60 protein-coding genes (1 of these 60 cut by a window edge) are annotated in these 55317 nt (G+C 73.5%); 20 read left to right on the top strand and 40 right to left on the bottom strand.

Features of this window, described 5'->3' with window-relative positions; all coding sequences use genetic code 11:
* Both H9657_RS11065 and H9657_RS11060 read right to left on the bottom strand, forming a co-directional pair.
* On the bottom strand, positions 1-647 hold the 5' portion of the coding sequence (locus H9657_RS11065; protein ID WP_191783327.1) for a glycoside hydrolase family 3 N-terminal domain-containing protein. The gene continues 643 nt to the left of window position 1, outside the view; 647 of the gene's 1290 nt are visible here — the first part of the coding sequence; it begins with the start codon at positions 645-647; the stop codon falls past the left edge of the window.
* A 55-nt stretch (positions 648-702) separates the two neighbouring features.
* Positions 703-1176, bottom strand: a complete 474-nt coding sequence (locus H9657_RS11060; protein WP_191783325.1) for a MarR family winged helix-turn-helix transcriptional regulator — start codon at positions 1174-1176, stop codon at positions 703-705.
* An 86-nt stretch (positions 1177-1262) separates the two neighbouring features.
* Between H9657_RS11060 and H9657_RS11055 the strand changes: the two genes are divergently transcribed.
* The gene (locus H9657_RS11055; protein ID WP_191783323.1) at positions 1263-2156 is read left to right on the top strand and encodes an alpha/beta fold hydrolase; all 894 of its coding nucleotides are present in this window, start codon (positions 1263-1265) and stop codon (positions 2154-2156) included.
* Positions 2157-2191: 35 nt separating this feature from the next.
* Here the strand turns inward: H9657_RS11055 and H9657_RS11050 are convergent, their stop codons facing one another.
* The 4 genes from H9657_RS11050 to H9657_RS11035 all read right to left on the bottom strand — a co-directional run bounded on the left by H9657_RS11050 (position 2192) and on the right by H9657_RS11035 (position 8496).
* Positions 2192-3820: an MFS transporter gene (locus tag H9657_RS11050; protein WP_191783321.1), complete on the bottom strand. Its 1629-nt coding sequence runs from the start codon at positions 3818-3820 to the stop codon at positions 2192-2194.
* A gap of 43 nt (positions 3821-3863) precedes the next feature.
* Positions 3864-5156, bottom strand: a complete 1293-nt coding sequence (locus tag H9657_RS11045; RefSeq protein WP_191783319.1) for an MFS transporter — start codon at positions 5154-5156, stop codon at positions 3864-3866.
* Positions 5157-5330: 174 nt separating this feature from the next.
* Positions 5331-7628 carry an endo-1,4-beta-xylanase gene (locus tag H9657_RS11040; RefSeq protein ID WP_191783317.1) on the bottom strand — a complete coding sequence of 766 codons (2298 nt, stop codon included), beginning with the start codon at positions 7626-7628 and terminating at the stop codon, positions 5331-5333.
* 292 nt (positions 7629-7920) lie between these two features.
* On the bottom strand, positions 7921-8496 hold the full coding sequence (locus H9657_RS11035; RefSeq protein WP_191783315.1) for an NADPH-dependent F420 reductase: 576 nt from the start codon (positions 8494-8496) through the stop codon (positions 7921-7923).
* A gap of 88 nt (positions 8497-8584) precedes the next feature.
* Between H9657_RS11035 and H9657_RS19400 the strand changes: the two genes are divergently transcribed.
* A complete protein-coding gene (locus H9657_RS19400; RefSeq protein ID WP_263598899.1) occupies positions 8585-8710 on the top strand; it encodes a hypothetical protein in 126 nt (41 codons plus the stop codon).
* A 23-nt stretch (positions 8711-8733) separates the two neighbouring features.
* Here the strand turns inward: H9657_RS19400 and H9657_RS11030 are convergent, their stop codons facing one another.
* Positions 8734-9102: a VOC family protein gene (locus H9657_RS11030; protein WP_191783313.1), complete on the bottom strand. Its 369-nt coding sequence runs from the start codon at positions 9100-9102 to the stop codon at positions 8734-8736.
* Positions 9103-9163: 61 nt separating this feature from the next.
* On the opposite strand from H9657_RS11030, the gene H9657_RS11025 reads away from it, so the two are divergent.
* The 3 genes from H9657_RS11025 (at position 9164) to H9657_RS11015 (ending at position 12884) form a co-directional block, all read left to right on the top strand.
* Positions 9164-9622, top strand: coding sequence for a MarR family winged helix-turn-helix transcriptional regulator (locus H9657_RS11025; protein WP_191783311.1), 459 nt, complete (start codon positions 9164-9166; stop codon positions 9620-9622).
* 198 nt (positions 9623-9820) lie between these two features.
* The gene (locus H9657_RS11020) at positions 9821-12124 is read left to right on the top strand and encodes a glycoside hydrolase family 9 protein (RefSeq protein ID WP_191783309.1); all 2304 of its coding nucleotides are present in this window, start codon (positions 9821-9823) and stop codon (positions 12122-12124) included.
* Between the two features lie 202 nt (positions 12125-12326).
* Positions 12327-12884, top strand: coding sequence for a GNAT family N-acetyltransferase (locus H9657_RS11015; RefSeq protein WP_191783307.1), 558 nt, complete (start codon positions 12327-12329; stop codon positions 12882-12884).
* Between the two features lie 34 nt (positions 12885-12918).
* Here H9657_RS11015 and H9657_RS11010 read toward each other — a convergent pair whose 3' ends face one another.
* Entirely contained in the window at positions 12919-13638 is a 720-nt protein-coding gene (locus H9657_RS11010; RefSeq protein WP_191783305.1) for a dienelactone hydrolase family protein, read from the bottom strand.
* A 190-nt stretch (positions 13639-13828) separates the two neighbouring features.
* Positions 13829-14494 (bottom strand): TetR/AcrR family transcriptional regulator, encoded by a 666-nt coding sequence (locus tag H9657_RS11005; RefSeq protein WP_191783303.1) that lies wholly within the window; start codon positions 14492-14494, stop codon positions 13829-13831.
* A gap of 96 nt (positions 14495-14590) precedes the next feature.
* Here H9657_RS11005 and H9657_RS11000 point away from each other — a divergent pair, with 96 nt between their 5' ends.
* Positions 14591-15490, top strand: a complete 900-nt coding sequence (locus H9657_RS11000; protein ID WP_191783301.1) for an SDR family NAD(P)-dependent oxidoreductase — start codon at positions 14591-14593, stop codon at positions 15488-15490.
* Here the strand turns inward: H9657_RS11000 and H9657_RS10995 are convergent.
* Entirely contained in the window at positions 15462-16403 is a 942-nt protein-coding gene (locus H9657_RS10995) for a phosphatase PAP2 family protein (protein ID WP_191783298.1), read from the bottom strand. The two genes, H9657_RS11000 and H9657_RS10995, sit on opposite strands and share 29 nt — an antisense overlap.
* Before the next feature lie 66 nt (positions 16404-16469).
* On the bottom strand, positions 16470-17132 hold the full coding sequence (locus H9657_RS10990; RefSeq protein WP_191783296.1) for a Type 1 glutamine amidotransferase-like domain-containing protein: 663 nt from the start codon (positions 17130-17132) through the stop codon (positions 16470-16472).
* Positions 17133-17360: 228 nt separating this feature from the next.
* Between H9657_RS10990 and H9657_RS10985 the strand changes: the two genes are divergently transcribed.
* Entirely contained in the window at positions 17361-18059 is a 699-nt protein-coding gene (locus H9657_RS10985; RefSeq protein WP_191783293.1) for a helix-turn-helix transcriptional regulator, read from the top strand.
* A gap of 105 nt (positions 18060-18164) precedes the next feature.
* Positions 18165-18572, top strand: coding sequence for a VOC family protein (locus H9657_RS10980; protein ID WP_191783291.1), 408 nt, complete (start codon positions 18165-18167; stop codon positions 18570-18572).
* A gap of 117 nt (positions 18573-18689) precedes the next feature.
* Here the strand turns inward: H9657_RS10980 and H9657_RS10975 are convergent, their stop codons facing one another.
* Both H9657_RS10975 and H9657_RS10970 read right to left on the bottom strand, forming a co-directional pair.
* Entirely contained in the window at positions 18690-19616 is a 927-nt protein-coding gene (locus H9657_RS10975) for an SDR family NAD(P)-dependent oxidoreductase (protein WP_191783289.1), read from the bottom strand.
* Positions 19613-20251: an NAD(P)-dependent oxidoreductase gene (locus tag H9657_RS10970; RefSeq protein ID WP_191783287.1), complete on the bottom strand. Its 639-nt coding sequence runs from the start codon at positions 20249-20251 to the stop codon at positions 19613-19615. The genes H9657_RS10975 and H9657_RS10970 overlap by 4 nt, the downstream gene beginning before the upstream one ends.
* A 56-nt stretch (positions 20252-20307) precedes the next feature.
* Here H9657_RS10970 and H9657_RS10965 point away from each other — a divergent pair, with 56 nt between their 5' ends.
* On the top strand, positions 20308-20874 hold the full coding sequence (locus H9657_RS10965) for a TetR/AcrR family transcriptional regulator (RefSeq protein WP_191783285.1): 567 nt from the start codon (positions 20308-20310) through the stop codon (positions 20872-20874).
* A gap of 52 nt (positions 20875-20926) precedes the next feature.
* Here H9657_RS10965 and H9657_RS10960 read toward each other — a convergent pair whose 3' ends face one another.
* The gene (locus tag H9657_RS10960) at positions 20927-21367 is read right to left on the bottom strand and encodes a hypothetical protein (protein WP_191783282.1); all 441 of its coding nucleotides are present in this window, start codon (positions 21365-21367) and stop codon (positions 20927-20929) included.
* 202 nt (positions 21368-21569) lie between these two features.
* Here H9657_RS10960 and H9657_RS10955 point away from each other — a divergent pair, with 202 nt between their 5' ends.
* The 3 genes from H9657_RS10955 (at position 21570) to H9657_RS10945 (ending at position 23518) form a co-directional block, all read left to right on the top strand.
* On the top strand, positions 21570-22484 hold the full coding sequence (locus H9657_RS10955) for a glycine zipper domain-containing protein (RefSeq protein WP_191783280.1): 915 nt from the start codon (positions 21570-21572) through the stop codon (positions 22482-22484).
* The gene (locus H9657_RS10950; RefSeq protein WP_191783279.1) at positions 22481-22924 is read left to right on the top strand and encodes a hypothetical protein; all 444 of its coding nucleotides are present in this window, start codon (positions 22481-22483) and stop codon (positions 22922-22924) included. Before H9657_RS10955 ends, H9657_RS10950 begins: the two co-directional genes overlap by 4 nt.
* Before the next feature lie 138 nt (positions 22925-23062).
* Positions 23063-23518 carry an iron chaperone gene (locus H9657_RS10945; RefSeq protein WP_191783277.1) on the top strand — a complete coding sequence of 152 codons (456 nt, stop codon included), beginning with the start codon at positions 23063-23065 and terminating at the stop codon, positions 23516-23518.
* Here the strand turns inward: H9657_RS10945 and H9657_RS10940 are convergent.
* From H9657_RS10940 to H9657_RS19130, 3 genes are all read right to left on the bottom strand, one after another.
* A complete protein-coding gene (locus H9657_RS10940) occupies positions 23511-24125 on the bottom strand; it encodes a DUF402 domain-containing protein (protein ID WP_191783275.1) in 615 nt (204 codons plus the stop codon). The genes H9657_RS10945 and H9657_RS10940 overlap by 8 nt on opposite strands.
* A gap of 96 nt (positions 24126-24221) precedes the next feature.
* On the bottom strand, positions 24222-24488 hold the full coding sequence (locus tag H9657_RS19135; RefSeq protein WP_318241433.1) for a helix-turn-helix domain-containing protein: 267 nt from the start codon (positions 24486-24488) through the stop codon (positions 24222-24224).
* Entirely contained in the window at positions 24485-25210 is a 726-nt protein-coding gene (locus tag H9657_RS19130; protein WP_225215103.1) for a hypothetical protein, read from the bottom strand. Before H9657_RS19130 ends, H9657_RS19135 begins: the two co-directional genes overlap by 4 nt.
* 65 nt (positions 25211-25275) lie before the next feature.
* Between H9657_RS19130 and H9657_RS10930 the strand changes: the two genes are divergently transcribed.
* On the top strand, positions 25276-25725 hold the full coding sequence (locus H9657_RS10930) for a ricin-type beta-trefoil lectin domain protein (protein ID WP_191783271.1): 450 nt from the start codon (positions 25276-25278) through the stop codon (positions 25723-25725).
* 68 nt (positions 25726-25793) lie between these two features.
* On the opposite strand, the gene H9657_RS10925 is transcribed toward H9657_RS10930, so the two are convergent.
* From H9657_RS10925 to H9657_RS10895, 7 genes are read right to left on the bottom strand one after another with little or no spacing between them, the layout of a single operon-like run.
* Positions 25794-27053, bottom strand: coding sequence for a lysine N(6)-hydroxylase/L-ornithine N(5)-oxygenase family protein (locus H9657_RS10925; protein WP_191783270.1), 1260 nt, complete (start codon positions 27051-27053; stop codon positions 25794-25796).
* Positions 27046-27531 (bottom strand): GNAT family N-acetyltransferase, encoded by a 486-nt coding sequence (locus H9657_RS10920; protein ID WP_191783268.1) that lies wholly within the window; start codon positions 27529-27531, stop codon positions 27046-27048. Before H9657_RS10920 ends, H9657_RS10925 begins: the two co-directional genes overlap by 8 nt.
* Complete coding sequence (locus H9657_RS10915; RefSeq protein ID WP_191783266.1) at positions 27528-28598, bottom strand: NAD(P)/FAD-dependent oxidoreductase; 1071 nt, start codon at positions 28596-28598, stop codon at positions 27528-27530. The genes H9657_RS10920 and H9657_RS10915 overlap by 4 nt, the downstream gene beginning before the upstream one ends.
* Positions 28591-29406 carry a type 1 periplasmic-binding domain-containing protein gene (locus H9657_RS10910; protein ID WP_191783264.1) on the bottom strand — a complete coding sequence of 272 codons (816 nt, stop codon included), beginning with the start codon at positions 29404-29406 and terminating at the stop codon, positions 28591-28593. The genes H9657_RS10915 and H9657_RS10910 overlap by 8 nt, the downstream gene beginning before the upstream one ends.
* Complete coding sequence (locus tag H9657_RS10905) at positions 29403-30914, bottom strand: class I tRNA ligase family protein (RefSeq protein WP_191783262.1); 1512 nt, start codon at positions 30912-30914, stop codon at positions 29403-29405. Before H9657_RS10905 ends, H9657_RS10910 begins: the two co-directional genes overlap by 4 nt.
* Positions 30911-31168, bottom strand: coding sequence for a cupin domain-containing protein (locus H9657_RS10900; protein ID WP_191783260.1), 258 nt, complete (start codon positions 31166-31168; stop codon positions 30911-30913). Before H9657_RS10900 ends, H9657_RS10905 begins: the two co-directional genes overlap by 4 nt.
* Before the next feature lies 1 nt (position 31169).
* Positions 31170-32468 carry an APC family permease gene (locus tag H9657_RS10895; RefSeq protein ID WP_191783258.1) on the bottom strand — a complete coding sequence of 433 codons (1299 nt, stop codon included), beginning with the start codon at positions 32466-32468 and terminating at the stop codon, positions 31170-31172.
* A gap of 262 nt (positions 32469-32730) precedes the next feature.
* Between H9657_RS10895 and H9657_RS10890 the strand changes: the two genes are divergently transcribed.
* Positions 32731-34497 (top strand): alpha/beta hydrolase, encoded by a 1767-nt coding sequence (locus H9657_RS10890; RefSeq protein WP_191783256.1) that lies wholly within the window; start codon positions 32731-32733, stop codon positions 34495-34497.
* A 9-nt stretch (positions 34498-34506) separates the two neighbouring features.
* Here H9657_RS10890 and H9657_RS10885 read toward each other — a convergent pair whose 3' ends face one another.
* Both H9657_RS10885 and H9657_RS10880 read right to left on the bottom strand, forming a co-directional pair.
* Entirely contained in the window at positions 34507-35208 is a 702-nt protein-coding gene (locus tag H9657_RS10885) for a DUF402 domain-containing protein (RefSeq protein WP_191783254.1), read from the bottom strand.
* Between the two features lie 126 nt (positions 35209-35334).
* Positions 35335-35823 carry a hypothetical protein gene (locus H9657_RS10880; RefSeq protein WP_191783252.1) on the bottom strand — a complete coding sequence of 163 codons (489 nt, stop codon included), beginning with the start codon at positions 35821-35823 and terminating at the stop codon, positions 35335-35337.
* 84 nt (positions 35824-35907) lie between these two features.
* On the opposite strand from H9657_RS10880, the gene H9657_RS10875 reads away from it, so the two are divergent.
* Together H9657_RS10875 and H9657_RS10870 are read left to right on the top strand one after the other, a co-directional pair.
* Positions 35908-36336: an NUDIX domain-containing protein gene (locus tag H9657_RS10875; RefSeq protein ID WP_191783250.1), complete on the top strand. Its 429-nt coding sequence runs from the start codon at positions 35908-35910 to the stop codon at positions 36334-36336.
* Between the two features lie 266 nt (positions 36337-36602).
* The gene (locus tag H9657_RS10870; protein ID WP_191783248.1) at positions 36603-36806 is read left to right on the top strand and encodes a hypothetical protein; all 204 of its coding nucleotides are present in this window, start codon (positions 36603-36605) and stop codon (positions 36804-36806) included.
* 186 nt (positions 36807-36992) lie between these two features.
* On the opposite strand, the gene H9657_RS10865 is transcribed toward H9657_RS10870, so the two are convergent.
* The 3 genes from H9657_RS10865 to dnaB all read right to left on the bottom strand — a co-directional run bounded on the left by H9657_RS10865 (position 36993) and on the right by dnaB (position 41153).
* Positions 36993-37664: an HAD-IA family hydrolase gene (locus H9657_RS10865; protein WP_191783246.1), complete on the bottom strand. Its 672-nt coding sequence runs from the start codon at positions 37662-37664 to the stop codon at positions 36993-36995.
* 109 nt (positions 37665-37773) lie between these two features.
* Positions 37774-38364 (bottom strand): HD domain-containing protein, encoded by a 591-nt coding sequence (locus H9657_RS10860; RefSeq protein WP_225215102.1) that lies wholly within the window; start codon positions 38362-38364, stop codon positions 37774-37776.
* 200 nt (positions 38365-38564) lie between these two features.
* On the bottom strand, positions 38565-41153 hold the full coding sequence (dnaB, locus tag H9657_RS10855; protein WP_191783244.1) for a replicative DNA helicase: 2589 nt from the start codon (positions 41151-41153) through the stop codon (positions 38565-38567).
* 455 nt (positions 41154-41608) lie between these two features.
* Here dnaB and H9657_RS10850 point away from each other — a divergent pair, with 455 nt between their 5' ends.
* Positions 41609-42913 (top strand): MATE family efflux transporter, encoded by a 1305-nt coding sequence (locus tag H9657_RS10850; RefSeq protein ID WP_191783242.1) that lies wholly within the window; start codon positions 41609-41611, stop codon positions 42911-42913.
* 31 nt (positions 42914-42944) lie between these two features.
* On the opposite strand, the gene H9657_RS10845 is transcribed toward H9657_RS10850, so the two are convergent.
* The 7 genes from H9657_RS10845 to H9657_RS10815 all read right to left on the bottom strand — a co-directional run bounded on the left by H9657_RS10845 (position 42945) and on the right by H9657_RS10815 (position 48238).
* Positions 42945-43169, bottom strand: a complete 225-nt coding sequence (locus H9657_RS10845) for a hypothetical protein (RefSeq protein WP_191783240.1) — start codon at positions 43167-43169, stop codon at positions 42945-42947.
* A gap of 308 nt (positions 43170-43477) precedes the next feature.
* Positions 43478-43795 carry a hypothetical protein gene (locus H9657_RS10840; protein ID WP_191783238.1) on the bottom strand — a complete coding sequence of 106 codons (318 nt, stop codon included), beginning with the start codon at positions 43793-43795 and terminating at the stop codon, positions 43478-43480.
* A 163-nt stretch (positions 43796-43958) separates the two neighbouring features.
* Positions 43959-44408 (bottom strand): 50S ribosomal protein L9, encoded by a 450-nt coding sequence (gene rplI, locus H9657_RS10835; RefSeq protein ID WP_191783236.1) that lies wholly within the window; start codon positions 44406-44408, stop codon positions 43959-43961.
* 14 nt (positions 44409-44422) lie between these two features.
* On the bottom strand, positions 44423-44659 hold the full coding sequence (gene rpsR / locus H9657_RS10830; protein WP_062101988.1) for a 30S ribosomal protein S18: 237 nt from the start codon (positions 44657-44659) through the stop codon (positions 44423-44425).
* A gap of 77 nt (positions 44660-44736) precedes the next feature.
* Positions 44737-45270 carry a single-stranded DNA-binding protein gene (locus H9657_RS10825; RefSeq protein WP_191783234.1) on the bottom strand — a complete coding sequence of 178 codons (534 nt, stop codon included), beginning with the start codon at positions 45268-45270 and terminating at the stop codon, positions 44737-44739.
* A gap of 94 nt (positions 45271-45364) precedes the next feature.
* Entirely contained in the window at positions 45365-45658 is a 294-nt protein-coding gene (gene rpsF / locus H9657_RS10820) for a 30S ribosomal protein S6 (RefSeq protein WP_191783233.1), read from the bottom strand.
* 171 nt (positions 45659-45829) lie between these two features.
* Positions 45830-48238 (bottom strand): penicillin-binding protein, encoded by a 2409-nt coding sequence (locus tag H9657_RS10815; RefSeq protein ID WP_191783231.1) that lies wholly within the window; start codon positions 48236-48238, stop codon positions 45830-45832.
* 352 nt (positions 48239-48590) lie between these two features.
* Here H9657_RS10815 and H9657_RS10810 point away from each other — a divergent pair, with 352 nt between their 5' ends.
* From H9657_RS10810 to H9657_RS10800, 3 genes are all read left to right on the top strand, one after another.
* Entirely contained in the window at positions 48591-49229 is a 639-nt protein-coding gene (locus tag H9657_RS10810; RefSeq protein ID WP_191783229.1) for a PadR family transcriptional regulator, read from the top strand.
* A complete protein-coding gene (locus H9657_RS10805; protein ID WP_191783228.1) occupies positions 49226-50320 on the top strand; it encodes an inositol-3-phosphate synthase in 1095 nt (364 codons plus the stop codon). The genes H9657_RS10810 and H9657_RS10805 overlap by 4 nt, the downstream gene beginning before the upstream one ends.
* Before the next feature lie 286 nt (positions 50321-50606).
* Entirely contained in the window at positions 50607-51527 is a 921-nt protein-coding gene (locus H9657_RS10800; RefSeq protein ID WP_318241432.1) for a type IV toxin-antitoxin system AbiEi family antitoxin domain-containing protein, read from the top strand.
* Between the two features lie 44 nt (positions 51528-51571).
* On the opposite strand, the gene H9657_RS10795 is transcribed toward H9657_RS10800, so the two are convergent.
* The 4 genes from H9657_RS10795 to H9657_RS19125 form a co-directional block, all read right to left on the bottom strand.
* Positions 51572-52954, bottom strand: a complete 1383-nt coding sequence (locus H9657_RS10795) for a hypothetical protein (protein ID WP_191783226.1) — start codon at positions 52952-52954, stop codon at positions 51572-51574.
* Positions 52951-53520, bottom strand: a complete 570-nt coding sequence (locus H9657_RS10790) for an RNA polymerase sigma factor (protein WP_191783225.1) — start codon at positions 53518-53520, stop codon at positions 52951-52953. The genes H9657_RS10795 and H9657_RS10790 overlap by 4 nt, the downstream gene beginning before the upstream one ends.
* Positions 53521-53664: 144 nt before the next feature.
* Complete coding sequence (locus tag H9657_RS10785; RefSeq protein ID WP_191783434.1) at positions 53665-55080, bottom strand: hypothetical protein; 1416 nt, start codon at positions 55078-55080, stop codon at positions 53665-53667.
* Positions 55070-55261, bottom strand: coding sequence for a sigma factor-like helix-turn-helix DNA-binding protein (locus tag H9657_RS19125; RefSeq protein WP_318241431.1), 192 nt, complete (start codon positions 55259-55261; stop codon positions 55070-55072). The genes H9657_RS10785 and H9657_RS19125 overlap by 11 nt, the downstream gene beginning before the upstream one ends.
* Between the last annotated feature and the right edge of the window lie 56 nt (positions 55262-55317).

Genomic DNA, 55317 nt, shown 5'->3' with positions numbered 1-55317 from the left:
GGGCCGCCGTCGAGGTCGAGGACGGGCGCGAGGTCGAGGTCGACGCCGACCGACGCGAGCGCCGCGCCCGTGGCGGCGGCACGCTGGCGCACGGCCTCGGGGGTGTCACGCTCCGCCATCCGCCGCGGCGACGGCCCCGCGCCGACGACGTCACGCATGAGCGCGACCCGGCCGGACTCCTCGTCGGTCGACACGAGCAGGGGCCGGCCCGCGGCGGCGCGCAGGCCCTCCGACAGGCCCGCCACCTGCTGGGCCGTGACGACGTTCGACTCGGACAGGAACACGCCACCGACGCCGAGCGCGACGACCTCCCGCGCGAGCGGTTCCGTGGCGGTGCGCACGTCCGGCAGGCCCACGACGAGCGTCGCCGCGGCGCGCTGCTCCAGCGGCGCGGGGACGCACGCGGGCGTGGGGGTCGGCGTCGGCGTCGGGGTGGGGGCTCCCGCACGCACCGCCGGACGCGCGACGGTCTCGTCCTGCGCGCCGTCGACGGCGACCGAGGTCAGCGCGCCCGCACCGAGGCACACGACCGCGAGACCGGCGAGGGCCACGCCGCGGGCGCGTGCCGCATGCGGCGAGCGACGCGCGTGCCGTGGCGCGGCGTCGTCGGCACCCTCGGAGGGTGCGACGGGCGGTGGGGGCGTCACCCTCGGCAGGCTATGTCGGGGCGCCGCCGCCGGCCTCCCGAGCGCGGGAGCGCGCCTACGCGCCGGGGGCGCTCGCGTCCCAGCCGGGGCTGTCGATGCGGATGGCGTCGTCGCCGACGAACCGCCGGAGCGTGTCCTCGAGCGCCGCGACGGACGCGGCCCCGGCCTGCTGCTCCCACTGCGCGCGCAGGTCGGCGAAGACGGTTTCCCCCTCGCGCAGCAGCGACCGTCCGTGGTCGGTGACGTGCAGCCGCGTGCGACGTCCGTCGGCGGGGTCGGGCTCGCGCGCCACGTAGCCGCGCTCGGCGAGCGTCGCGATCGTCTTGGCCGCCGCCTGCTTGCTGACCGACATCGCGCGCCCGAGCTCCGAGGCGCTGTCGGCCCCCGCGAGGATCGCGCGGAGCGCGAAGTCGTGGACGGGACGCACGTCCTCGTGCCCGCGTCGTGCCAGCTCCACGGTGGCCCGTTCCGCCAGGGTGCGGAAGCCCGCGAGGAGCAGGAGCGCCAGGTCGGCCCCGGATCTGGACATGGCGTCAGCGTAGCGGCGCCATTGACTTCGACAACCTTGTTGTCTACGTTGATGGACAACCTGGTTGCCTATCGAGGAGCGCCACCATGACCGTCGTCCGCCCTGCCGGTGCCACCCTCCCCGGCGTGACGCACCACCTCACCGACGTCGCCGGCACACGCCTGCACCACGTCGCGGCCGGTACGGCCGGGTCCCCGGTCCTGCTGGTCCACGGGTGGCCCGAGACGTGGTGGGCCTTCCGCCGGCTCATCCCCCTGCTCGCCGGGACGCACCGCGTCCACGCGGTCGACCTGCGCGGCTTCGGCGACTCCGCCACCGCCGGCACGGCGGACGGCGCGGACGTCATGACGCAGGACCTGCACCACCTGATCGACCACCTGGGCCTCGGCCCGGTCCACCTGCTGACCCAGGACGTCAGCGGCATGCTCGGCTTCCGCCTGGCCGCGACCCACCCCGACGACGTCCTGAGCCTGACCGCCGTCGAGTCGACCCTGCCGGGGTACGGGCTCGAGCGGCTCGCCGACGTCGCCGCGGGCGGCTCGTGGCACGTCGGGTTCCTCGGCGCCCCCGGCATCCCGTCCCTGCTGCTGCCGGGCCGTGAGCGCGAGCTGCTGGCGGGGTGGGCCCTGCCGATGATGAACGGGACCCCGGGGGCCGTCACCGCGACGGACGTCGACGAGTTCGTGCGCTCCTTCTCCCGCCCCGGCGCCTGGCGGGGCACCGAGGGGCTGTACCGGTCGGCCCTGGCGGACGGCGCGACGATCAGGACGCTGGCCGGCGAGCGGCCGCTCACCGTCCCCGTGCTCACGGTCGACGGCGTCAGCGCCCCCGTCACCGCGTCCACGTTCCGCCAGGTCAGCGCGGGGGACGTGACGTCCGTGCACGTCGAGGGGGTCGGGCACCTGGTCGCCCAGGAGGCCCCGGAGCGGCTCGCGGCAGCGCTGCTGGCGCTCGCGGCGCGGGTCGACGGCTCACGCTGACCCGTCGACCCTGCGTCGAGGCCGCCGCGCGCGCCTCAGCTCCGGGTGCTGCGGCGCTTGCGCCCGCGGGGCGGGTCACCGGCGGCGGACGTCCGGCTCTCCGGGGGCGCCTGGTCCGCGGCGCGGTGCGGCAGCGCGAACGTCACCGCGACACCCACCAGCAGGACGCCCGCGGCGATGCCCGTCGTGATGCGGCTCGCCTGGACGAGCGCCTGCTCGGCCTCGGTCGCGGCGTCGGCGGTCACGGGGTCGGCCGCGAGCGCGGGGATCCCGGCACCGGCCGAGTCGTGGACGACCTCGACGACCTGCTCCTGCGCGGCCGGCGGCAGGGCCGAGTCCTCCAGGCGGGCCTGGGTCTGCGCCGTCATGGTGGTGATGAGCAGACCGCCGAGCAGCGCGACGCCGAGCGCGGAGCCGAGCTGACGGACCGTCGTCTGGAAGCCCGACGCCTGGCCGCTCTCCGCGACCGGGACGTCGACCAGGATGACGCTGGTCAGCTGCGCGGTCGCCATGCCGACGCCCACGCCGTAGACGAACAGCCAGGCCGCGACGACCGCCCCGGACAGCGTCGTGCTCAGCGTCAGCGCCAGGCCGCCGATCGCGACGGCCTCCAGCACCAGGCCCGTGCGCACGACCCTCGTCTGACCGAGGCGCGCGGACAGCCGCGGCGTCGCACCGGAGACGAGGAACGTGCCCAGGGCGAGCCACAGCAGGATCCAGCCGGTCCCGAGGGCGGAGTAGCCGAGCGCGCCCTGCAGCAGCAGGGGCAGCGTGAACAGCAGGCCGAACTCGCCCAGGGCCACGATGAGCGCCGCGATGATGCCGTAGCGGAACGACGGGATGCCCAGCAGGCCGAGGTCGACCAGCGCGACCTTGCCCAGCCGCACGCGGCGGCGCTCCACGACGACGAAGGCCGCGACGAGCGCCACGCCGAGCGCGAGCGCGACCGGCACGGGCGACAGGTCGCCCGCCGCGGTCTGCCACCAGCCGTAGTAGTCGCCCTCGATGAGCGCGAAGACGATGCCGGCCAGGCCGATGCTCGACAGCAGCACGCCGGGCACGTCCGCACCGCGCTGCAGGCTGGTGTCCCGCGTCTCGTCCAGCGTCCTGGCGATGCCGACGAGCGCGAGCAGGCCGAACGGGATGTTCAGCCAGAACGCCCACCGCCACGACACGTCGGTGGCCAGCCAGCCGCCGATGAGCGGGCCCACGGCCGCCATGCCGCCGATCGTCGAGCCCCAGATGGCGAAGGCGATGCCGCGCGCACGGCCCGTGAACATCGCGTTGAGCGTCGACAGGGTGCTGGGCAGGACCATGGCCGCACCCAGGCCCTGCACGAGCCGCGAGGCGATGAGCAGCGCGGGCGTCGTGGCCGCACCGGCGCCGAGGCTCGCGAGCATGAAGACGACGAGGCCGATCGCGTACAGCCGCTTGCGGCCGTACAGGTCGCCGATCCGCCCGACCGTCAGCATGAGCGAGGCGAAGACCAGCGAGTAGATGGCGTTCATCCACTGCGCGCCGGCGGCGTCGAGCCCCAGGTCCTCGATGACGACGGGGAGGGCGACGTTGACGATCGTCGCGTCCATGATGACGAGAGAGACACCCAGGGACAGGGTGCCCATCGCGAGCCACTGGCGGCGGGTGATGACGGACGGCTCGGTCATGCTGTGCTCCTCGGTTCGCCGGTCGTGCACCGACGCCTCGATCCTACTTTGTCGACACGGTGTCGGGAAAATCGAGGACCGCATCGGGAGCCACGACCGACGCCGCCCGACGACCCGTGCGCAGCCCGAACCCGGCGGCGACGCCGAGCACGCCCGCCGCCGCGGCGGGCCAGAACACGTGCGTCAGCGAGCCCGCGAGCGCGCCGGCGGCGGCCGCTCCCCCGGAGACGCCGAGCACCAGCGCCGTGGCCAGCAGCGCCATCGTCGACGCGACGAGCCCCGGCGGCGCCACCTGCTCGGCGCGGGCGTAGCCGCTGACGAGCAGCGTCCCGGCACCGACCCCGAGCACGACCGCCCACGCCGCCGCGCCCCCGGCGCCGGGCAGCGCCGCGAGCCCCAGTGCGCCGACCAGCACCGCGACGCCCCCGGCGACGACGCGCGCGGCGACGCTCCCGCGACGGACGGTCCGGGACAGCGCCAGGCTCGCGATCCCGCTGCCGACCCCCGCGCACGCGTACACCAGACCCGTGAGCTCCTCGGTGCCGCGCGCGGCGTTCAGGGCCGTGAGCCCGGTCTGCGTGGCGCCGAACGCGATGCCGACCGCGAGGCACGCGAGCATCGGCGCCAGGAGCGGGCGCAGGTCGAGCCGCGCGACCGACTGCGACGTCCCGACGTCCGTGCGGGTGCGCCGGGGCCACGCGGCGCGGTCCGTCCACAGGTACGCGGCGAAGGCGCCCTGCCCCACGACGGCGAGGCCGACGAGGACCCACAGCGCCGGCACGGGGCCGAGCAGCGCGACCAGCAGGCCCGCGGCCACGGGCCCGACGACGAACCCGAGCTCGTCCGCGGCCACCTCGTAGCCCAGCGCGCGGCGGACCAGGTCCGGCCCGCCGCTGCGCCGGGCCAGGTGCGACCAGCGGGAGCGGGCGATGGACCCGACCTGCGGGTTCGCCGCCCCGACGACCGCCGCGCACAGCAGCAGGAGCCACGGCGCAGCGTCCTGCGTGGTCGCCACGAGGACGGCCAGCAGGCCGGTGACCTGCACGGCGGTCGCCACGGCGACGACCGGCAGCGGTCCCCACCGGTCGACGCCGCGCCCGATCAAGGGGGCGCCGACGGCGGTGCCGATGCCGACGGCCGCGACGGTCGCGCCGCCGAGCCCGACGCCCAGGCCGGACGAGGCCACGAACATCAGCAGGCCCAGCTGGATCATCGAGGACGGGATGCGCCCGGCCAGGGCGGTGACGAGGAAGGGCAGACCGCCGGCGGCGGGCAACGAGAGGCGGGCTGCGGGGGCGCCGCTGGGCGCGCGCGAGGGCGCGAGCTGGTCGGTCAAGGTGGGTGCTCCGGGGGTGCGTCGGTGACCCGTGCGCCCCACCCCACACACGGAAGACTGCCCCTGAGCTGCTACCAGGGTACGACGGCTCCGGGACTGCGTCCCGGGGGCACGGCGTGACGTGCGCCCGGCCGATGCACCCGCGGGCGGCCCCCCCCCGGGCCCCGCGCGCCCTCAGCCGCAGGAGGCCCCCGCGTGGCCGGCCTGGTAGCTCGTCAGCGCCGGCTGCCAGCTGACCACGGTCGCACCCGTGACCCGCAGGTTCCCCGCGGCCACGCTCGCGCCGGGCGCGGTCCACGTCCGCTCGAACGACGCCCCGGGCATGAGCAGGCGGCCCGAGACCGACCACCAGGGCGTCGCCGCGGCGACGAGCACCGGCACGCGCTCGTCGTTGCGGACGTGCACGGTGACGCGCGGGCGGCCGGCGACGCACTCGGCGGTGGCCGACACGGACAGCGAGACCTCGCGCGGCGTGCCCGGCAGCACGCTCGGCGTGACCGGCACCGACGCCGCGGACGGCTCGGAGTCGCCCGCCGCGTTCGTCGCGACCACCGTGAACGTGTACGCCCGGCCGTCGGTCAGGCCGGTGACCAGGCAGGACGCGGCGTCGGTCGTGCACGTCGCGCCGCCCGGTGCGGCGGTGACGGTCGACACCGTGACGGGGCTGCCGCCGTCGTCGGCCGGGGGCGTCCAGGACACCGTCGCGGAGCCGTGCCCGGCGACCGCGGAGACGGCCGTCGGCGCCGCGGGGGCGCTCGCCGGCGGGACGACCGCGGCCGGCCACGTCACCAGGACCTCGTCACCGCCGTCGGCGACCTTCTCGACCTTGATCGTGTTGACCGAGAACGCGTTGCCGCCCGCGCCCCCGCGGATGCCGATGTTGCCGATGAGGCCGTCGGCGGGCTGGTCGCCGTCGAGCGTGATCTCGGTGACCAGGTCGTAGCTGCCCATGTTGACCATGCCGCTGTTGAAGTAGGCGGGGATGTGGGTGGCGACCTGGCCGGCGGCGTACGGGTGGGCGTTGACCGCGGCACCGTCGGCGCTGGTGTAGCCGCCGTTGGTGTTGTCCCGGACCCAGCGGACGCGGATCGCCGTCGTGCCCTTGGCGGTGTAGTTGACGGTCACGCGGTACGTCGAGCCCGGCTCGGGACGGAAGGCCACCTCGCCGTCGTCGGTCGTGGACCACGGCCACGCCTCGGCGTCGTCGCCCAGGACGATGTTGGCGCCGCTCCACGAGTCGCCGGCGGACGTGTCGAACACGTGCACGCCCGGCACGGGCGGGCGCTCCTCGCCGCCGGAGGTGTCGATGTACTCGTGCGTCGCGAGGAACTGCTCGGGGTACAGGATGCCGAGCAGCGCGAGCTTGGCGTTGCCGTCGTAGTCGTAGGGCATGGCGAACTCGCCGCCCTTCCAGCCGGTGGCGACGTCCCGCACGCCCGCGAGCTTCACGGCGGTGACGACGTGCGGGTTGCTCGTCGTGTTGCCGGGGCCTGCCGCGTAGTCGCGGTAGACCGAGAAGAGCTCGGCGTACTTCATGCCCTGGTTGTTCTCGTTCTCGGGCGTCAGCTCGCCCGGCGGCAGCGCGATGTCCATCTCGGTCACGTTGACCTCGACGTTGCCGAGGGTCGCGAAGAGCCGGATGTTCTCCTCGACCGCCGTCACGTCGGTCGCCAGGTTGTAGTGGCCCTGCATGCCGATGACCTCGATGAGCGGCTTGCCGCCCGGGCGCAGGCCGGCGTGGCGCTCGTTGATGTCCTTGACCATCTCGTAGACGACCCGCGCCTTGGCCGGGGAGTCCAGGCCGAAGTCGTTGTACGTGAGCTTGACGTCCCAGCCGTTGGCGTCGACGACCTCGGCCGCCTTGAGGAACGCGAGCTCGACCCAGTCGGCGCCCAGCGCCTGGTACCAGCCCTCGCCCTTGGCCAGCGAGCCGCGCCAGTCGGCCGGGTTCGCGGTGCCGACGGCCTCGTTCACGACGTCGATCGCGACCAGGCGCTCACCGAAGTGCCCGAGGACGGCCTCGATGTGGGTGTGGAGGTTCTCGAGCGCCACGGCGCTGTCGAACGTGCCGGGCTGGTCGAACCGGGCGGGGGGTGCGTCCCACATCCACGTCGGAGTCTGCGAGTGCCACGCCAGGGTGTGCCCGTACAGCGCGAGGTCCGGGTTGCGGGTCGTGTACCGCGCGAAGGCAGCCTCGGCGGGGTCGAAGGTGAAGACGCCCTTCTCGCGCTGCGTGCTCTCGGGCTTCATCTCGTTGCCCGGCGTGTAGGACGCGTAGTTGTAGACCAGGCCGTCGACCTCGCCGGCGCCGAAGATGCCGAACGAGAAGTGGTCCTCGTAGACCTCCTTCATCGGCGGGTAGTGCTCGAAGGTCTGCCCGCTGGGCGGGAGCTCGGGCTCGGTCGCCGCGAGCGCGGGGTGGGCGGGCCCCAGCGCGGCGACCGTCAGGACGCCCGCGAGCAGCGTGGCCATCGTGGGCCTGATCGCCCTGCGCCCGGACGGGGCAGCCCTGCGGGGCCTCGCTCCTGCGGTAGCCGTGACGTCCGGTCGCGCACGCGACATGGGATCCCCTCCAGGGCTTCCCCGGCGCACCGTTGCGCCGGGGGTGGCAGTGGCAAACGTTCTCTGTCGAGAACGTCCCGAACCTAGCGGGGTCGGCACGGAGGCTGTCAAGGGTGGCCGCGACGGGCTCGTCCGCGAGCGGGCGCTGCACGCCCTTCCCTCCCCCACGGTGCAGGGCGGGGCGGGCGCGCAGCGCACCGGGTCAGGAGACGACCGCGAGACCTGCCGTCCAGGCGATCTTCTCGCCGGCGGCCAGGGTCAGCTGCAGGAAGCCGACCGCCTCCAGCTCGCGGGCGCGCTTGAGCGAGCCCGCGTCGAGGGCACGGACGCCCCCGGAGGTGACGACGTCGACGAGCAGCGCCTTGGCCTGCGCGTCGTCGCCCGCGACGAGGACGGTCGTGGGCACGTCACCGACGGTGCCCGAGGCGAGCGTCGCGGCGAAGTTGGTGTTGAACGCCTTGAGCACGCGCGACTGCGGCAGGGCCGCGGCGAGCTCGACCGCCGCGGAGCCGTCGGCCGGGACGACGAGCGAGTCGAAGGTCTCGAAGTCGACCGGGTTGGTGATGTCGACGACGACCCGCCCGGCGAGCTGCTCGGCCCGCTGCGCGGCGATGTCCGTGAGCGCGGCGTAGGGCACGGCGAGGACCACGAGCTCCCCGGTGACGGCCTCGCCGGTGTCCGTGTGGGCGAGGGCCTGGACCGAGTGGCCACCCTTGGCGGCGAGGGCGGCGATGGCCTGCCCCATGTTGCCGGTGCCGATGATCGTGACGTGTGCCATGAGGAGCTCCCCGAGTCGATTGGTTGTTGCGTCAACGTTGACGTTACGCCACATTGGTTGATGGCACAACTATGAGCTGCGGTCGGCGGTGGCGGCCGGGATCGACTGCGCGGTCGTGGACAACCACTTCACCGGCGGCGGCGACTTCTCGCAGGCGCGGTACCGGGTCGGGACGCTGGGCGAGGTCGTCGACATCGTGCGGGGAACCGGCTGACGTCTCCGGTCCGGTGGGGACGGTCAGGCGCGGTCGTGGAGGGTGATCCGGTAGCCGTCCGGGTCGGCGAAGGTGAAGGTCCGGCCGAAGGGGCCGTCGACCGGTGCGGACACGACGGTGCGGCCGTCGGCGACGAGGGCGTCGTGGATCGCCTCGATGTCGGTGGCGTGGAACCAGATCGCGGTGCCGATGCCGGGCTGCGGCACGGACGCCAGGTCGGTGCCGGGGACGACGTCGCGGAGCGCGAAGGCGATCGGCGTCGTCTCGAAGACGACGGCGTGCGCAGGCCCGGTCGGCGAGCGGACGAGACCGAGGTACTGCTCGTAGAACGCCTGCGAGGCGTCGAGGTCCTGCACCTGGAGCGAGAGGAAGTCGGGGCCGGTCGCGGGCATGGTGGCACTCCTTCATCGGTGTCAGTTTTCTGACACGAGCAACCTATGTCAGAATCCTGACATGGGTCAAGAGGCTGCCGGGATCCACCTCGAGACGTCCCTGGGCTATCTGCTCAAGGAGGCGTCGAGCGCGCTGCGCGTGGCGATGGAGGAGGTGCTGCGGCCGCTCGGGATGACCGTGACGCACTACTCCTGCCTCGAGCTGCTCGCACAACGCCCCGGGCTGTCGAACTCCGACCTCGCGCGCGGCGCGTTCGTGACACGGCAGTCGATGAACGTGCTGGTCCAGGCCCTGGAGCGCGACGGCTACGTGACCAGGTCCGCCGACGCACCGGTCGGCAAGGTCCTGCCCACACGCCTCACCCCGCTCGGCCGCCGGAGCCTGGAGACGGCGAGCGCGGCGGTGCGGTCCGTCGAGCTCAGGATGCTGTCCGGGATGACGGATGCCGAGCAGGCACAGGCCCTCCGGCTCCTGCGGAGCATGGTCCGGTCCCTGCGCGACGGCAGCGACGACAGCTGATCCGCGCCGACCCTGCTCGTCCGGCGTGCCGGGCCCGCGCAGCGTCAGCCCTTAATCGATTCCGAGGTCGCGCGGCCGCCCGGGCGGCCCGGTCCCCGACCTACCGTGACGAGAGTGCTCCGGCGACGGCCGGCCCAGGGTCGGGCCGCGGCAGCCGTGAGCGCCGTCCGCCACGTCGTCCCCCACCTGAGGACCGCCATGTCACCGATCACCCGACGACGCGCGCGGCGCAGCGCCTGGTCCGCCGCCCTCGCGCTCGCCACCGCCCTCACCGTCGCGGGCGTCACCGCACCGACCGCTCTCGCGGCCCCGGACCCCGGCACGCCGGTCAAGGTCAACCAGGTCGCCTACGTGCCCGGCGTCGCCAAGGTCGCGACGCTGGTCAGCACGTCGACCAGCCCGGTCGCGTGGACCCTGCGCGACGCAGGGGGCCGCACCGTCGCCGAGGGCACGTCGACCGTGAAGGGTGCCGACACGCTGTCCGGCGACCGGACGCACCTCATCGACTTCTCGTCCTACGACACCCCCGGCACCGGGTACGTGCTGTCCGCCGGCGGGTCCAGCAGCCTGCCGTTCGACATCTCCGCCGACCCGCTGAAGAAGCTCCGCTACGACGCGCTCGCGTTCTTCTACCACCAGCGCTCGGGCATCGCGATCGAGGCGCAGTACGTCGGCAGCACCTACGCGCGCGCCGCCGGGCACCTGGGCGTCGCGCCCAACCAGGGCGACACGAACGTGCCGTGCCGGCAGTCCTGCGGCTACAGCCTGGACGTGCGCGGCGGCTGGTACGACGCGGGCGACCAGGGCAAGTACGTCGTCAACGGCGGCATCGCGACGTGGCAGCTGCAGAACGCGTACGAGCGGACGCTGCACGTCGAGGGTGCGGACCGCGCCGCCCTGGGCGACGGCAGGGCCGCGATCCCCGAGCGCGCCAACGGCGCACCCGACGTGCTCGACGAGGCCCGGTGGGAGCTCGAGTTCCTGCTGCGCATGCAGGTGCCCGCCGGCCGCACCGACGCCGGCATGGTGCACCACAAGATGCACGACGAGAACTGGACGGGCATCCCGACGATCCCGTCGCAGGACGCCCAGCGCCGCATCCTCGCGCCCGTCAGCACCGCCGCGACCCTCAACATGGCGGCCGTCGCCGCGCAGGCGTCGCGCCTGTGGGAGTCGTACGACCCGACGTTCTCCGCCAAGGCCCTGGCGGCCGCGCGGACCGCGTACGCCGCGGCCAAGGCCAACCCGAACCGCATCGCGTCGAGCACCGACGGCACGGGCGGCGGCGCCTACAGCGACGCGTCGGTGACCGACGAGTTCTACTGGGCCGCGGCCGAGCTGTTCGCCACGACCGGTGAGTCGTCCTACCGCGCCGACGTCACCGGCTCGTCGTTCTACAAGGGCGTGAGCTTCGCGCAGCGCGGCTACGACTGGGGCTGGACCGGGGGCATGGGCGACACGACGCTCGCGCTCGTCCCGACGGACCTGCCCGCGGCCGACGTGGCCGCGACGCGCTCCGCGATCGTCTCGTTCGCCGACGCCGCCCTGACGCGCCTCGCGAACCAGGCGTACCCGGCGCCCAACAACGCCGGCAGCGTCTACTACTGGGGCTCGAACGGCCAGGTCGCGAACAACGCCAACGCGCTCGCCCTCGCGTACGACTTCACCGGCCAGGCGAGGTACCGGACCGCCGTGTACGGCGCGCTCGACTACTTCCTGGGCCGCAACCCGCTGAACCAGTCGTACGTGGCGGGCTACGGCGAGAAGGCCGTGCGCAACGTGCACCACCGCTTCTGGGCCAACCAGAACGACTCCTCGCTGCCGATCGCGCCGCCCGGGTCGTTCTCCGGCGGTCCCAACAGCGAGCTGCAGGACCCGGTCGCGGCCGCCGAGCTCGCCGGCTGCGCGGCGCAGAAGTGCTTCGTCGACGACATCGAGGCGTACTCCGTCAACGAGGTCGCGATCAACTGGAACTCCGCGCTGGTCTGGCTCACCGCGTGGGCGGCCGAGCAGGCGGGCGGGGCGACGCCGACGCCCACCCCGACGCCCACGCCCACGCCCAGCGTCACTCCGACACCCACGGTCACGCCGACGCCGACACCCACGCCCACGCCGACCCCTAGCCCGACCATCACGCCCACGCCCAGCGTCACCCCCACCCCGTCGCCCACGCCCACCCCGACGACGTCGGCGGCCTGCCGGGTGACGTACTCGGCGAACTCGTGGGGCTCGGGCTTCACCGCCTCGATCACCCTGACCAACACCGGTTCGACCGCGTGGTCGTCGTGGCAGCTCGGCTTCACGTTCCCGGGTGACCAGAAGGTCACCCAGGGCTGGAGCGCGACCTACGGCCAGACGGGCGCCGCGGTCACCGTGACCAACGCCGCCTGGAACGGCTCGCTGGCCGCAGGCGGGTCGACGAGCATCGGCTTCAACGGCTCGTACAGCGGCACCAACGCCGCACCCACCGGGTTCACGGTCAACGGGGCCCCCTGCTCCTGACCCGGACGGCCCGGGGCGTCCCCCGGAGTCGACGGCGGCCGCCGGTCCCCAGGACCGGCGGCCGCGGGGCCTCCGGCCGGGGGGCCGTCGCACCTCCACGCACACCTGCGGGAAGTGGTCACACGTGCGACCACTTCCCCGGCCAGTGCCGCGCATCTGTGACCACTCCCACGTCAGCCGCGCGTCCGCGTAGGGTGCCCCGATGACCCCCGAACGTCGGACCGACCGCCTCGTCATGCGCCAGTGGACGGACGCCGACCTCGAGCCGTTCGCCGTGATGAACGCGGACCCCGAGGTCATGGAGCACTTCCCCGCACCGCTGACGCGCGAGGCCAGCGACGCCCTCGCCGCGCGGGCGCGGGCCGGCCTGGAGGCCAACGGGTGGGGCCTGTGGGCGGTCGAGGTCGACGGGCGCTTCGCCGGGTTCACGGGACTGGCCCGCCCGACGTGGGACACGTCGCTCGTCGAGGTCGGGTGGCGGCTCGCCCGCTGGGCGTGGGGTCACGGCTACGCGACCGAAGCCGCACGCGCAGCGCTGGCCGTGGGCTTCGAGGAGGTCGGGCTGACGGAGATCGTGTCGTTCACCGCGGTGGGCAACGAGCGGTCGCGCGCCGTCATGCGGCGGATCGGCATGACGCGTGACCCCGCCGACGACTTCGACTACCCGACCATCCCGCAGGGCCACCCCCTGCGGCGCAGCGTGCTCTACCGCATCCGGTCGTCCTCCTGGACGGGGTCCGGCTCCGGGTCGCAGGCGTGACGACGCGCGAGGCGGGTGTCCCGACGGCCCGGCCTCACCTCAGGTGCCGGTCGTAGAACCGGCACGAGTCCTCGAGCTCGAAGCGCGGCGTGGCCAGGTGCCCGCCCCTGTTCGCGTGCAGCGTCTTCTCGGTGCTGCCGAAGGCGTCGAACAGGTCGAGGGCGCGCTGCCGGGGGTTCCCCTCGTCGTCCCACTGCAGCAGGAGCAGCAGCGGGGCCGTCACGTGCCGCGCGTCCTCGTGCTGGGCGCGAGGGACGTAGCCGCCGGCGTACAGGCAGGCGGCGGCGATCCGCGGCTCGACGGCCGCGAGCCGGATGCCCAGCGCCGCCCACCCGGAGTACCCGACGGGACCCGTGATGCCGGGCAGCTCGAGGAGGGCGTCCAGGGCGGTGCGCCAGTCCGGGACGGCGCCGACGACCAGCGGGCCGACGACGGACTCGAGGAGCTCGTCGGCCGGTTCGCCGGCCCGCACCGCCCGGCGCAGCTCGGCGCGGACCCGCTCGTCGGCCGCGGACCGGGGCCGGTCACCGCACCCCGCCGCGTCGATGGTGGCCACGGCGTAGCCGTGCTCCGCAGCCGTGTACCGCGCCCGGGCCACCAGCCGGGCGTCCGACCTGGGCAGGCCGTTGTTGTGGGCCATCAGGATCAGCGGAGCCGTGGACGGGGGCGTCCACAGCGTCCCGGGAATGTCGCCGAGGAGGAAGTCGCGCTCCAGGACGCCGTCGTCGAGAGCGTGCTCGGAGGTAAGTCGCATGGTCGTACCCTTCGGGAGCCTGCGTGGGCGGGGCTCCCGGACGACCTACCGTCCGACCGTGACGTCGGAGGGGAGCACCCCTGTCGATCCTGCGTCCACGGGTACCACCTCCTCGTCGTCTTGCACGGCTCGTCCACGCTAGCGCTGGTGGCCCGCCACCAGGAAGCCGTTTCGGCGAGGCCGGTCGACCTCACTCCCGCGGCAGCGCCCCCAGGAGGGCCGAGGTGAGGACGACCCGCAGCGCGTCCTGCGGGTCGAGGTGCAGCACGGCCAGCGCAGGCTCGTCGGCGTAGGCGGCCAGGACGCTGGGCGGCGGGGGCGCGTACGTCGACAGGGCTCCCGCCGACACCAGGGTCGTCAGGCAGAAGAGCTGCGCGCCGTCGCCGAGCTCGGGAACGTGGCGACGCACGAGGTCGGACATGGTCTCCAGCAGCGCGAGCGAGGTCCGCTTGTGGCGCTTGACCACGTCGACCGAGACGTTGTGCTCCAGGACGCCGCCCTGCGCGCCGAAGAGGTCGCACAGCGCCGTGCGGGCGGCGAGCGAGCGGCTGAGGACGTCGGCGAGCTGGCGCGCCCTCACCTCGGGCGCCGCGTCGGGTTCGACGTCCGCGGCCAGCTCGTCCGCCAGGTCGGCGAGCCAGTCCGCGAGGAAGTCGTCCAGCAGGTCGAGCAGGACGGCCTCGCGCGACTCGAAGTACCGCAGCACGTTCGACTTGGCCAGGCCCACGCGGCGGCTGAGCTCGTTGAGGCTGACGCCGGCCACGGGCATCTCGTCGAGCATCGTCGCCGCCGTGTCGAGGATGGCCCGGCGGCGGACCTCCCGCTGCTCCTCGCTGCGCGCCCGCTGGAACGTCATCGAGCCAGGCTACCGTAAAGAACCAGCGGTCCCTTGTGAAGAGACCACCGGTCTGTTACGTTCCTCGACACGACCCCACGGCGCGAGGAGCACACCATGAGCAGCACCTGGACCGAGCAGGACATCCCCGACCAGGCCGGGCGGGTGGCGGTCGTGACCGGCGCCAACAGCGGGCTGGGCTTCGAGACGGCCCGGATGCTCGCGGAGCACGGTGCGCGCGTGGTCCTGGCCGTCCGCGACGTCGAGAAGGGCAAGCAGGCCGCTGCCCGCATCACCGGCGACGTCGCCGTCCAGGCCCTCGACCTGACGTCCCTCGCGTCGATCCGCTCCGCCGCGGCCGACCTGCGCGCCGCCCACCCGCGCATCGACCTCCTGATCAACAACGCGGGCGTGATGTACACCCCGAAGCAGACGACCGCCGACGGGTTCGAGCTGCAGCTCGGCACCAACCACCTGGGCCACTTCGCGCTCACCGGCCTGCTCCTGGACCGGCTGCTGCCGGTCCCCGGCTCGCGCGTCGTGACGGTCAGCAGCACCGGTCACCGCATCCGCGCCGCCATCCACTTCGACGACCTGCAGTGGGAGCGCTCGTACGACCGCGCCGCCGCCTACGGCCAGGCCAAGCTCGCGAACCTGATGTTCACCTACGAGCTGCAGCGCCGGCTCGCGCCGCACGGCACCACGATCGCGACGGCGGCCCACCCCGGTGTGTCCCGCACCGACCTCGCCCGCAACGCACCCACCGCGCTCAGGGTGCCCCTGACCTGGCTGGCCCCGCTGTTCCAGCCGGCCGAGATGGGCGCCCTGCCCACCCTGCGCGCCGCCACCGACCCGGGCGTCGTCGGCGGGCAGTACTACGGTCCCGGCGGCCGGCGGGAGATCCGTGGGTACCCCCGGCTCGTGACCTCCAGCCCTGCGTCCCACGACCAGGCCACCCAGCAGCGGCTGTGGGCCGTCTCCGAGGAGCTCACGGGAGTGACGTTCCCCGTCGCGTGATGCGCCGCGCCGGGGTCGCGACCTCGAGGCGGTGCCAGCTCCACCACAGCGCCAGCGCGGTGGCGACCGACCCCGAGCCGGCGAGCAGCTGGAAGGCGAGGAACACGTTGTCGTCGGTGACCGGGTCCTGGTCGAGCAGGTCCCCGGTCGCGACCAGCAGGAAGGCGCCCAGGCCGACCCCCACGAGCAGGCTGAGAGCCAGCGGCACGACGACGAGCCAGATCCGCGCACGGTGCCCAGCGGTCTCGACGCGGCGGACCAGTCCCCGCCGGTGCAGCCACAGCGCCGCGAGCGAGGCCACGACGAGGACGATGCCGGCCGACCCGAGCGTGTCGCTCAGCCGGTGCCACTTCGCCGTGATCGTGTACCCGGCGATCGCCACGGCCCAGCTCGCGACGAAGAACATCACCACCCCGCGGGACCGCCACGTCGCGAGCAGCAGCGTGGCCGCGAGCACGCCGAGGGCGATCGTGGTGTGCCCGCTGGGGAAGCTGTTGCCGGTGTAGGCCTCGGACGCCTCGACCAGGGCGGGGCGCGTCAGCACCACCCGCTTGAGGGCCTCGGCGACCAGGAGCGCCACCACCACGGTCCCGAGCGCCGCGGCCGCGAGCGGGACCGAGCGGCGCAGCAGCCCGACGACCGCGATGATCGCGCACGCGACGGCGAGCGAGCCCACGGTGATCCCCGCGAGCGCGTCGTCGGCCTCCGTGCGCGTCGTGGCGGCCACCTGGTCCGCACCGCGCAGCGCGGCGTTCTCCACGGCCTGGCCCGCCGGCGTCAGCACCAGCCCCACGTACGAGGCGACGACCACCAGCAGCCCGACAGCGACGAGCAGCCACCACCGTCGCTCGGGGGCGCGGGCCCTCGACGCGTCGACGTCGTGCTCTGCGGCACGCGTGCTGCCCCCCGTCACGCGACCAGGGTGGCAGAGGCTCCTCGTCGCCGCAGCAGGTCGCAGGACGGCCCCGGGTGGTCGGGGTCAGGCGCCGAACCGGACCCACTGCCCCTCGGAGACGACCTCGACGGTGCCGTCGACGACCGCGATCGCGGTCTGCTCGTCGATCGCGTAGGCGGGGCCGGCGATGTCGGCGGCCCACCGCTGCGCGTCCGCCAGGGTGTTCGACGGGAAGGCGTCGAGGTGCGGGAAGATCGCGAAGTCGACGACACCGAGCGTGCGGTCGTCCGGCGCGTCCGGCCACTCGACGAACCACGACCCGATCCGCGGCGCCATCACCATGCTGCCGGCGCTCACGCCGACCCACACCGCGCCCGGCAGGGAGGGCAGCAGGTCGGCCAGGCCGGACGCGCGCACCCAGTGGGCCAGGTAGGTCGCGTCGCCGCCGTCGACGAGCAGCACGTCGGCCTCGCGCACCCACGGCACCCACCGCTCGGCACCGATCGTCGGCAGGGCCGTGAGCTCGAGGACGCCGAGCGACGCCCACCCCAGCCCGCTCAGGCGCTCGACGCCCGGCTCCGCGGCGATCAGCCTGCGCACGCTCGCGGGGCCGCACATCGGGTGGCCCCACTGCGCCGTCGGGATGCACAGGGCCCGGCTCTCGGCGACCGGCTTGCCGAGCATCCGCTCGAGCGCCGCGTGGATGGCGGCGTTGGTGACGCCGCCTGACGTCAGGAGGAGCTTCACGGTTCCTCGGCCTTCGCGGGGACGTGGGGTCGACGTGAAGACCGCGGTGCGGCCGCGATGTCATCGGGTGCGGCCGAGCGGGTCGTTCAGTCGGGCGGCCCACGGTCGTCACGGCGCAGCCAGGCCCGCCTGGATCTCCCGGATGACGGTCCCGAGGATGCCGGCCGTGAGCAGCCCCGACCCCAGCGGACCCGCGCGGGCGCCCCGCGGCGGGCCTATGGTCGCCGGATGAACCGGACCGACCGGCTGTACGCGCTGGTGGAGGAGCTCCGTGCCGTCGCACCGCGCCCGCGGAGCGCGACCTGGTTGGCGGCGCGGTTCGAGGTCAGCACGCGCACGATCGAGCGGGACATCAGCGCGCTGCAGCAGGCAGGCACGCCCGTCTGGGCCGAGCCGGGGCGCACCGGCGGCTACTGCCTGGACCGCTCCCGGACGCTGCCGCCGGTCAACTTCAGCCCGGACGAGGCGGTCGCCGTCGCCGTCGCGCTGCACGGGGCCGTGGGGACGCCCTTCCACGCCGCCGGCAGGACCGCGCTGCGCAAGCTCCTCGCCGCCATGCGCGACGACGACGCAGCGGCGGCGCAGGACCTCGTCTCACGGGTGCACCTCGTGGGCGCCGACCCCGACGCGCCGGTCGTCCCGCCGCTGCTCACCGACGCGGTGTCCGCGCGGCGGGTCCTGCGGATCCGGTACACCGACCGGGACGGCCGGTCCACCACGCGCGACGTCGAGCCGGTGGGGTACGTCGGCTCGACGACCGGCTGGTACCTGCTCGGCTGGTGCCGCCTGCGCGACGGGCTGCGGGCCTTCCGGCTCGACCGCGTCGACCGGGTCACCGCCACCGCGGAGACCGCGCCGCGTCGCACGGTGCACCCCGGGGACGTGCAGGTGCCGGAGGGCGACCTGCGCACGCTGACGTTCCTGTGATCGACGCGCGGCGTCAGAACACCGACACCGGGGTGTCGCCGGGCAGGTCCACCGTGGTGCCGATCGCGTGGCCGCGCGACCACCCACACCCTTCCGGAGGTCACCGTGAACCTCGTCTCCGTCCGCCTCATCACCGCCGACGTGCCACGCCTCGTCGCCTTCTACGAGCAGCTCACCGGCCTGGTCGCCGACCGGCCGTCGCCCGACTTCGCGGAGCTGCGCACCGTCGGCGGCACGATCGCGATCGGCAGCGTCCGCACGGTCGCGCTCCTCGGCCCCGGTGCCGCGCGCGCCGCCGACAACCACTCCGCCATCGTCGAGCTCCTGGTCGACGACGTCGACGCGACGTTCGCGGCACTGCCGGAGGGCTCGGTCGAGGTCGTCGCCGAGCCGACCACGATGCCCTGGGGCAACCGCTCGCTGCTCGTCCGCGACCCCGACGGGACCCTCGTGAACCTGTTCACGCCCGTGACGGCCGAGGCGGTCGCCCGGTTCGCCGGCACGGCGCGGTGACGGCGAACCTGCGACGCTCCCCCGCACTGCTCACCGCGGCCGACCGGCACGCTCGGCGTGCTGGTGGCACTCGGTGTGCTCGGCCTCATGCGTCGCAGGGCGCGTGCCCGGGCGCGGTCAACCGTCGAACCACCTGACGCTCACGTCGTGCAGCCGCTGCTGCACCGCCGGGTCGTGGGAGACGGCGGGCGTCGTCGCCTCCACCTCCCGGCGGTAGTAGCGCCCGCTGACCCCGGCCAGCGCGGGTTCCGTGGCCAGGCGCAACGCGGCGGAGGCGCCGTCACGGGGCGTCCGCATGCCGCTGCGGATGAGCCCGCCGAGCGGACGCAGTGCCGCCGGGACGAGGTCGTCGACGATGCCGGTGGCGACGATGCCCGGGTGCACCGAGTTCACGGTGACCCCGTGCGGCCGCAGGAGGCGCGCGAGGTGGTAGCCGCTCGTGACGGTGAGGAGCTTGGCGCGCGCGTACGCCTCGAAGGCGACGAAGCCGTCGGCGGGGTTGATGCGCGTGAGGTCGTCGAGCTGCGCGGGGTCGAGGTCGGCCGGGCGGGGGCGTCCGAGGAGCTTGACCTGCCGCGTGTCGTTGAGGGTGTCGGACGCGACGTGGACGACCCGGCCGGCTGCGGCGGCGAGGTTCTCCCGCAGCAGGTGGGTGAGCCCGAAGGCTGCCAGGTAGTCCACGGCGACGTGCCTCTCGACGCCGTCGGGGGTCAGGCGGCGGTCGGGGAAGTGCGCGCCGGCGTTGTTGACGAGCACGTGCACGTGCGGGTGGCGGCAGCCGATCGCCGCGGCGGCGCCGACCACGTCGTCGCGCAGCGACAGGTCGGCCTCGACGACCTCGAACCGGCTGCCGTCCCCGACGGTCTCGCGCAGGAGGCGCTCGGTGCGCGGCGCGTCCCGGGCCACGGCCACCACGTGCGCGCCGGCGCGCGTCAGCTCCTCGACCAGGACCCGTCCCATCCCCCCGCCTGCCCCGGTGACGACGGCCACCTGCCCGGCGAGGTCGACGACCGGCGACGCGACGTGGGAGCGGCGGGCGTTCACCGGGCGATCCGGGGATACGCGTGCACGTGACGCGGGTCCTCGACCTCACGGACGAGGAGGTCGGCGAGGTCCGCGCGTCCGACGGACGTCCACAGGTGCACCGGCAGGTCGGGCGCCACGCGGTATGTCCCTGTCGCGGGCGCGTCCGTGAGCCTCGGCGGACGCGCGACCGTCCAGCGCAGGCCTGAGGAGGTGACGACCGACTCCATCCCCTCCTTGTCACGCATCCTGTCCCCCACCCCGGCCCACACCGCGAGCGCGTAGGCCGACCGGTCGCGGCTCTCGGCGACGCCGTGCGCGCTGACGACGACGAGCCGCGCGACGCCCGCGCGCTGCATGGCGGGGACGGTGACCGCCATGGCGTCGGTGCAGACGGACGTCGGTCCCCTCGCCGCTCCGCCCAGGGCGCTGACCACCGCGTCGACGCCGGTCAGTGCCGCCGACAGGGTCGCGACGTCGCGCACGTCGTGCCACTGCACCTCGCGCAGCCCGCGCGCCGGGGCGAAGGACCCCGGACGTCGCACGAGGGCGGTGACGTGGTGACCGCGCCGCAGGGCCGTCGCCACCACCAGGCGTCCCGTGGCCCCGGTCGCTCCCAGGACGAGCACCCGCTGCTGTGTGACAGATTGTCTCATAGATGGAAGGTGCCACCCAGGTCACTCTGAGTCAAGATGTCTCATAGACTCGGTGGATGGCCCCCCGCGACGACGACCCCCGGTTCCTGCGCAGCCGCGAGGCGATCGTCACCGCCGCCCGCGAGGCGCTGCTCGCCCACGGACCCGGCGCCGTCACCCACGCACGGGTCGCCGAGCAGGCGGGGATCGCCCGCGCCACCGTCTACCGCCACTGGCCGCGCACCGACCAGCTCCTGGCCGCGGCGATGGCGACCGTGCCCATGCCGTTCTTCGACGCACCCGCCACCCCGACGCGCGAGTGGCTGGTCCAGGAGCTGACCACCCTCGCCCGCGAGCTCGACCACCACGACGTCCGCGTGGTCGCGACCACCCTGGCCGGCACGGCCCTGTGGGAGGACGACGCGGACGCCCGTCGGGCCCGGTTCGCCGCCGTGCTCGCCGGCCGGCTGGCCGACGCCCTGGAGGCCGCCCGGGCACGCGGGGAGGTCGAGCTGCACACCGCTCCCCACGACGCCGCCGCCCTGGTGATCGGACCCCTCTACTACCGGGCCACCATCGAGCGCGGCACCACCGACGAGCACGTCATCGCGGCCGTCGTCGACAGCCTCGGCCGATGGCGGTGACCTGCGACCGCCCGGCGGTCACCCGTCGCACCCACCTCCCGCCGTGGCGGTCTCAGCCCTGCGGCGGGGTCGGCGCGCCGTACGACGGGCCGGTCCACGGCCGCTGGTGCTGCCCCGCCACGGTGTAGGGACCCTGCGGCTGGGCGGGGGCCGTGCGACGTCGGCGCACCTGGCTCAGGACGAAGACGTTGACGAGGTGGAAGATGCCGAGCAGCAGCGCCACCGCGCCGAGCTTGGAGGCCAGCGCCTCGATCGCCAGCTGGGTCGACAGGACGGGCGCGCTCACCCGGAGGTTGAGGGCGACGAAGCCGAGGTTCACGAGGTAGAACCCCACGACCAGGAGCTGGTTGGTCGCGGCGGCGATCTTCTCGTCCCCGTGGAAGACGTCGACGAGGAAGACGTCCCCGTTGCGCGTGAGGGTCCTGGCGACCCAGATGGTCAGCGCGACGCTGGCCGCGATGTAGACGAGGTAGGTCAGGACGGTCGCGTTCATCGGATCGCTCCTCGGGCCGGACGTCAGCCGAGCGGTTCCCGGCTGGTTGAACGTGTTCAACAAGAACGCTAGCGGTCATGTTGAACATGTTCAAGTGATGCTCGTCACGACCTGATACCGGGTGGGTGCGCCCGTGCCCGTCCGGGCAGGTCGTCGCCCCCGCCTGGCCCGGCGGGACACCGCGGGGCGACACTGGAGGTCCATGCGCGAGGGGGGCCGCCGGATGTACGCGACGCTGCAGCAGCACGGCCAGCCCCCGGCGCACCGCACCGCGGCACGACGCGCGCGGCCCGGTGCGGGCGGTTCGCGGGCCGAGCAGGTGCTCGCGCTGCAGCGCGCCGCGGGGAACCGGGCGGTCACGGCGCTGCTCACCGACCTGCGCGCACCGGCGTCCTCACCGGGCACGACGGACGGGCGCGGGCTGGAGGACGAGGGCCCCACGGACGACCGGACGACGGGTGCGCTGGTCGGCGGCGGCCTCGGCGCCCTGGTCGGCGGTGTCGTGGGCGGGCCGGTGGGTGCGCTCGTCGGCGGTCTGGGCGGCGCCCTGCTCGGCGGGACGATCGGCGAGCTCATGGACGCGGCCTCCCAGCCGCTGCCGGTGGCGCTGCGCAACGGGCCGGGGCACCGGCCCATCGACGAGCCGGCGACGGTCGGGATGTCGATCGACATCGCCCTGACGTCGTCGACGGGGGTCGACGCGGACATGGCGTCCGTCGAGGACAGCGAGCAGGTCTCGGCGTCGCTGCGGCACACCGGCTCGTACACGTCGGTCCCGCCGGGGCGCAGCAACAACAGCGGCTACATGCCGGGGTACCCGATCCCCCCGGACCGGCACGGCGAGCCGCGCGCCCGCGTCATCGACCTGGCCGACAACCACGGCGGCGACGGCACGATGGACCGTGAGCAGCTCGACACGTACCGGGTGCCCTCGGCGGGCATCGGCGAGACGGTCGTCCCGGCCTCCGGCTACCTGATCCGCCGGATCATCACCGTGTCCGGCACGACGGTCACGTTCCGGCTGCAGAAGAGCCCGCAGGCGGTGACGGTCAACGGCTTCACGACCACGGCCGGTCCGTCGCCGACGCAGTGGGAGGACGTGGTGGTGCGTCCATGAGCCCCGCACGGGCGCGGGCCGCGCCCCCGTCGGACGCGGACCGGAGCGTCGTCGACGGCTACCCGTCCTGGCCCGACAAGGGCGAGGAGCGGGACGGCTACCGGCTGACGGTCCTCACCGCGACGCTGCGCGCGGCCGTCGGCGAGCCGGTGCGCGTGGTGCACGTCGTCGAGTCGACGGACGCGGCGCACCCGCTGTTCGTCATGGGACCCAAGGAGGTCCTCGGGGAGCTCGTGGACGGCGCACCCGCGACCGACCCCGTGCCGCAGGGCCAGGACGCGCTCGAGCCGGCCTCGTACGACGGCCGGGTGCTGCCCGGACCCGGCGTGGACGCGCACTACGACGTGACGGAGTACGTCTTCGACGAGCCGGGCACGCACACCGTGCAGTGGGCGCCCGGTGGGCGGCGGTCCAACGTGCTCACCGTCGAGGTCGGCTGAGCCGCGACGTCGGCCGTGAACGCCACGAGCGGCGTGCCGTCGCCCGCTCGGCGTGGGAGGTCAGGATTCGAGAAGCACCGCCGCGAGGCGCGCGCCTAGGGTCGGTCGCACCTTCATGGATCGGGAGAGGGGTGTGCGATGGCAGGCAAGGTCTCGACGGCGGCGGACGGCTTCTCGGCGCAGGAACGCGCGGCGATGAAGGAGCGGGCCGCGGAGCTCAAGGCGCAGGCGCGACGCGCGCGTGACGCGGACAAGGCGGCCGCCGACGAGGCGGACGTGCTCGCGAAGATCGCCCAGATGCCACCCGAGGACCGCTCGCTGGCCGAGCGTGTGCACGCGATCGTGACGCAGGCGGCGCCCGGGCTCGCACCGAAGCTGTACTACGGGCAGCCGGGGTACGCGCGCGACGGCAAGGTGCTGTGCTTCTTCCGCAGCGGGCAGATGGACAAGGAGCGTTACTCGACCTTCGGGTTCAGCGCGCAGGCCGGGCTCGACGACGACAGCGGTGCCTGGGCGACGTCGTTCGCGTTGGCCGGGCCGACGGATGCGGCTCTGGAGAAGCTCGGCGCGCTGGTGAAGCGCGCAGTCAGGTGATCTGAGGCAGGGCACTCGCCCGGTCGATCTCGCCCGGCTGCCAGGTCGCCCAGGTGAGGTCCCACGGCGGGTCGCCGCGCTCGATGTCGGCGATCACCGCCTCACCGGTGGCCCTGATGGCGGCAGCCGTCCCCGCGGTCAGGACCCCGTGCTGCACAGCCGCGACGAGCTCGTCCTCGTCCTTCCACCGCCACCACGACAGGTCGGGCGCGACGAGGATGTCGAGCACGTGGTCGAGCGTCTCGAAGCCGTCGGCGGTGCGTCGCAGCGGTTCCTGGAGGTTGACGTACCAGGCCGCCACGTCCCGCTCGTCGGGGGTCGAGAGCCGCCAGACCTCGAACGGCAGGCCGATGCGACCGATCCGCAGACGGCCCGGGGGCTGCCACACCTTGTCGCGCAGGGTCCAGCGCCCACCCGCCATGATCCGCAGGTAGTCCTTGCGCTCGGACGGGTCGATGGGCTCGCGCGTCACGCTGCCGGCGGCCTGGTGCAGGACGAGCTGGTCGGGGTCGTCGACGACGACCGTCACCGGGCGCTCCGTCCAGACCAGACCGTCGACGACCTCGCGGACGACGACGACGTCGCCAGGGCGGAAGTGCTCGCTCATCGGGCCATCCTCTCGGAACGGCGGGCGTGGGCACGGCGGATCGACCGCTGCCGAGGGTCGACCTCTGCCGCCTCGGCAGGCGCCACCGAGGTCCGGTCAGCGTCCGGCGCGGTCGTCCCCCACGTCGGGACCCGGCGTCGCCAGCACCTCGAGGAGGTCGCCGGGCTGGCACTGCAGCACGTCGCAGACCGCGGTCAGGGTGCTGAAGCGGATCGCTCTCGCTCGTCCGTTCTTGAGGACGGACAGGTTGGCGACGGTGATGCCGCTCAGGGCGGCCAGCTGGACGAGGGACATGTTGCGCACCTCCAGCAGGCGCGCGAGGTGCGAGACCACCCGGTGCTGACCGGTGGCGTCGTCGCTCACACCAGGCCCTCGGTGTCCGACGTCAGCCGGGTGCCTCGCCCCGTGGCGGCCGCGAGCGCGAGGAGCAGCAGGACGACGGGCAACGGCCACCACCCGACGACGAGCGTCGGAGCGAGCCAGTCGGCAGGCATCGCGAACGAGCCCGTCGGCGACCATCGTGGCGTGGCCTCGATGACCGCGATGATCCGGGACGCGGCGACGACGTCCCCGACGGTCGCCACGACCCACGCGACCATGACGACGGCCGCGGCCCATCCCAGGCGACGCGCGTTCCCGCGAGCGAACGGACGTCCGGACGCGGTGCTGCGCAGCGCGGGGATGAGCACGAGCCCCACGACGCCCCCGGCGACGAGCCCACCCCACGCCCCTGCGCTCGCCAGCAGCGCGGTCACGGGATCGACGTCGGCGCCGGCGAGGAGCTCACCGCCGTGGCGGACCGGGAGTGGCTGACCACCGGGCCAGACGTCGCCCGACGCCGCCGGCCCGCACGACGAGCCGTCCATCGACCAGCCGTCGACGCAGGGCCACACCCCCGCCATGTACCCGACGGGGGCCGTCAGCCGGACGGGAGCCTCGGCGCTGGTGCCGCGGCCCAGCAGCGCCATACCGGCGTAGAACAGGCCGCTCGCGACGGCCAGGTACGCGACGACGAGCATCAACGCCACCAGGGTCGGCGGACCGAGCCTCCGCCCGAGCTTCTCGTGCTCAACCGCTGCCGTCATCGCCGACCCCATCTCGATAGTCGATACGTCCTGCCCATGGACCTATCGACCATCGAGATGCTGCCTTGAGCCGTCTCACCCGTTCGCGCGATCCGTTCGTTTCATGCATCCCGCCCCCGTTCTCAGAGGTCCCTGAATCTCGACGAGCCGGCGGCGAGCTGGGCAACAAGGACACCGGGCTGTGCGTCGACCGCCGCGAGCACCCCGAGCGGCCGGTGGCGGCGTTCACCACGAAGTGCAACGGCTCGGCCACGCAGCGCTGGGTCTGCTCGGCCGCCGACCAGACCATCCGCACCCCGGACGGCCGGTGCCTGGCCACCGGCAGCTCCTCCGGGATCTTCGTCACGGCCTGCGACAGCGGTCTGCTGGTGCGCTGGGGACAGACCAGCGACGGCCGCATCCACCAGCTCGACTGGGGCATCGGCTGCATCGAGGACTTCCGCACGGCCACCCTCACCTGGGGCGCCTGCACCAACAGCCCCAACGAGGTCTGGTCGTCGCTGGCGACCGTCTGACCCTCGCCCGCTGAGAGCGCGCGGCAGCAGCAACGGGCCTTCCCGTCGCTCACTCCTCGGCCGGTGCCTCAGACGCTCACCGGGACCAGCGGCTCCCGCACCCGCTCCAGCCCCATGCTCGTCACCAGCTCCTGTGAGCGCACCGCGATGTTCGACAGCAGACCCGCTCCGAGCCCGTGGTGGGAATCGGTCGCACCGACGACGAACACCGGCAGCGTGACGCCGCTGCGCACCACGCGGTAGTCGCGGGCGAGCGTCGCGGGACCGGGCGGGAACCCCTCGCCGAACATCCCGACAGGCAGGACCGAGCGGAAACCGGTCGCGCACACCACCGCGTCGAAGTCCTCCGAGCGTGTCGTCCCGGCGAGCCGGTCCTCGACGGTCAGCGTGACCGCGCCCTCGTGCTCGGTGGCGGCGTGCACCGCGGACGCACGGTGCATGTGCAGCCGCTGGTCGCCCGTGACACGCCCGCCGTACTCGGCCGCGTACAGCCACTGCAGCAGGTCGGGGTCGACGCACCCGTAGTTCGTGGTGCGGTGCCGCCGCAGCAGGTCCTCGCGCACCGCGGCGGGCGCGAAGTAGAAGTCGTCGACCGCCGCGGGGTCGAACACGCGGTTCGCGAAAGGGCTGTCGTCCGCGGGGACCATGCCGTAGCCGGAGATGAAGCAGTGCACCTGCGACCCCGGGACGCCGTCGTAGGCGTGCCGGACGACCTCCGCCGCACTCTGCCCCTGCCCCACCACCGCGATCCGCGGCGCCGCTCCCAGGTCGAGCGCCTCGAGACCCGAGCGCAGCGAGGTGTTGTGCAGGATCCGGCCGCCGGCCGTCTCGGCCCACGACGGCAGCACGGGTCGCGAGCCGACGCCGATGACGACGTGCCGGCTCCACAGCTCGAAGGCCAGGCCGTCGCGCGTCCCGCGCACGCGGCACAGGTCCCCCACGAGGTCCACGGCCTCGACGTGCGCACCCCAGCGGATGTCGACCGTCAACCGCTCGACCACCCAACGCAGGTAGTCCGTGAACTCCAGGCGCGACGGGAAGAACGTCTGCATGTTGATGAAGTCGTTCAGCCGGCCACAGTGGTGCAGGTAGCTGGTGAACGTGAAGGGGCTGCGGGGGTCGCGCTGGGTCGCCAGGTCCTTGAGGAAGGAGATCTGCATGACCGACGACGACAGCAGCATGTCGGGGTGCCAGTCGAACCCGGGCCGCCGGTCGAGGAACGCCGCCCTCACGGGCACGCCCGTGGCCGTCAGCTCGTCCACGGCGGCCGCCAGACCGAGGTTGGCGGGCCCCAGACCCACGGCCACGACATCCAGCACGTCATCCATCACTGCCCCCTGGTGCTCTCGTGTAGGTGAGGAACTCGCCGTCCTGCTCGGCGTCGGCGGCAAGGCCGAAGCCCAGCCGCTCGTACAGCGCACGTGCGCGAGTGTTGGTGCGCTGCGTCTCGAGCCTGACCTCGTGCGCGCCGGCGTCGGCGGCTTCCGCGAGGACGTGACGGACGAGAGCGACGCCCGCTCCGCCGCCCCGGACGTCCGGGGCGACGAACAGGTCGTTGAGCTGCCACGTGGTGTGCAGCCGCAGGGACGAGTGGCCCGGGTACACCTGCGTGAACGCGACCGCGCGACCGTCCTCGAGCACGGCCCGCACCAGGGAGTCGCCGCGCTCGACGCGGGCCCTCAGGAACGCGCGCGCGGCGTCCTCGTCGCCCTCGCGTCCGTAGAAGCCGCGGTAGGCGACGAACAGCTCGGCCACCTGCGCCACCGTCTCGGTGTCCGTCCCCGCGGTCACCCGGACCACCCTCATGACGCCTCCTTCATGACCGCCGCCGCCAAGCGGCGCGCGATCGCCGGTGCCTGCTTGAACCCGCCGCCGTCGAGGCCGTGGACGGCGAGCACGTTCCCGTCCGCCGCGGCGTGCCACGGGGCGATCGAGCCATGACCGTCGCTCTGCACGTCGAACGACGTCACGCCGCCCAGGTACGTGCCCCGCCCCGCGTCGGGCAGCAGAGCGGCGAACCCGGCGCGGACGTACTCGTCCTGCTGCACGGACCGGCCGACGCTCGTCACCCCCTCGGAGGGTGCGTCGACCGCCCGGCCGACGAGGTAGCGCGCGGGGCGCGTCCGGGTCGGAGCCGGGCGCCACCACAGGCCGCGCGCCTCGTCGTTCACGGCCGGCAGCCCCGGGGGCAGCAGGCCGTCGTAGTACGCGTACCCGATGCGGCGCAGCCGCGACGTCCCGGGGACGGACGGTACGAGCCGGTGCGTCGACCGACCCGCGGCGACGACGACGCACCGGGCACGGACCGTCTCGGGACCCGTCCGGACGCGCACCGGCCCGGGCGTGTCGTGCTCGACCGCGTCGACGGGCGAGACGTCACGCAGGGCGACCCCGGCGCGCCGTGCCGCCCGCACCAGCCGCGAGCGCACCGCGTGCGGCGGCGCCCACCCCCCGCCGGGTTCGAGCATCGCCGCGTCACCGTCGTGCCACGCGAAGGGGATCACCGTGCGCAGCCGGTCGGTCGTCACCAGCTCCCCGGCGACGCCGGCGCCCGCCAGCTCCTCGACACGCGCCGGCAGCAGCGCGGACCGGTCCCGCCCGACGACCTCGACGGCGCCCGACACGACCCGGTCGGGGTGCTGGCGCCAGGTCTGCGTGAACGACTCGACGGCGAGCCTCGCGGCGGGGCCCTCGGCGACGCCGCAGCGCAGCAGACCACCGGAGCGGCGGGTGGCCGAGCGGCGCTCGTAGCCCCCGCGGTCGCCGAACCAGGCGAGCCGTCCGGCAGGGACCCCGGCGTCCAGGAGCGCCGCGACGACGAAGGCACCCACGACACCGTCGCCGACGACGGCGACGTCGACCTGCTCAGCCACGGGCACCTGCCGCAGCGGTGACGACCCAGCGCGCCGGCGGCAGCGACCACGAGTCCACGAAGCCGGAGGCGTCGTGCCCCGCACGCAGGCTCGCGCGGGCGTGCTCGCACGCGGCCCGCACGAGCGCGCCCGGGTCGGGCTGCGTCGTCACCACGTCGACGCCGACGCCCCCGGCGTCGTGGGCGAGCTCGGCCGCCCCGACCCAGGCGTCGTCGCTCAGCACCACGCGGCGGCCGGATCGCACGAGCGCGGAGAGCGTCGGCCACGCGGCACGTGTGTCGTCGAGCTCGCCCAGCACCACCACGTGCTCCGCGGACCCGGCCGCCGCCTCGGCGGGCGTGACGACGCGCCCACCGGCCTGCGTCCACAGTCGCGGCAGCGCGCCGTGCTCCGAGAGCACCACGGCGACCGCGTCGCCCTCCTGCTCGGCGACGTGCCGGCGCACGGCCGCCACCTGCTCGCGGTCCGAGGGCATGGGCGCCACGACACCGAGCCGACGATCCTGGTGGTGGACCGTCACGTCGGGCGCGGACGCCAGCGGCAGGCTGACCCGCACTGCGCCCGACCGGCCGTACGACTCCAGGGCGCGTCGTGCCCCCAGGCTGCTGAAGTGGCCGACGACGGCGTGCACGCGCGTGTCCCGCGCGAGCTCGGCGGCCAGCTCCGCGGACCGGGCGGGGTCGGCACGGTCGTCGAGGACCAGGACGTCGTCGTCGCCCGCGAGCTCCGGGGGCACGAGCGCTCCCCAGGCGGCGCGGGGGCCTGTGACGGGCACCACGATGGCGACGACGTCCCGCACCGGGGTCACGCCCCGAGACCGAACAGCTTGGTCCGCGGGACCTCACCGGACCGCAGCGCGGCCAGCAGCCGTGCGGCGCCGTCGGGGACGACGGGTGCCGCGACGTCGGCGAACTGCTCGGCCGTCTCGCGCAGGACCGCGACGGACGGGGCACGTGCGGGCGTGCCCGGGGCCGTGGCGGCCACCTCGTCGGCGAGCCGCGCGACACGCTCGCCCAGCTCGACCAGACCGGCGGCGGCCGCTGCCGGGTCGAACCCGTCGAGCGTGAGCGCCACCCGGACGTCGTCGACGGCCCGTGCCGCGTGCCGCGCGTGCCGCCGGACGTCCGCCGGGGCCGGGTCCGCGGCGGCCGGCTCCGGCGTCGCACCGACGAGCCGCACGGTCTGCGCGAACGTGCGCTGCCAGGAGTCCACGACGGCCTCGGTACGCGCGAGGTCCTGCAGCGTGAAGTCGGTCTGGCGCGTCGCGGGGCGCCGCAGCATGCAGTGGAGGCGCAGCAGGTCGCGGCCCGCCACCGGCAGGAGCTCCTCGGCCCACACCGCGTGCTGCCGGCTGGTCGAGAACTTCTGCCCGTTGAGCAGGAAGAACTCGTTGACGACGAAGCGCTCGGCGAGGAGCTCGTGCCTCCCGAGAGCGAGGTTCACGGCCGGGAACAGCACGGCGTGGAAGTAGCCGTTGTCGATGCCGAAGAACTGGACCGGACGCCCGACCACGTGACCGTCGGTGGCGGTGGGCCGCTCGACCGCGTAGCCCTCGGCCATCTCGAGCCACACGTAGATCCGGTGGCTCTCGTAGCCCTCGACGGGGACGCTCACACCCCAGTCGCTGGGGTGCGCCACGAGGAGCTCGGGCAGCCCGTCGGCCGCCATCGCGTCGCACACGGCCCGCAGGCGCGGCGGCATGTCGACCGAGTCCCAGTACTTCGTGAGGTCGTCGCGCATCGGCTCGAGCGGCAGCACCAGGAGCGTCACGGGCCGGATCGTGGCGAGCGACCCGCAGCGGATGCAGGACGGGTCGACCACGTCGTGGCACGCGTTGGGGCGGCAGCACTGCTCGCACGCGTTGCCGTTGGTGCCCGACCCGCAGTGCGGGCACGCGCCGCCGAGGTAGGCCTCGTACAGCCACCGCGAGCAGTCCTCGCAGTAGGGCAGCTGCGTCGCGCGGGGGACGACGGCACCGACGTCGACCAGTGCGCGGAACATCGACCGCACGCGCGCGTCGTAGTCCTCGCCGCGGGGCAGCACGACGGTGTCGAAGTCGACACCCGCGTCACGCCACGTCGTCGTGATGGACCGGGTGTACCGGTCGGCGACGTCCACGGGGTCGCTGCCGTCGGCCCACGCACGACGCGGGACGTAGCTCTGGTTGTCGTCCATCCCCGTGGTCAGGCGCACGTCCTCGCCCTGTGCCGCGAGCGCACGGCGCAGGACGTCGGCGGCGATGTACGGCCCTGACATGTGACCGACGTGCAGGGGTCCGTTCGGGGTCGGTGGGGTGCAGGTCAGCCACGTGGTCACGCCGGGACCTCCACGCGCGGCCAGTAGACGGACAGCCACGTCAGACCGGCCGCGGACGCCTCGAGGACGTGCGGGTGGCCACGCTCGATGAGCAGGACGTCGCCGGCGACCAAGGGCTCGACGACGCCGTCGGACTCGATGGTGCCCGCGCCGTCCCGCACGATCACGAGCTCACGCTGGTTGTGCTCGTCGGGCGAGGTGCGCGTGCCCGGGTCCAGCCAGCACGCCATGGCGCCGAAGGTGTCGTCGACCACCTCACCGGGGAAGACGCGTTGGCACGTCGTCCCGTACTCGTTCGGGGCGGTCGTCCGGTCGACCCGGGTGATCCGGGTGAAGGGTGCGGGCATGGCGGTACCTCTCTGCGATGACGGCGATCACGGTGACGATGGCGAGGACGAGTCCGACGGGCCGCTCCAGGAGGAGCATCACGGCAGCCAGGAGCAGGACCGTCGCAGCGGCGAGGGTCAGTCGGCGCCGCACGCGCGTGAAGGCGTACGCGGCCAGTCCGTAGACGGTGAGGAACAGGCAGGAGGTCCAGCCGAGCAGGTGGTCCATCGAGAACGCCCCCGCCCCGGCGCCCGCGAGCACCACGAGGTAGCCGACGGTGAGGACGCCGCGTGGCACGAGTCCACGCGGGTCCCGCGTCGACCACGAGGGCGACAGGCGCGTGGCGGCGTGCTGGAAGAGGCTCGCACCACCGAGCACCCACGCGTTCGTCGCCGCCACGATGGCCACGAGGGACACCGCGACGAGGGGTACGCGAACCGCGTCGGGCAGTGCGGCGGTGAGCGCCGGCACGAGCAGCGCCGGCCCGCCCGGCGGGAGCGCGGCGAACGTGATGGCGGCGACGAAGTACACGACGACGACGACCGGTACGGCACGGCGGATCGCGTACCGGAAGGCGCGCTGCGGGTCGTGGACGCGCCCCGCCAGGAGCGACACGTTCTCCCAGCCGAGGTACGCGTAGAACGCGATGCCCGCCGCGGTCACGAGCCCGGCGGACCCGGGGGGCTCCCTCGCCGTGACGTTCTCCCACTCCAGGCGCGGCACGGCCAGCGCGCTCGCCAGCAGGATCACCACGACGGCGACGCGCATCGACCACGCCTGGACGGCTCCGATCACTCGCGTCGGCAGGATGCTCGCGAGCACCGACACGACCATGAACCCGGCCGCGACGGCGGCCTGCACGGGCGCCGTGGTCAGGGCGGTGGACCCTGTGATCATGGCCAGGTAGCTGGCCGACGCCAGCCCCATCGCAGGGTTGCCGACGAGGTAGACGACGAGCAGGACGACGTCGGAGTAGATCGCCAGCGGGCGTCCGGTACCGGCCTCGACGACCTCCTGGATGCCCGAGGCACGGGGGAAGTGGGTCGAGACGTCCGCGAAGAGCCCGGCGATGGCGACGCACGCGACCCCCAGGACGACCCACAGCGCGACGGCGGCGCTGCCCGCGTGCTGCACCGTGAGACCGGGCACCACGAGGATGCCGGCGCCGAGCACCGACGAGACGTACAGGAAGACGAGCCGACGCGCGGTCAGTCCGGTATCCGTCATGCCACCCCCCGGGCACGAGCAACCGGTCCGTCCCGGTTTGCGGCGGGCCGAACCTAGGGCCCGCGGGTCACGTGCCCACATGACTGCCCGTTATGCGAGACGGTCGTCCGGGTGATGGGCGCAGGCCCGGCAGCCGGTGGAGCGACGAGTCGCTGCGAGCGAGGACGCGCTGCTGGCGGCCCGTCCGAGCCGGTGCGATGCTCGGGTGACGGCGTGCGCGGCCCTTCCGGGGCGTGACGTCACCGCCCCGGGGGAGGCGCGCATGACGCAGCGTCCCGGCGAGGTCGCGCCCCTGTCCGGGGCCACCCGGACGACGTCGGGGGCTCCCGCCACGGGCGACCGGCACCAGGCGGGCACGGACCCGCGGCGGCGGCGACGACTCCCCCGGCCGCCGCACCCGGCAGGGCTCGCGATGGGGACGCTGTTCGCGGTGGTCGCGACGACGCCCTCCCTGCTGCCGCGCGACTGGCTCTACCAGGGGCTCGTCTCGGGGATCTCCGGGGCGCTGGGGTACGGGGTCGGCGTCGCGCTCGCCCGGGTCCTGCGGCTCGTGCCCGCGTGGCGTCGGCTCGTGTGCACGGCACGCCGGCGGGTGCCGCCGACGCTCGCGCCGCACCTGCTGACGATCCTCGGCGTCGTCGCGGCCGTGGCCGTCGTGCTCATGCTCGTGCAGGGTGCCGCCTGGCAGAGGGCGATGACGGCCGCCATCGGCATGCCGCCGCCCTCGACCCTTGACTGGCTGCGGGCCGGCCCGCTGCTCGTGCTCGTCGCCGCCGCGTTCGTCCTGGCGGCGCGCGGGGTGTGGTGGGTGAGCCGCCGCGTCGACGCGCTCCTGGAGCAGCGGCTGCGGTGGCCGCACGCGGTGGCGTCCGTGGTCGCGACGGTGCTCGTGCTCGGCGGGGTGGTGGTCGTCAACGACGTCCTGCTGCAACGTGCGCTCGGGGCGGCGGACGCCGCGTTCGCCGCCCGCAACGCCCGTGACCACCCGGGGGTGGAGCGCCCGTCGGCGACCGAGCGCTCCGGGGGGCCCGGATCGCTCGTGGCCTGGGAGTCGCTCGGCCGCGAGGGTCGCCGCTTCGTCGCCGGCGGCCCGAGCACCGACGACCTGCGGGACGTCGCACCGGACGTCGCACCGACGACGCCCGTCCGTCTTTACGTCGGCATCGAGAACGCCGACACGGCGGGCGAGCGCGCCACCCTGGCGGTCGAGGAGCTGGAGCGCACCGGCGCGTTCGACCGGCAGGTCCTGCTGCTGGCCACCACGACCGGGAGCGGGTGGGTCAACAACTCCGCGGTCGAGTCCCTCGAGCTGCTGTACGCCGGGGACACCGCCGCGGTCGCCACCCAGTACTCGTACCTGCCGAGCTGGCTGTCCTTCCTCTTCGACCGCGGCCGGGCCAGCCAGGAGGCGCAGGCCCTGACCGCGGCCGTGGAGGAGCACCTCGCCGGGCTGCCCGCGGACGAGCGCCCGTTGCTGCTCGCCTACGGCGAGAGCCTCGGCTCGTACGGCAGCGAGACCGCGTTCACGTCTCTGGCGGACATCCGCGAGCGCACCGACGGGGTGCTGTGGGTGGGTCCGCCGGACGCCAACCCCGTCTGGCACGCCCTGGTCGAACGGCGGGACCCCGGGACGCCCGCCTCGGCGCCGGTCTACGCGAGCGGCCTGCTCGTCCGCTTCGCCGGCGACGCCGCGCAGATCACCCTGCCGACGACGCCGTGGGAGCCGCCGCGGGCCCTGTACCTGCAGCACGCCGACGACCCGGTCGTGTGGTGGAGCCCGGACGTGCTGCTGTCCGCGCCCGACCGGCTGCGTGAGCGACCCGTCGGCACCGACCGCCCGACGATGCGCTGGTTCCCCGTGGTGACGTTCTGGCAGCTGACGTTCGACCTGCTCAACGCCAAGTCGGTGCCCGACGGGTACGGGCACAACTACGACGGGCTGGTCCTCGACGGGTGGGTGGGCGTCGTGCCGCCCGACGGGTGGACGGCCGCGGACACGGAGCGGGTGCGTGCGGTGCTCGCGCGGTGAGCCTGCCGGCTACGCCTCGCCCGGTAGCCGTTGCCAGCCGTCCGGCAGGGGAACCGCACCCCATCGCGCGTCGGGCAGCCACGCGTCCCAGTCGGCGTCGAACGGCCAACCCGCGGCCCGCGCGCGCTGCAGCAGGCGAGCGCCGACCACGCGGACGTGGTGGGCGTGCCGGTCCGTGACGTAGCCCCGGTCGACCATCCACGCGAGCTCGTCCTCGTCCTTGAGGCCCACCGTCCACGGGCCGTCGAGCGGGCTGCCCGCGGCGACCACGTCGAGAGCCCAGTCCTGCGTGTCGAAGCCGACAGCGGACCGGCGCCACGGCGACTCGAGGTTGCCGTACCAGCGGTCCGTCCACCGCTCGCCGTCGTGCCACCGCCACACGGACCACCGGTCGCCGCGCCGGTGCACGCGCACGACCGTGTGCCCCTGCCAGGCACGCTCGGCGTACGTGCCGTCCCACGCCGCCGGCAGGACGATCCGGCGGTTCGGCCCGGCACCCCTCCCCGCGCGCATCCGCACCCCCGAGCCGGGCGGGGTCGACACGACCAGGACGTCGTCGTCGTCGAGCACGACCGTGCCGGCGACGGCGTAGCCGACGGCGACCCCGTGCGGACGGCCGTGGTCCCGCACGCTGCGCAGCACGACGGGTGCGCCGCGCTCGAACGGCGGCGGCTCGGGCACGGGCGGCAGCGGGACCTCGTCGTGGACCACCGGGCCACGGTAGCGACGGGTCAGGGTGCCGAAGCGGATCGTCGTGCTCGCATCGCGTGCAGAGCCCAGTCGTTCGAGGCCTCCTGGTAGCCGGCCGTATCGTGCGGATCCGACCTTCGGTGGCGGTCACCCAGGAGCTCGACGCGAGTCCCGCTCGCTGATCTCCTCGGCAACAGCGCGCATGATCGACCCTGCGGCCTCGCGCGACACGGGGCCCTCGACGTCGGTGAGCGTGACGCGCAGGTCCCACCCGCCCGTGTTCGCCCACTCCTCGTCGAAGTCGTCGACAGGGAAGCCGGGGCTGGCGTCGAGCAGGGCGCCGATCCACTGCTCCGTCTCGATCGTGACCCACCGCCCGTCCTCGAACCGGAACGTGTACATGCCGAAGCGCATGGTGTCCACCTCGCGCACCGGACCGAACCGTGCGTTCTCGACCGCCACGACGGTCGCCTTCCAGTACTTCCACTCGCCGCTCGTGGCGAAGGCCAGCTCGTGCCCGGGCCCGGCCTGCGGACCGGGGAGCGAGAAGGCGAAGGCGCTGGAACGACCGACGACCAGCGTCTGGTCCAGGTTGTACCAGCCGGGCTTCCACGACGCGGTCCACAGGGTGCTCACCGCGCCAGCATGTCCGAGATGCGGCAGAGACGTGCGGCGCACTGAACACGGACACCTGACGAGCCCACGCAGTACGGTCCGGAGGTGCCACGCGTCCGAGCGCTCGCCCTCGCAGTGATCCGCCGCCCCGGGACGGGACAGCTCTTCGTCGACGAGATGGTCGAGCCCGGCACGGGACGCAGGTTCCACCGGCCGGCAGGCGGAGGCATCGAGTTCGGTGAGCACGCAGCGCAGACGCTCGAGCGCGAGCTCCTCGAGGAGTACGCGCTGGCCATCACGGTCGGACGTCAGCTCGGCGCGCTGGAGAGCCACTTCACCTACGCCGGTCGAGCGGGCCACGAGATCGTCCTCGTGCACGAGGCCCGGCTGACCGACCCGGCCGACTACGAGCCGGAACGCAGACCCTGCCTCGACCAGTCGCACGTCTGCGGCGTCTGGCGATCGCCGGAGGAGCAGACGATCCCGCTGTACCCCGCCGGCCTCGCGGGCCTCCTCGAGGTGGACGGGCACTAGGACGAACGAGCTGGGCTTCACGCGGCAGCGCCTCACCGATGAGCCGGCCGCTTCGGTCCAGCTGCGAGGGCCACCCTCGTGGGACCGGCCCGGCGGAACACGCTCCGGTCAGCTGCCGTCGAGTGACCCGCCTGAGTCCCTCGAGCCCCCGAAGCCCTTCTCCACTAGCGGTCGTCGTGACCGTGGGCCATGATCCGGGTGCTTTCGAATCACCGGAAGCACCACATTTCCGGCAGGCTCGCCGGACCCCCTCTCCTGGAGTGCTCATGCTTGCGCTCGTCGCTGCCGCAGTCTTCGCCCTCGCCCTGCTCCTCGACCTCGTCGAGGCGAACGTCGGGGACGCTCTGACCCCACAGACGCTGATGTTCCTCGGCCTGTTCTTCCTCGCGCTGCACCTGGGAGGGATCGGCGGCGCGTCGCCGGTGAACGGCGGCTGGCGGGGACGTGGGGGCACCTCCCGCCGGAGGTAGGGGCTCGTACCACCCGCTCGGCGTCATCACGCCGGAATCCACCAAGAGGTCACGGGCGCGCTCCGCGCGTTCGTGGCCTCTTGGTCCCCCGGGAGGGGCCGTACGGCAGGCGGTGTCGAGATGCACGGCAGGTTGATGCCGGTGAGCGGGCCGCTTCGACCCGATGGCGGTCGGTCCGACCGGCGGTCAGATCAAGGGGTCCGCGCGAGGCCCGACTGCCGTGCTGATCATCAGGCCACTGACGGTGGACTCCACGCTGCACGCCCTGAGGTCGGATATCACCGCGTCGGCAGCGCAGAGGTCATGAGCCGGGTGGGATGTCGCCACCGCGAGCACATGGGCCCCTGCGGCGCGACCGGCCTCCAGGCCGGCCGGCGCATCTTCGACGACGAGGCACCGGCGAATGTCGAAGCCGAGCGCCCGGGCCGCCTGCAGGTACCCCTGCGGGTCGGGCTTGCCGAGCAGCACATCTTCGGCCGCTACGAGCACGTCAGGCACCGGAAGCCCCGCAGCCGCCAGTCGCGCACGCATGAGCGCCCGTGACCCGGAAGTCACCGCGGCCCACCGGCTCTCTGGAAGGGCCGCCAACAGGTCGCGCGTGGCAGGGAGTGCGGTCACATCACCGAGGTCGGCCAGCTCCAAGCGCTCGAGCTCGGCAACCGCCGCGGCGCGTTGGCCGCTCGGAAGAAACTCGGCGACCGTGTCCTCCGAGCGGCGCCCGTGACAGACCCGCAGAACCGCCACAAGGTCGATCCCCCACGCCGCCGACCACGCCTCCCAGGCCCGCACGACCGCCCCGGTCGAGTCCACCAACGTCCCATCGATGTCGAACAGGATCGCGTCGACCTCGAAGCGCATGGCAGCAACCTACGCGGGCCGGGGCCTGTGCCGCAGAGGCGCCGACAGCCCGAGCTGTCGTTGTGGAGCTGATGCTCACCGACCCGGGGGTGGTCGCGCGGCTCGGACGTCAGCTGGTGATCGGGTGGCTGTTCTGGAACGCCAGTCGCTGGTCTGCTCCGGCAGCCAGGCGTCCGAGATGGTCGTCCAGGTCGAGGAAGACCTGCCACGGCTCGTGTCCGGATGCCTGGACCAGGCGGTCGATCAGCAGCTGCTCCAGCTCAGGGACGCGCTTGGCCTTCCACGTCTTGTCCGCGACGCTGACGAGGAGGTCCTCCACCTGGATCCCGGGCGCGTCCCAGTCGCCGTGGGTCGCGGCGAAGCGGGCCAGCGACGGGTCCACTCCCGCATCGAGCAGCAGCTGCTGCCCGGCTCGCTCGTGCAGGGAGCCAGGCCCCGACAGCTCCGCGATGTGGCGGACCTTGCCGATGTCGTGGGTGGCGGCGCCGAAGAGCACGGCATCCCGGTCGAAGGTCACCGCGGGGTGCTGTCCGGCCAGCCAGGCGCTGAGCCGAGCAGCAACGTCGTGGACCAGGCGCAGGTGCGCTGCCAGGCGTGGTGGCGCCGCAAGCTCGACAAGCAGGTCGGCGCATGCCGGAGGCAGGGGTGCCACGGGTGGGTCGCCCGGATCCTCAAGAGCCCGCTGCAGCCTCGTGCTCACGGGACGCTCCTTCCACGATCGTCGAGATGCACGACAGGTCGACCGACGCTGAGCGTCACCTCTTGCCTCATAAGGCGGTGGTGCTCGCGGACCTTCAGAGCAGGAGGGATCTCGACAGCCGCTGTATTTAATAAAGTTGTCGCGGATTTTCAAAGTAGGCGGGAACTCGACAAGGGGGAGGTCGACAGCGGCAGAGGGAACTACATCTGCATGTCCACGAACCGCGAGTAGTGCCCCTGGAACGCGACGGTGATGGTGTCGGTCGGCCCGTTTCGGTGCTTAGCCACGATCAGATCTGCCTCGCCCGCGCGCGGGGATTCTTTCTCATAAGCATCTTCACGATGCAGAAGAATGACCATGTCAGCATCTTGCTCGATAGAGCCCGATTCGCGAAGGTCGCTCATCTGCGGCTTCTTGTCGGTGCGCTGCTCAGGGCCACGGTTCAGCTGGGAGATCGCGATCACGGGGACCTCGATCTCCTTGGCGAGCAGCTTGAGGGCTCGCGAGAACTCGGAGACCTCCTGCTGGCGGGACTCGACGCGCTTGCCGGACGTCATAAGCTGCAGGTAGTCGATGACGACCAGCTTGAGGTCGTGGCGCTGCTTGAGGCGCCGGCACTTGGCACGGATCTCCATGAGCGACATGTTCGGCGAGTCGTCGATGAACAGCGGGGCCTCGCTGATGCGACCCATGGTCGCGGCGATCTTCGCCCAGTCGTCCTCGCCCATCGCACCCGTGCGCAGCTTCTGCAGGTGCACGCGCGCCTCTGCGGCCAGCAGACGCATCGTGATCTCGTTGCGGCTCATCTCGAGGGAGAAGACAACTGCAGCCATGTTGTGCTTGATCGCCGAGGAACGAACGATGTCGATCCCCAGGGTGGAGTTGTGCGTCGGAATCATCGACTCGCCCGCGAGGTACAGGTGCGTCGGGTGCGAGATCTCGACGCAGCGCACGGGCACCGACGCGACCGGCTCGACGGACACGACGATGCGCTGGTGCAGTCGCGGCGTGGAGCGGCGGCGCCGCTCCTTGTGGACGAGCTTCTTGCGCTCGAGCGCAAAGACGTCGTCGTCCGTCGTGAACGTGATCGTGAAGCACGTCGACGACGCCACCGAGCGACCACGCACCGGCTTGACCGACCATCCCGTCCGGTAGCCGAGCGAGTGCACGAGCTCCCGGACGTCGCGCGCAAGGCGCTCGTCCGTGACGGCGAACTGCACCGACCCCGTGGGGTTGACCGTGCCGTCGGTGTCGAGCAGACCTGCCAGCAGATCGCGTCGCTGCGCCTCGCTGGCGCGAAGGTAGTCGACGGGGATGTGCTTGTTGCCGAGCACGCCGATCGTGCGCAGCTGCGCCTGCACCGTGCCGACCCGGTCATGGCAGTCCTGACACCGCTTGAGACCGGTCGTCTCCACCCCGCAGTCCGGGCACGTCGGGACGGGAACCGGTCCGGAGAGCGTCTTGACCCGCCCGCCGCACGACCGCCCGCAGGTTCGCACCTGCGAACGCACCGGCAGGAACTCGGTCCCACAGACCTCGCACGGACGTGTTGCAACCGCCTCCTGCGGGAGCCGCACGGTGTAGAGGTCGGCTGCACGGTCGTGGCCCGCCGCACGTACCTCGTACCCCCGCCCCTCGATCCGCATCGCGATCTCGGGGTCCGCGCTCGTGAAGCGCGCGGACGCGGAGTGCCCGTCACCGAGCCACACGCCGACCAGGTACGGGTCGACGAGCAGGTCCCGTTCCGGCAGGGACAACGGTGCGGCCGTCGCCACCGAGTGGTTCGCGCGTGCGTCGGCGGTCGCGCACCGCAGGGTCGCGGCGAGCTCCTCCGTCGTCCGCACGGCGCCGTCGGCGTCGACGCGACGCTCGGCGCGGGTGCGCGTGACCCACTGGTGCTGCGCGTCGGCGACGATCGTGGACCCGTCGTCGAACGTGACGCGGTAGCAGGGTCGGTCGACCATGACGTCGGTCGCGGCGACGACGCGCGTGATGGTGCCGTCCGCCGCGAGCAGCAGGTCGCCGACCTGCACCTCGCCCATCGTCGTCCACCCCGTGGGCGTGGGCAGCGGGGTGTCGAGAGCGAGCGCCTTACCAATGGCCGGCCGCGCCGCCAGCACGATCATCTGCCCCGGGTGCAGCCCGTTCGTCAGCCGGTCGAGGTCGGAGAACCCGGTGGGCACGCCGACCATGCCCTCGCCTCGGTGGCCGGCGGCCTCGATCTCGTCGACGGTGCCGCCGATGACCTCGGACAGCGGCAGGTAGTCCTCGGACGCCCGGCGCTCGGTGACGGCGTAGACCTCGGCCTGCGCGTTGTTGACGAGCTCGTCGACGTCGCCACCGTCGGTCGCGTAGCCGAGCTGCACGATGCGGGTGCCGGCCTCGACGAGCTTGCGCAGGATGGCGCGCTCGCGCACGATCCGCGCGTAGAAGCCGGCGTTGGCGGCGGTCGGGACGCCGGCGATGAGCGTGTGCAGGTAGGCGGCGCCACCGATGCGGCCCATCTCGCCGCGCTTGGTCAGCTCGTCCGCGACGGTGATGGCGTCGGCCGGCTCGCCGCGGCCGTACAGGTCGAGGATCGAGTCGTAGATCGCCTCGTGCGCGGGGCGGTAGAAGTCGGTGCCCTTGATCTGCTCGATGACGTCGGCGATGGCGTCCTTGCTGATCATCATGCCGCCGAGCACGGACCGCTCGGCCTCGAGGTCCTGCGGCGGGGTGCGGTCGAAACCGCCGCCGCTGCTGCGCCCGCTGTCCGGCGGCGCGCCGTACTCGAGGTCCTCGATGGTCACCCGTCACCTACTCCTGCTCGTCCCCACCCGTTGAACACGTGTTCTACCGGGACCCTCCGACAGTGACCCTCGAGCGCGTCCCCTGCGGGACGACGTCTCCCACCGGGACCTGCCTTCGCGAGGCTAGGCCTGCTGCGCCCCGGACCCAAACGGGTCTGTGCACAGCCCGGTGGACGACGTGTGGACAACCCCTTCAGCCCTGTGTGCACAGGTTGGGGATGAGCCTGTGGACAGAGCGGGTGATGTGGTCCCGCCGGGCCTCTCACCGGCGCATACGCTGTGCACGTGCTGTGGAGCGAAGAAGATTCGGCCGACGTTCACCTGGTGGACGTCTGAACCGCCCGTCGGACACCCCGGGCCCGGGCTCGTCAGACCCTGCACCCCCCGCTGGCCCGACCGGGGGACGTCCGCACGACCCCGTCGTCCACACCCCTGCCCCCAGCACAGCGCCCGGCGTGGACCGCCAGATCCTCGCCCTGGCCGTCCCCGCGCTGGGCGCCCTGGTCGCCGAGCCCCTGTTCGTCCTCGTCGACTCCGCGATGGTCGGCCACCTCGGCACCGACTCCCTCGCGGGTCTGGCGCTGGCCTCGACGGTCCTGGTCACCGTCGTCGGGCTGTGCGTCTTCCTCGCCTACGCGACGACCGCGGCCGTGGCACGCCGCGTCGGCGCGGGCGACCACCGCGCGGCCCTGCAGACCGGAGTCGACGGCATGTGGCTCGGCCTGGGCCTGGGCATCGTCCTGGCGGCCGCCACGTGGGCCGCGGCACCGTGGCTCGTCGCGGCACTGGGCGCCGACGGCACGGTCGCGACGCAGGCCGTGACGTACCTGCGCTGGTCGGTGCCCGGCCTACCCGGCATGCTGCTCGTCCTGGCCGCCACGGGCGCCCTGCGAGGCCTGCAGGACACCCGCACCCCGCTCGTCGTCGCCGCGTCCGGCGCCGTCGCCAACGCGGTCCTCAACGCCGTGCTCATCTACGGCGCGGGCCTCGGCATCGCGGGCTCCGGCCTCGGGACGGCCCTCGCCCAGCTCGGCATGGCCGTGTGGCTCGTCGCCGTGGTCGTCCGCGGCGCGCGTGCGGCGGGCGCACGCCTGACCCCCGCCGCCGGCGGCATCTGGGCCAACGCGCGCGCGGGCCTCCCCCTGCTGGTCCGCACCGCGACGCTGCGGCTCGCCATCCTCCTGACGGTCTGGACCGCGACCGGCCTGGGCCCCGCCGCACTCGCCGGGCACCAGGTCGTCAACGCCGTCTGGGGCCTGACCGCGTTCGCTCTCGACGCCCTGGCGATCGCCGCGCAGGCGCTCGTCGGGCAGGCGCTCGGTGCGCGTGACGTCGAGCGCACCCGGGCCGTCCTGCGCCGCACGCTGCAGTGGGGCCTGGGTGCGGGGGCCGTCCTGGGCGTCCTCGTGGGCGCTCTCGCGCCCCTCTACGTGCGCGTCTTCTCCCCCGACGCCGACGTGCAGCACGCGGCCGTCGTCGGTCTCGTGGTCGCGGCCGTGGCGCTGCCCATGGCCGGGTGGGTCTTCGTGCTCGACGGCGTCCTCATCGGCGCGGGCGACGGCCCGTTCCTCGCCTGGGCAGGTGTCGCGACCCTCGTCGCCTACGTGCCCGCGGCCCTCGCCGTCCACGCGTGGGCGCCGCCGGGCGCGGCCGGCCTGGCCTGGCTGTGGGTCGCGTTCGCGGTCGTCTTCATGGCGGCACGCGCGCTGACGACAGGCCTGCGCGCCCGCGGTACGGCCTGGATGGTCCTCGGCGCCTGACCCGTCGCGGCACACCTCACCGCAGCGTCGGTCAGGCGACGACCCGGTGGTGTCGACGGTCCCGGCCGCCGCCGAGGGACATCGCGGCGTGCACCAGCGCCGCCGTTCCCATCGTCAGGAGCGCGACCCCCATCGGCAGGTCGTCGGCGGCACGCAGGACGCCCGTCGCGCCGACGGCCACCCCCAGCATCGCGCTCGCCCCGACCCGTGCGGCCAGCGGCAGCTGCTCCCGCGTCCACGCGTCCACCGTGTCCATGTCGACCTCCCTCAGCGCGGTCGCGGAACCGCCCGCGCCGTCGTCCTCGACGCTAGTCAGCGCGGCGCGTCGTGCCGACCCCCGCCGGAACGACCCGGCATCCGCCCTCCGGAGGACCCGCCAGGGCGACGGGGTCATCCGCAGGGCCGGGGTCAGGCGTGCTCCGCCGGGCCCTGGCCGCCGGCCGACGGCGCGTCCGGCGCGTCCCCGTCAGGAGCCTGCGCCGCGCGCGTCGTGCCGGACGCCGTCCTCGACGACCTCACGAGCACCATGAACGTCACCCCGACGGCCAGGGACGCGGCACGGGGTCAGGCGTCCCCACCGCCGCTTCCCCCGTCGCCGCCGCTTCCGCCGTCGGGGCCGGAGTCGCCGTCGACCGCGGCCCCCTCGCCGCCACCGCCGCCCTCGCGTCCCTGGCTGGAGGACTTGGCGCCGACCGCGGAGATCGCCATGAACACGACGCCGACGGCGAAGAACACGGTCCGGCTGCTGTCACCGCTCGACATCCCCGACAGGCCCAGGACGAAGAACACCAGGCCGATGGCGAGGAACGCGCCGTTCTGCGCGCCCCGCGCGCCCTTCGCGTCCGCGTCGCCGTGATCCTGCTCGCTCTGCCCGTCGACCATGCGTGCCTCCGCTCGTGGTGGTCCCGCCAGCCTAGGCACGGCCACCGGCGCCACCCAGGGCCCCGGGACGGAGGTTCCTCTCCGTCCGCAGACGGAGTCCGGACGCACCGAGGCCCCGCACCCTGACAGGGTGCGGGGCCTCGAGCGCGTGCAGCGCGTCAGGTCAGACGGCGACGACCTTGACGGTCACCTTCGCCGAGACCTCGGGGTGCAGGCGGACCTGCACCGTGTAGTCGCCGGTCGACTTGATCGCCTGGGCGACCTCGATCTTGCGCTTGTCGACGGCCGGGGCGCCGGCGGCCTTGATCGCGGCAGCGATCTCGGCCGTGGTGACGGCACCGAACAGACGGCCCGACTCGCCGGACTTGGCCGACACCGTGACGGGGTTGGCCTGCAGGGAGTCGCGGATCGCCTTCGCGTCGTCGAGCGTGGCGATCTCGCGCGCCTTGCGGGCACGACGGATCGCCGAGACGTCCTTCTCGGCACCCTTGGTCCACGGCGTGGCCAGGCTGCGCGGGATGAGGTAGTTACGGGCGTACCCGTCCTTCACCTCGACGATGTCGCCAGGGGCACCGAGACCGGTGACCTCGTGGGTCAGGATGATCTTCGCCATGGGTCAGTCCTTTCTCAGCGAGCCGACGACGAGTACGGCAGGAGTGCCATCTCGCGTGCGTTCTTGACTGCACGGGCGATCTGGCGCTGCTCCTGCACGGAGACACCGGTCACGCGACGCGCACGGATCTTGCCGCGGTCGGAGATGAACTTGCGGAGCAGAGCCGTGTCCTTGTAGTCGACCGTGTCGATCTTGGCGGCCTTGAGGGGGTTCTGCTTCTTCTTGGGCTTGCGGACGACGGGCTTGGCCATCGTGGTGCTCCTTTGTCTGTGGAGCCCCGAGCGTTGCCGTGCTCGGGGATGGAGTGTTCAGGTGTGCGAGGCGCCGATCAGAACGGGGGCTCGTCGGAGTAGCCGCCGCCGGACCCACCACCCGCGGGCGTGGCCCACGGGTCGTCGGTCTGGCCGCCGCCACCGGACGACGAACCGCCGCCGCCGAAGCCGCCACCGCCGGAGTTGCCGCCGCCACCGCCGCCACCGAAGTTGCCACCGCCGGACCGCTGGGTCCGCGTGACCTTGGCGGTCGCGTACCGCAGCGACGGGCCGACCTCGTCGACCTGCAGCTCGTACACGGTGCGCTTCTCGCCCTCGCGGGTCTCGTAGGACCGCTGCGAGAGCCGGCCCTGCACGATGACGCGGGTGCCCTTGGTGAGGGACTCGGCGACGGACTCGGCCGCCTCACGCCAGATCGAGCAGCGCAGGAACAGGGTCTCCCCGTCCTTCCACTCGTTGGACTGGCGGTCGAACGTGCGGGGCGTGGACGCGACGGTGAAGTTCGCGACCGCGGCGCCCGACGGGGTGAAGCGCAGCTCCGGGTCCCCGGTCAGGTTCCCGATCACCGTGATGGTGGTCTCGCCGGCCATGACGGCCTCCTCGCTCGTTCGTACGGTTCGGCTGCGGCGTGGTGCCGCGGATGCTGGGGCCCGACGCTAGCGGCGGGCACCGACACGGAAGGACTCAGGCCTCGCGGCGCAGGACCTTCGTGCGCAGGACGACCTCGTTGAGGCCGAGCTGACGGTCCAGCTCCTTGGCCGTGGCGGGCGACGCGGTGAAGTCGACGACGGCGTAGATGCCCTCGGCCTTCTTCTGGATGTCGTACGCGAGGCGACGACGGCCCCACACGTCCACCTTGTCGACAGTGCCACCGTCGGTCTTGACGACCGTCAGGTACTTGTCGAGCGACGGAGCAACGGTGCGCTCCTCGATCTCGGGGTCGAGGATGATCATGATCTCGTACTGACGCAGGCTCATACCCACCTCCTCTGGTCTTCGCGGTCACGGTCGGTCCGTGACAGGAGGGTCTCAAGCGTCTCGACGCGCCCGTTCCCGACGAGTGTCAGGGGTGGCGGGCACGACGAACCGTCCCGTGAGGGACGGCGATCGCCCAGCCTACCGGTTGGCGGGCCGTCGACCGAATCGCCGTCAGCCCCCCGGTGGTGGGGGCACCGCGGCGCCCCCGCCCTCGGGTGCCGGCGTCGCGGTGGGCGTCGGAACCGGAGGCGGTGCGACGGTCGCCGGCGGCGGCGTCGGGGTGGGCTGCGGAGCACCGGTCGACACGACGATCGTGACGGTGCCCCCCGAGGCCACGGTCGAGCCCTCGCCGGGGTCGACCCGGATGACGCGTCCCACGGGCACCGTCGTCGAGCGCTCGCTGACGACACGAGCCGCGAGCCCGGCGGCCTGCAGGCTGCCGGCCGCGTCCGCCTCGGTCCGCCCGACCAGCCCGGACGGCACCTGGACGTCAGCGGGCGGTGCGGACTCCTCGACGGTCGGCTCCTCGGTCGGCGCCTCCGCCGTGGCGGTGGGCGTCGGCTTGCCGCCGACGTTGGCCCGTGCCGGGAACTGCTGGACCTCCTGGTAGCGGGGGTCGGCGAAGACCTTGGCCATGTAGTCGGCCCACAGCATGGCCGGGTACGTGCTGCCGTTGACGGACGTGACGCGGCCCCACGGCTCGATCGTGTCCAGGCCCTTGCCGTCCTCGGCGAGCTGGGACAGCGAGACGGCCGTGGCGAGCTGCGGGACGTACCCCACGAACCACGCGCCCTTGTTCAGGGTCTCCGAGCCCGTCTTGCCGGCGATCGGTCGCTTGAGCCTGCTGACCTGGGCCTTGCCGGACCCGCGCTCCACGACCTGCGTCATCGCGTACGTCGCGTCCGCCATGACGTCGGCCGGGAAGACCGTCTCGCCCGTCGTGTCCGGCTGCCAGGCGACGACCCCGTCGCTGTGGGTGACCTGCTGCACGATGTGCGGCGTGCGCCTGACGCCCTGGGCCGCGAACGTCGCGTACGCGCCCGCCATGTCCAGCGGGTGGACGAAGTCGGTGCCGAGCACGTTGGCGACGTTGGCCTCGAGCGGCGTGGTGATGCCCGCGGCCTCGGCGGCCTTGGTCGTGTTCGCCGGCGTGACCTCGAGGTTGAGCTGGGCGTACACGGTGTTGACCGACTGCGCGGTGGCCTCCACCAGGTCGATGTTGCCGAAGCTCTGGTCGCCGAAGTTGGGCACCGGCTTCCCGTTGTCCCACTCGGGGAAGCTCTTCGGCGAGTTGCCGTCGTACCTCGTCGACAGGCTGATGCCCTGCTGCAGCGCCGCGACCAGGGTGAACGGCTTGAACGTCGACGCCGCCGGAACCCGGTCGAACGTCGCCGTGTTCTTCGAGTCCGTCAGGTAGTCCGGCCCGCCGTACAGGGCGACGATGCCGCCCGTGGCCGGGTCGACCGTCGAGATCGACACGCGGAGCCGCTCGTCGGGCAGCGCCCCGTCGGACAGGGCGCCCGACCGCAGCCCCTCGGCGGACTGGAACGCCATGTCCTGCAGGGCGGGGTCGATCGTCGTGATGATCTTGAGGCCCTCGGTCTTGAGCTCGCCGTCGGCCCAGAGGTTGGTGGCGTAGAGCTCCTTCTCGACCATCTTCAGGAGGTAGCCGTTGGGACCGCGGTACGTCTCCGACTCCACGTACGGCACAGGGTCGGGGAAGACCTGCGCGGCCCGCTCCTCGCTCGTGAGCCACCCCATCTCGACCATCCGGTCGAGGATGATCCCCCAGCGCTGCTCCGCCTTGTCGCGGTTGTTCGCGGGGTCCCAGTTGTTCGGGGACGGGATGACGGCCGCGAGGAGGGCCGCCTGCGCGACCGTGAGGTCGGCGGCGTTGACTCCGTAGTAGGACTGCGCCGCCGCCTGGATCCCGTACGAGTCGCGCCCGAAGTAGATCGTGTTGAGGTAGCGGCCCATGATCTGTTCCTTGGACTCGCTCTGGGAGATCTTGATCGCGAGGACCGCTTCCTTCGCCTTCCCCCAGTAGTCCGTCGTCGTGCTCTGGTAGTAGCGCTCGACGTACTGCTGGGTCAGCGTCGACCCGCCCTGCGTCGGCTTGCCCTGGATGTTGTTGATGAAGGCGCGGGCCATGCCGGTGAGCGACACGCCACGGTTGGTGAAGAACGTCTTGTCCTCGCCGGCGGCCACCGCGAAGCCGATGTGCTCCGGCAGGGTCTCGTACTCGACGAGCTCGCGTCGCTGCTCGGCGAACTGGCCCATCTCCGGGCCGGGCGTGCCGGGCTCGGGACCCGCGAAGTACACGGTCGTCGTCTGGTAGTCCACCTCGGCGAGCGGGTCGGCCGGGTTGATGAACGCGAACGCGGCGGCGCCGGCGCCGAGCGCGAGGAAGATCCCGCCGATGAACGCCCCGAGCACCACCCGCCACGACGGGAGCCACCGGTGCAGACCGGTGTGCTCACGGCGCGGGTAGTTCCAGAACCCGCGGCGCTCGGAGGCGACGGGTCGACGCGACGCGCGCCGGGCGCGCGAGGGCGCTGCGCGGCGGTTGCTGGCTGCCAAGGGGGGACCTCTCGTGCTGACGATGATGCTGCGGCGCCCCCCGGCGACCCGTCTGACGACCACGCCGGGCGGACGCTGCCGGGCCTCAGTATGGACGAACCGCTCCCCGCTGCCAGCCCGGGAGGTGCCCGGGACGTCCGGATCGGGACGAGCCTTCACACGATCGGCACCGCGCGGCGACGGGACGTCGACGCTCCGTCGACGTCTGCACGTGCCGTCCGGGGGACGCGCCGGAGCCCGCGTGTTGTGCGGGACCGCGCATCCGACATACTCTCCGGATGTATCGAGTTGATACATCGGATCCGACAGTCGCCGGGTCCGCGGTGCAGCAGGACGACGGTGGGAGGGTCAGATGCGCGGTCGAGCCGACGTGCTCGAGCCGGCCATCCTCGGCCTGCTCGCCGAGTCGCCCATGCACGGCTACGAGCTGCGCAAGCGCCTCAACCTGGTGCTCGGGTCGTTCCGCGCCCTGTCGTACGGGTCGCTGTACCCGTGCCTCAAGGGCCTCGCGGACCGCCGCTGGATCGTCGGCGTCGACGCGCCGGGCGACCGCACCGTGGCCAGCAAGCGTGCGCGCATCGTCTACCAGCTGACCGCCGAGGGCAAGGAGCACCTGCAGCAGGTGCTGTCGTCCTCGGGCCCGGCCTCCTGGGAGGACGAGAACTTCGACGTGCGGTTCGCGTTCTTCGCCCAGACGGACGCCGAGACGCGGATGCGGATCCTCGAGGGCCGGCGCACCCGGCTCACCGAGCGCCTGGAGACCGTCCGCCAGTCGTTCGCCCGGACCCGCGAGCGCATGGACGAGTACACGCTCGAGCTCCAGCGCCACGGCCTCGAGCAGGTGGAGCGCGAGGTCCGCTGGCTGGACGACCTCATCGACAACGAGCGCGGCACGCGTCGCGCTGGCCACGAGGGCGACGGCCGACCGGCCGCCGCTGCACAAGACGCCGAGGGAAACGCCGAGGCGCGAAACGAGAAGGAGCGAGGATGACCTCCATCCGCGTCGCCATCGTCGGCGTCGGCAACTGCGCCGCATCGCTGGTCCAGGGCGTGCACTACTACCGTGACGCCGACCCGGCGGGCAAGGTCCCGGGTCTCATGCACGTGCAGTTCGGCGACTACCACGTCCGCGACATCGAGTTCGTCGCCGCGTTCGACGTGGACGCCAAGAAGGTCGGCTTCGACCTGTCCGAGGCGATCTTCAACTCGGAGAACAACACCATCAAGATCTCCGACGTCCCGCCGCTGGGCGTGACCGTGCAGCGCGGTCACACGCTCGACGGCATCGGCAAGTACTACGCCGAGACGATCGAGGAGTCGGACGCCGAGCCGGTCGACGTCGTGCAGACGCTGAAGGACAACGCGGTCGACGTCCTCGTCTGCTACCTGCCCGTCGGCTCCGAGGTGGCCGCGAAGTTCTACGCGCAGTGCGCGATCGACGCGGGCGTCGCCTTCGTCAACGCGCTGCCCGTGTTTATCGCGTCCGACCCGGAGTGGGCCGCGAAGTTCGAGGCCGCCGGTGTCCCGATCGTCGGCGACGACATCAAGTCGCAGGTCGGCGCGACCATCACGCACCGCGTCCTGGCGCGTCTGTTCGAGGACCGCGGCGTCATCCTGGACCGCACGTACCAGCTGAACGTCGGCGGCAACATGGACTTCAAGAACATGCTCGAGCGCGAGCGCCTGGAGTCCAAGAAGCTCTCGAAGACGCAGGCCGTCACGTCGAACCTCACCGACGGCCCGCTGGCCGGCAAGAAGGACGACCGCAACGTCCACATCGGCCCGTCGGACTACGTCGCGTGGCTCGACGACCGCAAGTGGGCGTACGTGCGCCTCGAGGGTCGCGCGTTCGGCGAGGTGCCCCTGAGCCTGGAGTACAAGCTCGAGGTCTGGGACTCCCCGAACTCCGCCGGCATCATCATCGACGCGCTGCGCGCGGCGAAGATCGCCAAGGACCGCGGCATCGGTGGCCCCCTGCTCTCGGCGTCGACGTACTTCATGAAGTCCCCGCCCGTGCAGACGGAGGACACCGAGGGCCGCGTCAAGGTCGAGGCCTTCATCCGCGGCGAGCTGGAGCGCTGAGCCCGCTCCGCAGCTGACCGGGAGGGGCTGGGCGTCGCACGTCGACGCCCAGCCCCTCACGTCTGTCCCGGGCGTGCTCGAGAGGGTGTGAAGCGTTGTTGCCGGATTCCGGCAGCAACGCTTCACACTTTCTGCGTCGTCCACAGATCGTGCCGACGGGGGCCCGCACGGGGGGGTGGTGCGGGAGCGTGCGGGGGTGCGGAGCAGTGGTGACGATGGTGCAGGTGGCGGCGCGCGAGCGGACGGCTCGGTGCGCCTGCCCGCGCTGGAGCGGCTACCGCCGCCGGTGAGGGCCCTCGTCGCCCGGCAGGACGGCGTCGCGACGACCGCGCAGCTCGCACGCGCGGGTATGGGTGCGTCGGTCGTCGGCCGACGTGTGCGCGCGGGCCACTGGCAGCGGCTCTTCCGCGGCGTCCTCGTGCTGCACTCAGGCCCGGTCTCGTGGCGTCAGCACGCACGTGCGGCGCTCCTCGCGGCGGGGTCCGGCGCGGCGCTGTCCCACCGGACGGCCGGGTTCGTCCACCGCTTCGTCGCCACCCCCGGCCCGGTCGTCGTCGTGAGCGTCCCGGCGCACCGGGTGGTGCGACCACAGCAGGGCATCGAGGTGCGACGTCGACGCGTGATGCCGCACGCAGGCGGGGGCCTGCGGTGCGTCGGGCGGGAGCCCACGCTCCTGGACCTCGTGCACGAGGCTGCCGACGAGGACGCGGCCGTGGGGGTGGTGTGCGACGCCGTGCGGGCCGGGGTGCTGCCGTACCGCGTCGTGGACGAGCTGGGCACGCGGTCGTGGCAGCGGCACCGTGCCCTCGTCCTGGACGTCCTGGGCGACCCCGACGCGCGCGTCGAGTCGCCGTTGGAACGTCGCTACGACCGGGACGTCGAGACGGCGCACGGGCTGCCGCGGTCACGCGGGCAGGTCCGACAGGTGGTGGGCGGCAGGTGGGTCCGTGCCGACCGCGTGTTCGTGGGCCTGGGGGTCCGTGTCGAGCTGGACGGGCGGCTCGCGCACCCGCACGGACGCACGGACCTGGACGTCTGGCGGGACAACGCGGTGCTCGTGGAGCGGGCGGAGCTGACGTTGCGCTACCGGTGGGCCCACGTGGTGGGGAGCCCGTGCGCGACGGCCGCCCAGCTGGCATCGGCCCTGCACGCCCGCGGCTGGCGCGGCACCCCGGTCCGCTGCGGACCCGCCTGCGGGCAGGTGTGAAGCGTTGTTGCCGGATTCCGGCAGCAACGCTTCACACCCTCCGCTCAGGGGGTCCCGACGGTCCACGACGTCATGGTCGAGATCCAGGACGCGTCCGGAGGCAGGTCCGTCGGGTCGGGCAGCCCCGACAGCAGGACCGTCGCTCCCGTGGCGAGGTCGACCCGGTGCAGGTCCACCGGACCGGGGTCACCGGTGCACTGGGTCGCGGTCGTGACGTACGCCGCGCCGTCGACCGCGTCGACGGACAGCGGGATCCGGCCGGGCGGCGGCTCGGGTCCGCGGGTGAACGTGCCGGCCGCGGGGTCGACGACGCCCCACGCGGCCGTGCACTCGAGGAACGGGTCGCCCCGGACGACGACCCGGCCGTCGGCCAGCTCGGCACCGCGGCCGATGGGCCCCTCGATGTCGCCCTCGACCGTCAGGGTGCGAGGTGCGACACCCGGCGTCGCGGTGTCGTACCGCAGCGAGCCGGTGGAGCGGGGGCCCTCCGGGGTGATGTCCCAGCAGGTCAGGAGCACCTCGGTGCCGCTCCAGCCGAAGGGCGCGCAGGTGTCGTCGGCGGGCGCGGGCACGACCGTGACGGCGCCGGTGGCGACGTCGACGACGAGCGGGCTGCCCGGGTCCCCGTCGCCCGGGTCGGCCCCGGGCACGGGACCCGTGCCGGCCAGCAGCGCACCCGACCGGTCGAGCACGCCGTCGCGGACGGCCGGGAGCCGTCGCACGACCCGCTGCCCGTCGTGGACGAGGACGTCGTCGTCGTACGACGACCACAGGTCGAGGCCGTCACCGGTGCGGCCGACGTGCTCGATGCCGCCCGTCAGGCCGTCGAGCAGCGTCATCTCCCCCGTGAGCAGGTCGAGCGTCGCCACCCGGTTGTCGCCCTCCTCGGAGGTCGTCACGAGCGCCTGCGTGCTGCCGGCCTGCCACCGCACGACGGACACCCACCGGTCGTTCGGCAGCTCGAGCACCCGGTACCGCTCCCCCGTCGGCGACACCAGGTCGAGCACGTGCGCCGACGGGGCGGACGCCCCGACGGGGTCGCCGGAGAAGTACGAGGGTCGCTGGGTCGTCAGGAGCCAGCCGGGCATGGCCGCCTCGAGCGTGCCGGGGGGCATGACGAGGGCTGGCAGGAGACCCGGTGCGTCGAGCGCGGCGGCGGGGGTCGCCGCGCCGGTGGGTGCGGGGGGCTCGGTCGTCGTCGGGCTCTGCGCGGGCTGCGGTGCGCCGTCGCGCTGCAGCCCCAGCCACCCCCCGGCACCCAGGACGACGACGGCGGCGCCCACACCGAGCACCTCGCCGGCGTGCCGGCGCCGCCGGCGGCGACGGATCCCGGACAGCAGGTCGTCGTGTCGCGTCGGGTCCAGGGGCGCCTCGGCCCTCCCCAGGGCGTCGTGGGTCCGAGCGAGCAGGTCGTGGACGTCGGTCATCGCTCCGTCACCTCCGTCGGCGCGCCGGCCCTGCGCAGGGGCTCGACGGCCATGGCGTCGTGGCTCTCCACGGTGACCCCGCCCAGGACGGCGTCGAGCTGCGCGACCCCGTCCGACGTGTACCGCTTGACGGCGCCCTCGCTGATGCCGAGCAACCCGGCCGTCTCGCGGACGCTCAGGTCCTCCAGGTGCCGCAGGACGACGCACGCGCGCTCCCGCTGCGTCAGGCCCGCGAGCGCCCGCACGACGTCGGCGGGCAGGTGGTGACCCTCGACGCCGGGGGTCGGCGCGGGGGCGTACCCGGCGACGGTCCCGATGGCCACCCGCTCGCGCCCGCGTCGTCGGGCCGCGTCGATGCTGCGCGTGGCCACCGCGCGGCGCACGTACTGCTCGGCCTCCGGCAGCGTCGTGAACCGCGCCCGGCTGGAGAAGGTCGCCATGAGCGCGTCCTGCAGCAGGTCCTGCGCGTCCTCGCGCGACCCGCACACGAGGGTCGCCCAGCCGACGAGCGTCCCGTACCTCTCGTGCACGAGCTGCTCGAGCAGCCTCTCCCACGGTCTCGCCACGCGCCTGCCTCCCGGTCGTCCGGCGTCGGGATGAGAACGACCGGGCGTCCGTTCCGGTTGGGTGCACCCCGGGACGAGTGTGAGGGGGTTGCGGGGGGCGGGGGCCCGGCCCGGCAACCCCCCCACGTTCCTGCCGGGAGGCGCTCAGGGGTGCTCGACGACCACCTTCGCGCCGAGGCCGAGGTCGGAGTCGACCGCGGGGGCGGCGAGACGTGCGGCACGCGTGGTCTCGTCCACGAGCCACCACTGCTCGCCGACCGGCCCCTCGTAGCACGGGTCGCCCGTGCGCAGCAGGAGCCCACCGCTGCCGACGCGGACCTCGCAGACCTGGTCCTCCTCGTCCACGGTGACCGGCACCGCCTGGCCTCCCGACCAGAGGTAGGCACCGCCGTAGCAGACCTCGTAGCAGTCGCCGGAGCTCGACAGCAGCGGCTCCGCGGTCGTGACGACGACACCGTCACGCACCTGCGCCCCCCGCCCCGGCACGACGCCGTCCGCACCGATCCGTGCGAGCGTCCGGTACGCCCCGCCCGTGACGTCGAACCGCACCACCTGGCCGCCGTGCTCGTCGTAGTTCCACCGCAGCGAGTCCCCCGTGGGCGGGTCGACGCACTGCCCCAGCACGCCCGTCGCGTCGAGCCACGCCGTGACCCGGCAGCGCTGCCCGGCAGGCACCAGGAGGGTCGTGCGGCTGCCGGTGGCGACGTCGACCGCCACCAACGGCCCGCCCGGGGTGCTGCCGACGACCGACCGCCCGTCGGGGGCCAGGGCCGGAAGCATGTGGAGCGGGTAGGGGATCTCGCGCACCGTCCCCTCGGGGGGGACGACGTACAACGTCCCCGCCTCACCGGAGTACGCGGCGGGTGTCGACCACAGCTCGTCGTCGCCGGACATGCCGAGCCAGTAGACGAAGTCAGGCAGCCGCGGGTCCACGGTGACCTCACCCGTGCGCAGGTCGACCGTGCCGACCTGCGACGTGCCCTGCGAGTCCCACACCTGCGCACGGACGGCGCCCGAGCCCGACCAGCGCACGGGCTCGACCTCGTGCGTCGTCACGTCGGTGAGGTGGTACAGCTCCCCGGTCGGCGCGGACAGCGCCAGGGTCCGGCGCTGCCCGTCGACGCCGGGCGGCTCGTAGAGCCCGGAGGAGTACGCGACGACGAACCTGCCCTTCCCGGCGCTGTCGAGGATGCCCTCCGGTGCCCGGTACATCGGCGGCAGGCCGGGCAGGTCGACCGGCTCGAGCGGCGGGGCAGAGGCTGCCGCGCTGGGCTCGGGCGTCGGCCCGGGGGTCGGCGTGGCGGTGACCGTCGGGGTGGGGGTCGGGGTCTCGGCGGGTTCGGGTGCCGTGCGGTCCTGCAGCCCGAACCACCCGGCCACGCCGATCACGCCGGCGGCGACCGCGGCGACCGCGGCGTAGGACGTGGTGCGGCCCCGGCGGCCCCGGGCGACGCGGGCGTGCAGGTCCGCGAGCGCGGCGGCGTCGGGCCGCAGATCGCCCTCGTGGTGCTCCTGGACGTGCAGCGCACGCTCGAGACGTGCGGTCAGGTCATCGGTCACGGCGCACCTCCTGGCGGTCGACGAGCGTCACGGGCAGGGTCTCGCCCGTCGGGGAGCTGGTGCCCAGCAGGGCGTTGAGGGTCGCGATGCCGTCGGCGACGTAGCGCTTGACCGCGCCCTCGCTGATGCCCAGCAGCCGGGCGGTGTCCCGCACGGACACGTCGTCGAGGTGGCGCAGCACGACGCACGCGCGCTGCTGCGCCGACAGGCGACCCAGCGGCGGCCACGTCGGCGTCC

This window comes from Cellulomonas avistercoris (genome assembly GCF_014836445.1).
GTDB classification, from domain to species: domain Bacteria; phylum Actinomycetota; class Actinomycetes; order Actinomycetales; family Cellulomonadaceae; genus Cellulomonas; species Cellulomonas avistercoris.
The sequence above is the reverse complement of the archived record's forward strand: the minus strand, read 5'-3'. Positions and strand labels throughout refer to the sequence as shown.

Excerpts from the sequence above, each read along its gene's own strand:
- H9657_RS11060 (WP_191783325.1), bottom strand. The coding sequence starts at position 1,176 with ATGTCCAGATCCGGGGCCGACCTGGCGCTCCTGCTCCTCGCGGGCTTC.
- H9657_RS11055 (WP_191783323.1), top strand. The coding sequence starts at position 1,263 with ATGACCGTCGTCCGCCCTGCCGGTGCCACCCTCCCCGGCGTGACGCAC.
- H9657_RS11050 (WP_191783321.1), bottom strand. The coding sequence starts at position 3,820 with ATGACCGAGCCGTCCGTCATCACCCGCCGCCAGTGGCTCGCGATGGGC.
- H9657_RS11040 (WP_191783317.1), bottom strand. The coding sequence starts at position 7,628 with ATGGCCACGCTGCTCGCGGGCGTCCTGACGGTCGCCGCGCTGGGGCCC.
- H9657_RS11035 (WP_191783315.1), bottom strand. The coding sequence starts at position 8,496 with ATGGCACACGTCACGATCATCGGCACCGGCAACATGGGGCAGGCCATC.
- H9657_RS11030 (WP_191783313.1), bottom strand. The coding sequence starts at position 9,102 with ATGCCCGCGACCGGCCCCGACTTCCTCTCGCTCCAGGTGCAGGACCTC.
- H9657_RS11025 (WP_191783311.1), top strand. The coding sequence starts at position 9,164 with ATGGGTCAAGAGGCTGCCGGGATCCACCTCGAGACGTCCCTGGGCTAT.
- H9657_RS11020 (WP_191783309.1), top strand. The coding sequence starts at position 9,821 with ATGTCACCGATCACCCGACGACGCGCGCGGCGCAGCGCCTGGTCCGCC.
- H9657_RS11015 (WP_191783307.1), top strand. The coding sequence starts at position 12,327 with ATGACCCCCGAACGTCGGACCGACCGCCTCGTCATGCGCCAGTGGACG.
- H9657_RS11010 (WP_191783305.1), bottom strand. The coding sequence starts at position 13,638 with ATGCGACTTACCTCCGAGCACGCTCTCGACGACGGCGTCCTGGAGCGC.
- H9657_RS11005 (WP_191783303.1), bottom strand. The coding sequence starts at position 14,494 with ATGACGTTCCAGCGGGCGCGCAGCGAGGAGCAGCGGGAGGTCCGCCGC.
- H9657_RS11000 (WP_191783301.1), top strand. The coding sequence starts at position 14,591 with ATGAGCAGCACCTGGACCGAGCAGGACATCCCCGACCAGGCCGGGCGG.
- H9657_RS10985 (WP_191783293.1), top strand. The coding sequence starts at position 17,361 with ATGAACCGGACCGACCGGCTGTACGCGCTGGTGGAGGAGCTCCGTGCC.
- H9657_RS10970 (WP_191783287.1), bottom strand. The coding sequence starts at position 20,251 with ATGAGACAATCTGTCACACAGCAGCGGGTGCTCGTCCTGGGAGCGACC.
- H9657_RS10965 (WP_191783285.1), top strand. The coding sequence starts at position 20,308 with ATGGCCCCCCGCGACGACGACCCCCGGTTCCTGCGCAGCCGCGAGGCG.
- H9657_RS10960 (WP_191783282.1), bottom strand. The coding sequence starts at position 21,367 with ATGAACGCGACCGTCCTGACCTACCTCGTCTACATCGCGGCCAGCGTC.
- H9657_RS10955 (WP_191783280.1), top strand. The coding sequence starts at position 21,570 with ATGCGCGAGGGGGGCCGCCGGATGTACGCGACGCTGCAGCAGCACGGC.
- H9657_RS10950 (WP_191783279.1), top strand. The coding sequence starts at position 22,481 with ATGAGCCCCGCACGGGCGCGGGCCGCGCCCCCGTCGGACGCGGACCGG.
- H9657_RS10945 (WP_191783277.1), top strand. The coding sequence starts at position 23,063 with ATGGCAGGCAAGGTCTCGACGGCGGCGGACGGCTTCTCGGCGCAGGAA.
- H9657_RS10940 (WP_191783275.1), bottom strand. The coding sequence starts at position 24,125 with ATGAGCGAGCACTTCCGCCCTGGCGACGTCGTCGTCGTCCGCGAGGTC.
- H9657_RS19130 (WP_225215103.1), bottom strand. The coding sequence starts at position 25,210 with ATGACGGCAGCGGTTGAGCACGAGAAGCTCGGGCGGAGGCTCGGTCCG.
- H9657_RS10925 (WP_191783270.1), bottom strand. The coding sequence starts at position 27,053 with ATGGATGACGTGCTGGATGTCGTGGCCGTGGGTCTGGGGCCCGCCAAC.
- H9657_RS10920 (WP_191783268.1), bottom strand. The coding sequence starts at position 27,531 with ATGAGGGTGGTCCGGGTGACCGCGGGGACGGACACCGAGACGGTGGCG.
- H9657_RS10895 (WP_191783258.1), bottom strand. The coding sequence starts at position 32,468 with ATGACGGATACCGGACTGACCGCGCGTCGGCTCGTCTTCCTGTACGTC.
- H9657_RS10890 (WP_191783256.1), top strand. The coding sequence starts at position 32,731 with ATGACGCAGCGTCCCGGCGAGGTCGCGCCCCTGTCCGGGGCCACCCGG.
- H9657_RS10870 (WP_191783248.1), top strand. The coding sequence starts at position 36,603 with ATGCTTGCGCTCGTCGCTGCCGCAGTCTTCGCCCTCGCCCTGCTCCTC.
- H9657_RS10865 (WP_191783246.1), bottom strand. The coding sequence starts at position 37,664 with ATGCGCTTCGAGGTCGACGCGATCCTGTTCGACATCGATGGGACGTTG.
- H9657_RS10845 (WP_191783240.1), bottom strand. The coding sequence starts at position 43,169 with ATGGACACGGTGGACGCGTGGACGCGGGAGCAGCTGCCGCTGGCCGCA.
- H9657_RS10840 (WP_191783238.1), bottom strand. The coding sequence starts at position 43,795 with ATGGTCGACGGGCAGAGCGAGCAGGATCACGGCGACGCGGACGCGAAG.
- rplI (WP_191783236.1), bottom strand. The coding sequence starts at position 44,408 with ATGGCGAAGATCATCCTGACCCACGAGGTCACCGGTCTCGGTGCCCCT.
- rpsR (WP_062101988.1), bottom strand. The coding sequence starts at position 44,659 with ATGGCCAAGCCCGTCGTCCGCAAGCCCAAGAAGAAGCAGAACCCCCTC.
- H9657_RS10825 (WP_191783234.1), bottom strand. The coding sequence starts at position 45,270 with ATGGCCGGCGAGACCACCATCACGGTGATCGGGAACCTGACCGGGGAC.
- rpsF (WP_191783233.1), bottom strand. The coding sequence starts at position 45,658 with ATGAGCCTGCGTCAGTACGAGATCATGATCATCCTCGACCCCGAGATC.
- H9657_RS10810 (WP_191783229.1), top strand. The coding sequence starts at position 48,591 with ATGCGCGGTCGAGCCGACGTGCTCGAGCCGGCCATCCTCGGCCTGCTC.
- H9657_RS10805 (WP_191783228.1), top strand. The coding sequence starts at position 49,226 with ATGACCTCCATCCGCGTCGCCATCGTCGGCGTCGGCAACTGCGCCGCA.
- H9657_RS10795 (WP_191783226.1), bottom strand. The coding sequence starts at position 52,954 with ATGACCGACGTCCACGACCTGCTCGCTCGGACCCACGACGCCCTGGGG.